Raw genomic sequence first — 55,865 nt, forward strand, 5'->3', positions numbered from 1 at the left:
TGCCCGAGCGGCTGGAGGGTGTGCAGCGAGGTGCCGGACCGTACGCAGTCCACCTGCGCGGGGTCCAGCCAGCCCAGCTTCCACTTGTGCCAGGCGAACAGGTCGGGGGCCATGCCGAACTGGCTGCCCATGACGTCCCAGTCGCCGACGTAGGTGTCCCAGTCACCCTTGCCGTCCGTCGGGCGGTGGTAGAGGTCGGGCAGGTCGAAGACGTGCCCGGTCTCGTGCGCGAGCACGTTGCGGTCCGGCGGGTGCTGCTCGAAGACGGTGACGATCCGCCGCAGGTCGGTTCCGTCGGCGCGCAGCGGGCGGTCGAAGTTCACGACCTTGGTCGCGTCCGAGTCGACCCCGGGGGCGTTCGGGTCGGCGACGAAGTAGACGACGTCGTACGCGCTGAAGTCCACCGACGGGTCGGCCGCGGCGACCGCGTCCCGCAGGTAGGCGGCCCGGTCCTCGGGGGCCCAGTCGCGCTGTATCCCGTACGCGGTGGACGGCTTGGGCATCCGGATCCACTGCTCCTGCGGGTGGGGGGTCAGCCGGAAGCGGCCGTAGGAGGCCCGCTCGAAGAACTCGCTGGTGGCCGGGAAGTAGTCGGAGGCCAGCTCGTGCGTGCCGAGGGTGGTGCGGTGGTCGGGGAAGGAGAGGAAGACCATGACGGCCTTCAGGGTGCGCTCCGGCTTGGGGTAGGCCCGGTTCCAGGTGTCCACCCCGAGGGAGTGGTGGGCGGCGGTCCGGGTCAGCGCGCACGGGCCGGCCCCGGAATCGGCCACCGCGGGACCCGCGACGAGGGACATGGCGGCGAGCGCGGTCATCGAGGTGATGACGGCCGCCGCACTTCGGGCGCGGGAGCGGTCCACTCCCCCGGGTGTCTGCTGTCGCGCCACATCGACCTCCGGTGGTGGATTCGTACCCTCCAGTCCACCTTGAGGCGCTTGTCTTACTAATGTCCTGTTCCGGTGCCCCACACGAGTGAGCGGTACGGCAACCCGGTGACCCCGGCACTTCACGCGTGTGTCTACAGAACGTCACGATCGATCACCCGGGATCGGATGCGGCCTCCACCTGCTCACAGCCGCGCAGAAACGATCGCCCGGCCGTGGGTCGACACCCCGTCAGTAGAGCGTCAGCACGGCGTCATCACGCCGACGGACCGTGCACCACACGGCGACGTGGCTGGATAGGGCCTCCCGGCAGCCTCTATGATCGGCACACTTTCCTGCACGGACACTCACGAACACTGCGGGAGCCAACGGTGAGCGGAACCTCAGAGGGAACCGGTTCGGCGGCCGACAGCATCCGACCGGCCCTTACGGAGCGTCACACAGCGGTGCCGGTCGTGCCGGACGGACCACGCGACTACCGGGCCGCCTTCGACGCGGCGCACCTCGCGATGGCCGTGGTCGGCCGCGACGGCGACGTCATCGCCGCCAACCACGCCCTCGCCGCCCTCCTCGGCGCCGAGCCGCGCTCCCTCGCCGGGCAGTGCGCCGCCGACCTGGTGGACCTGGCCGCCGAGGCCCGCACCTGGCAGGCGTACCAGGAGGTGCTGCGCGGGCGGCAGGCCCGGCTGCGCTGCACGCGCCGCCTCAAGCACCCCGACGGGCACTCGCTGTGGACCGAGGTCACCCTCGGCCCCGTCCCCGGCACCGGGGAGGTCCTGCTGTCGGTCGCCGACATCAGCGACCGGCGCGACCTCCAGGCCCGGCTGCGCCACCTCCAGATGCACGACCCGGTGACCCGGCTGCCCAACCGGGCGCTGTTCTTCGAGCGGCTCTCCGCCGCCCTGGAGGCCTCCGCGTACGGGCCCGGCGGCGGCACGGGCCGGATCGGCCTGTGCTACCTCGACCTCGACGGGTTCAAGGCCGTCAACGACACCATGGGCCACCGGGTCGGGGACCGGCTGCTGACCGCCGTCGCCGCCCGGCTGACGCAGTGCGCCGACCAGTCCGGGTACGGGCGCACGGGCGGGCACCTGGTGGCCCGGCTCGGCGGCGACGAGTTCGCCCTGCTGGTCGAGGAGTCCACCGGCACCGAGCAGCTCACCGACCTGGCGCGGAGCGTCCTGGCCGCCGTACAGGAGCCCTTCGACCTGGCCGGGCAGCGGCTGTCGGTGTCCGCGTCCATCGGCGTCGTCGAGCGGGACGCGGCCGGGACCTCGGCGACCGGGCTGATGCAGGCGGCCGACACGACGCTGTACTGGGCGAAGGCGGACGGCAAGGCCCGCTGGACCCTCTTCGACCCCGAGCGCAACGCGCACCGGATGACCCGCCAGGCGCTCTCCTCGACCCTGCGCCCGGCGGTGGAGCGGGGCGAGTTCGAGCTGGAGTACCAGCCGCTGGTGGACCTGGAGAGCGGGGCGCTGCGCGGGGTGGAGGCCCTGGTGCGCTGGAGCCATCCGCAGTTCGGCACGCTGACGCCGAATCGGTTCATCGGGATCGCCGAAGAGGACGGTTCCATCGTGCAGTTGGGGCAGTGGGTGCTGCGCACCGCCTGCCGGCAGGCGCGCCGCTGGCAGATCGAACAGCCCAGCGACTCCCCGGTCTTCGTCTCCGTGAACGTGGCCGTGCGCCAGGTGTGGGACTCCGACCTGGTGGGCGACGTCGCGGAGATCCTCGCGGAGACGGGGCTGGCCCCGCAGCTGCTCCAGCTGGAGCTGACGGAGTCGGCGGTGATGGGCTCGGCGGGACGGCCCCTGCAGGCCCTTCAGGCGCTGAGCGACATGGGCGTGCGGATCGCCATCGACGACTTCGGCACCGGGTACTCGAACCTGGCCTACCTGAGCCGGCTCCCGGTGTCCGTGCTGAAGCTGGACGGCTCCTTCGTCCGCGGCTTCCGCTACGAGGAGGGCACCCACCCCAACCCGGCCGACGAGACCATCGTCGAGGCCATGGTCCAGCTCGCGCACCGGCTCGGGCTCACCGTCACCGCCGAGTGCGTGGAGACCGCCGGCCAGGCGGCCCGGCTGCGGCGGGTGGGCTGCGACACCGGCCAGGGGTGGCTGTACTCCCGCGCGGTGGCCCCCGGGGAGATCGCCGCGATGATCAGCCGGCAGGTGGCCGCACGCGCCGACGGGCCCGCCCCGCACCCCCTCGTGTGAGGGGGGCGGGGCGGGCCTGCGCTCGGCGCGGGGTGGGGGGAGATCAGCAGGCGCCGAGGTCCTTCCAGACACCCCATTCACCGGTGGTGCCGGGCGCCTCGTTCTGCGTCCACCACTGGGCCTTCCACTTGTGGCCGTTGTGGGAGACCTCCGTGCCGCCCGTGTAGACCGTGCCCGCGACGTACGCCGGGAGGCTGCCGCAGCCCGTGGTGGGCGGCGTCGTCGGAGGCGTGGTCGGCGGGGTGGTCGGGGGCGTGGTGGGAGGCGTCGTCGGCGGGGTGGTCGGCGGCTGCGTGCCGCCGCCCAGGGCGTCCGAGATCTGGTTCAGCAGCGTGGTGCTGTTGTCCAGGCCGAGGAGGGAGTACATCATCGCTCCGGCCAGGCCGCGCTGCTTGCCGTAGTCGACCCGGGCCTGGACGGACTTCTGGTTCAGGCCGGTGAAGAACTCGCCGTCCTTGTAGAAGTACGAGGCCTTGGCCTGGTCGTCCCAGTAGGTGGTCGCCGGGTTGTCGACGATGCCGCCGAGCTCCTTGTAGTTGGCGATGCCGGCCTGCTGGCTGGTGGGACGGGCGCCGGAGGCACCGGTCGCGCTCTGGGCGAGGCCGTTGTTCGCCCCGGCGGGGACGCCCTTCCAGCCGCGGTAGTAGAACTCGTAGCCCAGGGTCAGCTTGTTGGCGGGGAAGCCGCCGGTGATGCCGTAGGCCGGGTTGCCGTCGATCCAGGAGTCGATGGCGTTGTCGATGCTGTACTTCTGGGTGCCCGGGGCGATCGGGTCGGTCGGGTCGCCGGCCGGGGAGTACAGCGGGGACTGGTGGTACGTCGGGCCGTCGGAGTCCCAGGCGCCGTGCATGTCGTACGTCATGATGTTCGCGTAGTCGAGGTACGCGCCGATCTTGTCCGTCTCGATGTACTTGATCTTGTCCTGGCCGGCCGGGAGGGCCGAGGTCAGCATGTACTTCTTGCCGCCGTTGGCCTGGCCGTAGGCGTCGAGCTGCTCGCGGAACTCCTTGAGCAGGAGCGTGAAGTTCTGCTTGTCCTCGGGGGCGTAGTGGTTGCCGAGGTGGCCGCCGGACGAGCCCGGGTACTCCCAGTCGATGTCGATGCCGTCGAAGATCCCGGCCGCGACGCCCTGGCCGCCGTAGCCGCCCTCGACCGGCAGGTTGCCCTTGATGTACTGGTCGATGCAGGAGGACACGAGCTTCTTGCGGGAGGCGTCGGTCTTCGCCGCGTCGCTGAAGTACTTCGAGTACGTCCAGCCGCCGAGCGAGATGTTGATCTTCAGGTGGGGGTACTTGGCCTTCAGCTGCTTGAACTGGTTGAAGACGCCCACGATCGGCTGGTCCCACTTGTCGGCGACCCCGCTGACGCTGTCGGCCGCGCTGAAGGACTTCTGGTAGTCGGCGTACGAGTCGCCCGCGCCGTCACCGGCGTTGGGGTTGTTGTCGTCACCCGCCGCCTTGTTCGCCTCGAAACAGGTGAGGTTGGTGGGGTGGATATTGCCGAACGAATAGTTGATCACGTCCAGCTTGCCCGCCATGCCCCGGGTGTCGAGGTGCTTGGGGTAGAACGCGTTGCCGTACACGCTCCACTGGTCGTAATAGGCGATCTTCACGCCGCCGCTGCTCCCGGTGGGCGAGACGGGCGCGGCCTGCGCGGTCCCGAGTCCCGCGAAGGTCGCCAGCGCTCCGGCTGCCAGCGCGGCCGTGGCGGCGGCAGCGATGAGGGGTTTACGGATGTGCATGAACTGCCTCCGGGGGGTGGGAGGTAAGAGCATCAGCTTCAGGTGAGAGAAGTGATAGCGATCACGGGAGGCCCCAGTCAATGGTTTGGACCAAAGAAGGACTAGACCACTCGACGGCCAAATCCGCTCGTCAGAGACCTGAACGCACATCAGAAACCGCCCGCCACCCCGGGTGACGAGCGGTTTAAGGCTCTCTTAGGCCATGCTTCGGCAAGCTTTCGGCAACAAACCAGCCAAACCCCGTTCGTCTTCGCTCAAGCCGGAATCGATCCCTCCGTCGGCATCCCGTACGCATCTGCGACGAGCGCGTACGAGCGCAGCCGGGCCGCCCCGCTGTGCGCGTTGGCGGTCAGCATCAGCTCGTCGGCGCCGGTCCGCTTCACCAGGGCGTCGAGCCCGGAGCGGACCTCGTCGGAGGTGCCGTGGACGATGTTCGCGGTCCAGCTGTCCACGAACTCCCGCTCCAGCGGGGTGAAGGGGTACGCCGCCGCCTCCTCGGGCGTCGGGACCAGCCCGGGCCGGCCGCTGCGCAGCCGGAGCATCGACAGCGCGCCCGTGAGCACCTGCGCGCGGGCCTCCTGGACGGTGTCGGCGGCGAGCGCCGAGACCCCGATGAGGGCGTACGGGGCGTCCAGCACCGCCGAGGGCCGGAAGCTCTCCCGGTAGAGGTCCAGCGCGGGCAGGGTGCCGGCCGCGGAGAAGTGGTGGGCGTACGCGAAGGGCAGGCCCAGCTCCCCCGCGAGGCGGGCGCTGAAGCCGGAGGAGCCCAGCAGCCAGATCGGCGGACGCCCGGCCGGGCCCTGCACCGGGCCGGGGACGGCGTGCACGCGGGCGTACGGGTGCCCGTCGGGGAAGTCGTCGTCGAGGAAGCGGGTCAGCTCCGCGAGCTGCCGGGGGAACCCGTCCGCGGCCTCGTCGAGCCGCCCGGGCCCGCGCAGCGCGGCCGCCGTGCGCCCGTCGGTACCGGGCGCGCGGCCGAGCCCGAGGTCGACGCGGCCCGGGGCGAGGGCCTCCAGCGTGCCGAACTGCTCGGCCACGGCCAGCGGGGCGTGGTTGGGCAGCATGACCCCGCCGGAGCCGAGCCGGATCCGGGTGGTGTGGGCGGCCAGGTGGGCCAGGATCACGGCCGGGGAGGAACTGGCGACCCCGGGCATGGAGTGGTGCTCGGCTATCCAGTGGCGGTGGTAGCCGCGGGACTCGGCGAGCCGGGAGATCTCCACGCTGGTGCGCAGCGAGGCGCCGGCGGTGCCGCCCTGGCCGACGGTGACGAGGTCGAGCACCGACAGCGGCACCGGCGCCTCGCCCCGGGCGGCGCCGCGGACCGGATCCGCCGGGCCGGCCTGGCCTCTCGGGTCCACCCCGTCCGGCCCCTGCGCGTCGCCCCGGCCCGTGTGCAGGCCCGCGTCCCCGGTGTCGCTCATCGTCGCTCCCGTCCCGTTCAGCTCGTGCGCCTTCCGGCGCCGCGTGCGCCTCGTTCGACGTACGTACGAAAAGGTCGAACCGTGGGCCCCTCCCGGGCATTCCCGGCAGAGCGGGCTCCGCGCGTGCCGGTGGCATATGCCACACGAGTAGATCCAGGCAGGGGGACTTGATTAAGCCATCAATCTCCTCAACAGACGCTCCACGTGGGCCTCTTGATGGCTATCGTGGTAGGGCAAGCGGTAACAACCTGGTAGGGGGAAACCGTGGCGCTGAAGCCCGAGCCGACCGCGCCGTTCCACTCGGTGCAGTACGCCTTGCGCGTACTCGAAACGATCTCGCGGCACACCGGTGGTGTGACCGACGTACAGATCGCGCGTGAGACCGGCCTGCCCGCGGTGCATCTCGCCCCGATGCTGCTCATGCTGCGTCGGGAGGGATACGTCCTGCAGGTCTCCGACGGCGCCTATGCCATAGGGGACTCACTCGTCCTGCTCGGTTCCGGGATCGACCGGCAGCAGGCGCTCCAGGAGAAGCTCCAGGACACCCTGGACCGGCTGCGCGACTCCGTCGGCGCGGCCGTCTACATCAGCCGGTACGTCGACGGCGAGGTCCGCATCACCCAGTTCGCGGACAGCCCGCGCACCCCGAAGGTGCACGAGTGGGTGGACTTCCGCTCGGCGGCGCACGCCAGCGCGGTGGGCAAGTGTCTGCTGACGCAGCTCGACCAGAACGCGCGGCGCGACCACCTGTCCCGGCACAAGATCGCCCGGCTCACCTCGAAGACGATCGTGAACGAGCGGATCCTCTTCTCCAAGCTGGACAGCCAGCCGGCGACGGTCCCGATGCTGGACCTCCAGGAGTACGCGGTGGGCACCGTCTGCGCCGCCGTACCGATCACGGCCGGTGCCGCGGTGGGCTGCCTGGCCCTGTCGATGCCGGTCGAGCACGCCCACCGGCTGCGCGCCGCGGCCGACACCCTGAACCGCAAGGCCGCACCGCTGCTGCTGTCGCTCACCCTCTGACCGGAGTGGCCATGGCCGGTGAGCGTGACCATGGCCGGAAAACACTTCGGGCGGTTCCCGGTGAACCGGAAACCGCCCGAAGTACAGGTGCGCCGCCAGGGACTCGAACCCCGGACCCGCTGATTAAGAGTCAGCTGCTCTAACCAACTGAGCTAGCGGCGCCTGACAAAGAAAATACTACCTGCTCCCGGGGGGTGCTCAAAACCATTACCGCCCGCTACGCGGCCGCTACCCGCGGGGCTCGAGGAGGGGGCGGCGGCCCTGCGCGTCGTAGAGCGCCAGCAGGGCGGCCAGGTCGGGAGCCTCGAGCGGGCGGTAGCCGGCGGGGGTGTGGTGCCAGACCGGTTCGCCGGGCCTGGGGAGGAAAGCGACCCGGCGCAGGGCGACCCGGTGGACCTTGTTCGTCGCGGTGACGGGCATGGCCTCCAGGACGCGGACATAGCGCGGGCTCATCTTCGTGCCCAGGTCGGGCTGAGCCGCGAGGAAGGCGGCGAAGGCCCCGGGGTCGAAGGCGGCGCCGTCGCGCAGTGCGAGGGCGGCCATCACCTGGTCCCCGGCGACCTCGTCGGGGACGGCGTAGACGGCGACGGCCGCGGCCCGGTCCCAGCGGGCCAGGATGTTCTCGATGACGGCGGCGGCGAGGTTCTCGCTGTCCACCCGCAGCCGGTCGTCGGTGCGTCCGGCGAAGTAGAGGAAGCCGTCGGCGTCGCGGAAGAAGAGGTCGCCGGTCCAGTACCAGCCGTCCCGGGTGCGGGCGGCCTCGGCCTCGGGGTTGCGCCAGTAGCCCTCGAAGAGGCTGCGGCCGCGGTTGACCAGCTCGCCGATGGCCTCGGAGCCGTTGAGGAGGCGGCCCTCGGCGTCGAGCCGGGCCGGGGGGCACACGCGGCCGGTCTCCTGGTCGACGACGGCGAGGTCGTCGCCGGCCCCGGCCCGGCCGAGGGCCCCGGGCGGGGTGTCGGGGGTGCGCTGGACGGAGGCCCCGCCCTCGGTGGCCCCGTAGCCCTCGACGAGGCGGACCCCGAACCGCTCCGCGAAGCGGGCCGCGTCCACGGCTCCGGCCTCGGTGCCGAAGCCGAGGCGCAGGGCGTGGTCGCGGTCGTCGGGGCGGGCGGGGGTGGCCAGGAGGTACTGGACGGCCCGGCCGACGTAGGTGAAGTACGTGGCCCCGTAGGCCCGTACGTCGTCCAGGAAGGCGGAGGCGGAGAAGCGGGGGCGCAGGGCGACGGGGGCCGCGGCGGCGAGGGCGGGCAGCCAGTCGGCGATGACGGCGTTGCCGTGGAAGAGCGGCATGCAGATGTAGTGGACGTCGTCCGGGGTGACCGCGAACTGGCGGGCCAGGGAGTGCCCGGCGGCGGCGATCCGGCCCTGGCTGCAGACGGCCGCCTTGGGGGCGCCGGTGGAGCCGGAGGTGAAGTAGAGGAGGAAGCGGGAGTCGGGCCCGGGCGGCCTCCCGCCGACGACGGCCTCGCCGGGCTTCGCGGCGGCGTACGGGGCGAGCAGGGCCGCGTACTCCTCGGTCCCGGTCACCAGGATCCGTACGCCGGGCAGGTCGAGGCCGCGCAGCAGGCGCAGGTGGGCCGGTTCGGTGACGAGGATCCGGCACTCGGTGTGCAGGATGTCGCGGGCCAGCTCGGGGCCGCGCCGGGTGGGGTTGATCCCGGCGACGGCGGCCCCGGCGAGGGCCGCCGCGCCGAGCCAGAAGGGGAACTCGGGGGTGTTGTCGAGCAGCACCCCCACGTGCGGGTGCGCGCCCGGCGGGAGCAGGTCGACGAGCAGGGCGGCCCGGGCGGCGGACTCCTGGGCGGTGCGGTGGCGGCTGAGCACGGTGGCCGGGCTGAGCACGGTGGCCGCGCTGAGCACGGCGGCCGGGCCGGTGTCGGCCCCGGGTCCGGCCCCGTGCTTCAGTCCCGGCCGGTGGTCGCCCCACTGGCACGCGATGAGTTCCGCGACGGTCTCGGGTGCAGTCGTCGTCCGCATGCCGCCGGAGGTTAGCTGACGTGGCGTCAGAACTGAACGTCGGAGCAGGAGTAGAAGGCCATCGGGGTGTCGTTGACCGTCCAGACCGCGAGGATCATGTGCCGTCCGGCCTTGCCGGCGGGCATGGCGCCGCGGTGGATGGTGGTCATCTCGGGACGGCCGCCGTTGTAGGGGACGACCAGGAAGGGCTGGGGGTCGAGCGAGGCCCGAGTGAGGGGCTTGGTGGGGTCCCAGCCGGTCTTGGTGACGTAGTACTTGAAGTCGGTGGTGGAGTGGTTCGCGGTGAACTGCCAGCGGAAGTCGAAGCTCTGGCCGGAGGTCACCCGGGTCGCGGGCCAGGTGCCGCCGCGCGGGTCGTCGAGCTGGGCGAACTCGCTGTGGCCGCCGGAACATATCTGACCGTCGGCGGGCCCGGCCGCCGGGAAGCCCTTGAAGCCCTCGACGCTCTGCGGCTCCCACTGGATGGGGCCGCAGTCGGCGACGGTCTTGTTGGCGCAGAGCTTCTGGCGGCTGATCGGGGTGTCCGTGTAGCCGTGGCCGCTGGCGCTGGGGGCGCCGATCAGGGTGGCGCCGGCGAGGACGCCGAGGCCGAGCGCGGCGGCGCGCAGCGGGCGGGTGCCGCGGTGGGGCCGGGCGGGGGTGGCGGGGTCGGCGGGCCCGGCGCCGTGGGACGGGCGTGCGGGCATGCGGAAGAGACGCATGATGCTCCTTGGACGTGGGGGGAGTCGGACGAGAGCGTGCGCACGCGTGGGGATGACCTTCAGGTCTAGACCAAGTCCCACAGTATTGACGCGAGTTGGCCATGTCTATACCAATGGGGAAACGGGTGGTCCGGTCAGTACCGGCCACCCGTTTCCCTGGTACGGCTGTTGCTGGTGCTACTGATCACCACGCCCGGTGTAGAAGGCGACGGTGAGGTCCTTCACCAGCGCCTTGCGCTCGTAGTCGTCGAGCTCCACGATCCCCCGCGAGGTCAGCCGGTGGACGGTGTCGTCCACGGCGTCGACGACCGAGGTCAGCACGGTGTCCCGGTGCTTGGCGTCGATCGCCGCGACCCGGCGGCGGCGCATGGCCTCCGCCACCTCCGGGGCGTACTCGATCCGGGTGGGCTGCGCGGAGAACACCTCGACCCCGACCGCCTCGGTTTCGGCCGCCAGCATCCGCGTCAGGGCGTCGCCGACGGCCTCGGCGTCGCGCAGGGTCGGGGCGTCCTCGTGGAAGGCGTCGGCCGGGAGCTGGGACAGCACCCGGGCCATCGCCGACTCCACCTGCTCGGCGAGGTACTCCGTGTGGTCCTCCACGGCCAGGGTGGCCCGGGCGGTGTCCTTCACCTGCCAGACGACCTGCACGACCACCTGGAGGGCGAGCCCGCCGGAATCCACCGCCGGCATGGGCTCGCTGCGCCAGTGGCGCAGCCTCACGTCGACGCGGCGGCGCAGCAGGAGCGGGCTGATCCAGGTCAGGCCGGTACGCCGGACCGTGCCGCGGTAGCGCCCGAAGAGGGTCAGCACCCAGGCGTGACCGGCCCTGGCACGGCCGAGACCGCCGAGCGCGAGCAGCGCGACGACACCGAGGAAGGCCAGCGGGGGCCAGTGCGCGGCGCGCAGCCCGTGGTAGGCGCGGGGGCTCGCCCCGAAGGCGGCCACCAGCGTCGCGGGGACGGCCCCGGCCCGCCACATGACGGCCGCGCAGCCGGTGAAGGCCAGGCCGCCGACCAGTACGGCGATCCAGCCGGGCAGCACCGGGCCGCGGTGCTCGCGCAGCCGGTCGTCACCCCGCGGGACCCGGCGCCCGGCCGGCGCCCTGGCCGGGCGGGGGGCGGTCGCGCGCGGGGCGGGGGCCGCGGGGGGCTGCGGGTGCGCGCGGAACGGGAGGTGCACCGGGACGTCCGTGACCGCCGCGCCGCGCCGCGGCCCGACCTGGCGGAGGTCCTGGGTGTCGTCGTCCGCCGGGGGCGCGGGGTCCATGCCGCGCGCGACGGCCTGCGCGACGATCTCGGCGACCCCGGGCCCGGGCACGCCGGAGCCCGGCGGCGGGGGGTCCAGCTCGGGCACGCCGGAGCCCGGCGGCGGGGCGGGCCAGAGCCCGTCGGGCTGGGCCCGCGCGGCCGGCACCGCCTCGGCGACGTCGACCCACCGCCCTTGCCGTGGCCCGGCGGGTACGTCACCCCCCGCGACCCCGACCTCCGCCGGGCCCGCAGCCCCCGGCCCGTCGGCCCCGGCCCACACGCCGGCCTCATCGGCCCCGTCGGCCCGGGCGCGCTCGACGGCACGACCGTCCGACCCGGGCCGGGCGGCCTCGGCCCACGCCGGTTCGGCGGCGCGACCCTCCGCCGGGCCGGGAGACCCGGCGTACGTCCCGGCCCGTGCGGACCGACCGTCCGACCCGCCGGAATACACGGCGGCCACCTCGGCCCAACCGGGCCCGGCCACCCGACCGTCCGAACCCGCCCGGGCGGGCTCGGCAGCCCGGCTCTCCGACGCGGCGGGCGATCCGGCGTACGTCGGCTCGGCACGCCGACCGTCCGATCCGCCGCGGCCGTGCTCGGCGGCATGACCGTCCGAGCCGTCCGTTCCGCCCCGGGCACGCGCGGCGGGGTGACCTCCCGGGCCGGCCCATACGGGCTCGGCAGCCCGGCTCTCCGACGCGGCGGGGGACCCGGGCCGCGCGGGCTCGGGCGCCCTGGCCGCTCGGGCCCGGGCGGGGTGGCCCGCCGGGCTCTGCTGACCGGCGGAGTGACCGGCCCCGGCTTCCGGTCCGGCGGGCCACTCGTCCCGGATCCGGGTCACGGCGGCGACCCGTGCGGGCGCGCCCGGGGCCGGAACCCCGGCCTCGGCTGCGGCGGGCCGCCCGTCCCGGATCCGGGTGGGGACAGCCGCCTCCGCCGCGCGGACCCGGGCTGCGGGCCCGGCGGCGTCCGCCTCGGGGGCCACGCCCGGGGACGGGATCTCCGGCCCGGCGAGGTGCTGTCCGGCCCCGGGCTCCGGCCCGGCGGACCACCCGTCCCGGGCCCGCGCGGCAGCCCCGGCGGGGTGCGCGGAGGCCCGGGCGGTGTCGAACCCTGCGGGGTGACCGGTCCGCATCCGGGTCTCGGCGGGGACGGACCCTGCGGGGTGGTCGGACCGCAGCGAGGTCCCGGCGGGGGGCGTCTCCGTGGCGCGGTCGCGCCGCAAGGGGGTCTCGGCGGGTGCGGGGGCGGTGAGGTGGTTCGGGTGCGTCATGGGGCGGGTTCCGGGGGCCGGGTCCGGGTGGCCGTACCGGGTCGGGGTCGCCGTACCGGCCAGGGTGGCGGTCGTCGGCCCCGCCGGGTGGCGGGTGGCGTGGGGCTGCTGATCGGCGGGGCGGGACGCGGCAGCCGGCTGCGGCGAGGGTTCCGCCTCGCGGGTGCGGGTCTCGGACCACGCCGGAACCCGGGCGGAGTCGGCCTCCGGCCCGGCGGGCCCTCCGGCCCGGGCCCGCGCGGCAGTGTGCGCGAACCCGGGCGCGTGGACTGACGCCGCTCCGTCCGCGCCACCGGTCCAGGACGCGGAATCGGTGGCCGTCGGGCGGGTCCGGACATCGGCCCCGGAGGCGTGCCCTGCCGGCACCGAGGCCGGGGTCTGCGCGGCGTGGGCGTCCACCCCGGCGGAGTAGGCGTCCGCCGCGCGGGTGTGGGGCGGCACCCCGGCCGGGTACTGCGCGGCGTGGGCGTCCACCCCGGCGGAGTAGGCGTCCGCCGCGCGGGTGTGGGGCGGCGCCCCGGCCGGGGTCTGGGCGGTGGCGTGTGCGGGCCGGGCCTGGGCCTGGGGCGTCGCCGCATCCCGGGTCCGGGACGGTTCCGCACGGTCTTCGGCGGAGGGACCGGGCCAGGCGGTGGTGGCCTGGCCGCGGGGCGGCGCCGCGTCCTGGGGCCCGGCGGGCCGGGCCGGTTCCGCCCGGTCTTCGGCGGAGGACACCGGCCGGGCCGGGGCGGCCTGGGCCCGAGTGGGGATGTGGAAGGTGCCTGTGGTGGATGTGGTGTGGGTGGGGTGCATCGTTGCCTCCGTCATGCGAACAGCCGGCGCCAGGTTTCCGGGCCCGGGTAGCCGTCGGCCGAGGCCCCGCGCCAGCCCTGGGCGCGCTGGAAGGCCTCGACGTTGCGGCGGTCGGCCTCGCTCCAGCTCGGGCCCGGGCCGGACGTGTAGTACTTGCCGAAGCCCTTCTTCATCAGCTGGCGGCCGAGGGCGGTGACGGCCGGATGGGACTTCCCCGGCCGGAAGACCCCCGCCCCGGGATACGCCGGTTTCCCGGCGGGTCCGTGCTGCCCCGTCTCGGGCGGCGGCGGGATGTCCTTGCCCTTCTGCTGGACCAGCAGCCGCCAGGTGTGCGCGCCGGGGACGCCGTCGGCATCCGCACCCGTCCAGCCCTGCGCCCGCTGGAAGGCCTCCGTGGCCTGCCGGTCGGCGTCGGTCCACTTCGTGCTCGCGCCCTTGGGGTAGAAGCGGGTGGCGCCCCGCCCGATGAGCATGTTGCCGAGCTCGGCGACGTACTGGTTGTCGGCGCCGGGCCCGAACTTCGCCGCGCCCGGGAAGGGGGCCGTTCCCCCCGGCTGGGACCCCGGCGCCGGGTCCTCGGGAACGATCCCGCCCGTCACCCCGTTGAAGCGGTACGGGACGTACTTGGCGGCGTTCTCCCAGTACCCGTACGGCGTGGCCTGCTTCCGCGTCGTCGGGCGGGTCTGCTCGTACGCGACGTAGTGCGTGCGCGTCGCGTCGACCCAGCCGCCGAAGAGGACCACGTGCGAGCCCTTGTTGGGGTCCGCCGGGTTGTGGAAGAGCAGCATGTCCCCCGGCAGCAGCTCATCCTTGGTGATCTTCGTGGCGAAGGTGTCGAGGCTGCCGGTCCATTCGTTCGTGCCGAGGTTCCAGGCCATGGAGACGTAGCCCGAACAGTCCTGCCGGTAGCCGTCCGTCCAGTACTCGGACATGCTGTAGGGGACCTTGGCGTCCAGCCACAGCTTGGCCCGGTTGATGATCGTGGTGCGGTCGATGCGCTTCGCGAGCGCGGGCGCACCCGGCGCCCCCACCGGCGCGGAGCCCGGCGGGCGCGTCCCGGCCGGGGGGCGTCCGTGCAGCGGGGCCCGGCCGCCCTGCGGGGTTCCGGGGTCGTCCAGGGCCACCGGTCCGGGGCCCGCCGCCGGCCCGGCCGCCGCCAGCGCGGCCGACCCCCCGCCGCCCAGGACCACACCGGCCGCGGTGGCCAGCACCAGCGCCCGGCGGGCTCCGCGCGCGGCGGGGTGCCCGCCGTCGCGCAGCGGTATGGCCCGCCCGCGCGCGAGGGTGCGGCGCCGCTGCGCGCACCCCAGGCACACGCAGTCGCCCGCGGGCTCGTACTCCTCGAAGACCGGCGTCGGCATGGACGTCGCCTTCGGTGTAGGCATCTGCACATGCATCGGGGGCTGCGTCGTCATGCGGTTCCGTCCACTCCCCTGCTCGTCCGCTGTCCGGCCGGGCATGCATCTGGCGGGGCATCAGATGCGGCTCGGCCCAGACATATCGTGCACGACAAACCCCTTAAACATGGGTTAATCGGACAGAACGGGCGCGGCTGGTCACGAGCACCTCTGGAGGTGGGGTAGAGTTTTCCCTGTCACCAAGCGCCGCTAGCTCAGTTGGTTAGAGCAGCTGACTCTTAATCAGCGGGTCCGGGGTTCGAGTCCCTGGCGGCGCACAGACGAGAAGAAGGCCCCGCAGCGAAAGCTGCGGGGCCTTCTTCGTCGTGCCGGGGCGTGTCGTACGGACAGCCGCTCAGGCGGCCGTGCCGGGGCGGGTGCCGACGCCGGTCAGGTAGGCGGAGACCACCACATTCGCCGAGTACCGCTTGGCCGCCTTGTCGTAGCTCCCGCCGCAGGTCACCAGCCGCAGCTCCGCCCGGCCGGGCACCCGGGGGCCGTACGCCTTGTGGGGGTCGAAGCCGGCGCGCTCGTAGACCCGTACGTCCTCGACGGTGAACTCGGCGACCGTCCCGTCCGCCCTCGCCACGCGGACCTTCTCCCCCGGCTGCACCGAGGAGAGGCCGAAGAACACCGCCGGCTTCGACTTCGTGTCCACGTGCCCCACCATCAGCGCGGTCCCGGCCGCGCCCGGCGCCGCGCCCGCGCCCCACCAGCCGACCGTGCCGGGAAGCTCGTAGGGCGGCGGGTCGATCGCTCCTTCGGTGTCCAGGCCCCGGGCGATCACCGGGGCCTGGACGCCTATGGACGGTACGTCGAGCCGTGCGGGCATCGCGGCCGACAGCGGGGCCCGCGCGGCCGGCAGCCCCGCCCCGACCGGCGTCCCGGCCTGCCCGGCGGGCGCCCCGGGCGGGACGCCGGTGATCTCCTTGCCCCACAGCCACAGGCCGAGCACCAGCACCGACCAGGCGGCGAACGTCAGCAGCCGCCCGCCGGCGGTGGCCCTGGCCTCGGCTTCGGGCCCGGTCATCCGCCGTTGCGGCGGCGGCGCAGGGTCAGGGCCCGGCCGGCGACCGCCAGGGTGGCCGCGGCGGCGAGGACGGCGCCGATCACGGTGTGCGGCAGGCCGGGGCCGTCGTCGTGGCTCTTCTTCGCGGCCGCCGCCAGCCGGGCCGTCTCGGCGAGCTCGGCGGACATCCCGCCGCCGCCCGCGTGGACCGGCCAGACGGGCGTGTGGTGCGGTTCGGGGCGGTGGTGGCCCCGCCCGCGGACCTCGATGGAGCCGCGCAGGCCCTCGTCGCGGCCCCCGCACTTGACCCGGATCTCGTGCCAGCCGCTCTGGGCGTGCGAGCTGATCATCGCCTCGCCGAACAGGACCCGGCCGTCGCCGCGGCCGGAGGACAGGCGGGCCTCGGAGACGAAGACCGGGGAATGGGCCACCGCCCAGTCGGCGTCACAGCCCTTGACGCGGAGCTTGACCTGCGTCCCTGGTTCGGCCGGGTTCGGGTCCGCCGAGACCCCTCCGCGGTCCCACTCGTTCGCGAGGGCGGCGGGGGCGGTCACGGCGACGGATGCCGTCAGGGCTACGGCCACCCCTGCGACACGGAGTGCGATCAGAGAACTGCGCATGGTGAACCTCCTCAACAAGGAGATTCACGCGCGACGCGCCGCCCCGCATCCGGAGCGGCGCTCTCTTGGCCCGTATGTGTCAGCCGTACGCGCTAATGCAGGACCCCGAGCGGCGTCCGGAAGGGCTGCGCCGTCCTAGACCAGGTCGACCAGGTCGGCGATCGAGTCGACCGTCTTCGTCGGGCGGTACGGGAACCGCTCGGTGTCCTCGCGCGAGGTCAGCCCGGTCAGGACGAGGAAGGTCTGCATGCCCGCCTCCAGGCCCGCCAGGACGTCCGTGTCCATGCGGTCGCCGATCATCGCGCTGCTCTCGGAGTGCGCGCCGATGGCGTTCAGGCCCGTACGCATCATGAGCGGGTTGGGCTTGCCGGCGAAGTACGGCTTCTTGCCGGTCGCCTTGGTGATCAGGGCGGCGACCGCGCCGGTGGCCGGGAGCGGGCCCTCGGTGGAGGGGCCGGTCTCGTCGGGGTTGGTGCAGATGAAGCGGGCGCCGTCGTTGATCAGCCGGACGGCCTTGGTCATGGCCTCGAAGCTGTACGTGCGGGTCTCGCCGAGGACCACGTAGTCGGGCTTGTGGTCGGTGAGGATGTAGCCGATGTCGTGCAGGGCGGTGGTCAGGCCCGCCTCGCCGATGACGTAGGCGGTGCCGCCCGGGCGCTGGTCGTCGAGGAACTTCGCGGTGGCCAGGGCCGAGGTCCAGATGTTCTCGACGGGCACGTCCAGACCCATCCGGCTGAGCCGGGCCTGGAGGTCGCGCGGGGTGTAGATGGAGTTGTTGGTGAGGACCAGGAAGGGCTTGCCGGACTCGCGCAGCCGCTTGATGAAGGCATCGGCCCCGGGGATCGGCGTGCCCTCGTGGATGAGGACCCCGTCCATGTCGGTGAGCCAGGATTCGATCGGCTTGCGCTCTGCCACGGGACTGTTCTCCGCTCTGCGGGGCCTCTGACCTCGGGGGCCTCTGGTCTGTACCACCCTAGCGGCCGGGGGCCGTGGACGCGGCGGGCGTCCACGGCCCGGACAGGCGTACGAGCGGGCCTCTCCGCGTACCGGTCAGCCCAGGGTGACGTTGTCGACGGTCCAGAACCAGTTGTTGGTGCCGCTGTAGCGGAAGCGGACCTGGACGTCGGTGGCGCCGGCCGGGACCTGGAGGGCGAGGGACTCGCCCTTCGCGAGGGCGTCGGCGGTGTAGGTCTTGAGGACCGTCGCGGCGCCGCCGTTGTAGGAGACCAGGACCTGGGCGGTCTGGCCGGCCTCGTGGCGGTAGTGCGTCTGGAAGGCCAGGGTGCGCGTGGTGCCGCCGGTGACGGACCACTTGGGGGTGATCAGGGTGGAGTCGAAGGTGCCGGTGTGGCTCTTGTCGTCCCACTCGTCGGAGTCGGCGACGGCGAACACGTCACGGGAGCGGACGTTCAGCTCGCGCCACTGGTCGCGCTGCGACTGGCTCCAGAACTCGTCGGTGGCGAAGGCCCATCCGGCCCACTCGGTGACACCGCCCGTGCCCATCTTGGAGTTGTCGACGGCCCAGCCCGCGGGCGGGGTGTGCGTGAAGCCCTTGGTGGAGGCGGGGATGCCCGTCTCGTCCACGCGCGCCTGGAGGTTCGCGCGCAGGGTGTCGAAGGCGTCGTTGTCGGGGGCGTTCAGCGGGACGCCGTCCAGGCCGGTGGTGGGGACGCCGACCTGCTGGAGCGCGGTCGCGGCCACGTCCACCAGCTTGACGTCGTCGCGTACCGAACCGGCCGGGATGCCGGGGCCCTTGGCGATGACGAAGGTGCCGCGCTCCTGGATGCTGGAGCCGCCGTGGCCGCCGGCGTCGGTGTGGCCGTGGTCGGTGGTGACCAGGATCTTCCAGTTCTCCTGGGCGTACGTCGGGCGGTTCTTGACGGCGGTGAGGAGCTTGCCGATCAGTACGTCGACGCGGGCGATGGTGTCGAGGTACTCCTGGCTCGCGGCGCCGGAGCTGTGGCCGGCGTGGTCGATCTCGCCGAGGTAGACGAAGGAGGCGTCCGGGTTCTGGTTCTGCAGTTCGGCGGCGGCCGCGGCCGCGATCTTCGGGTCCTCGCTGCCGTAGCCGTCGCGGTCGCCCTTGAGGGAGAGGCGCTTGTCGACCTTGGCCGAGTAGATCGGGCCGTTCTGGTCGGTGGAGGTGATGGGCTCCCAGTCGGCGGCCGCGTAGGTGTTGAGCGCCGGCTTGGCGTTCTCTATGCGGGTCAGGAAGTCCGGGTGGGCCGCGTAGTTCTTGCCGGTGAAGGAGTTGTCCCTCACGCCGTGCTTGTCGGGCCACACGCCGGTGGCGATGGTGGACCAGCCGGGGCCCGAGGAGGTGGCGGCCATCGGGTTCGCGTAAAGGGTGCTCTTGGCGGTCAGGCCCTGGGCCATCAGGCCGTTCAGGTTCGGGGCGTTGGCGGCCTTGACGCGGTCGAGGACCGCGCCGTCGATGCCGATGACGAGGACCTTGTCGGTGGTGGCCGCGGCGGTGGCGGGGTGGGCGCCGAGGGCGGTGGCGAGCAGGGCCGTGGCGGTGGCGGTCACGGCGAGGGTGCGTCCGCGCAGGACAGAAGACACGTACTCCTCCAGGAGCAAGTGAGCAGGCGAGCGGGCGGGGGTGCGGCGGTGCGGTTGCTCAGGACATGCGTGGGGTCCGGACCGAAGGTGCGGCCTTCGGTCCAGACCCGTTATACAAAAGTCACTCTGCCGGGCGTGGGTGGCCGGGAGGTGACGGGTCAGCTGCCGGTCGCGGACTTCCACGCGTCGACGTAGGCGGTGAGGTTCTTGTCGATGTCGGCCCAGTCCGGCTCGAAGACCTCGACACCGGTCATGATCTTGGTGAGTTCGACGGCGTTGGCGTCGGTCGGCTTGATGTCGGAGCGCGCCGGGAAGCCGCCGCCGACCTCGCTGACCAGCTTCTGGGCCTCCTCGCCGAGCAGGAAGTCGAGGAGCTTCTTGCCGTTCTCGGCGTGCGGGGCCTTCGTGACGAGGCCGGCCGCGTACGGGAGGGCGAAGGTGGTGGGCTTGCCGCCGTCCTTGGCGGGGAACCAGATGCCCAGGTTCGGCATGGCCTTGGACTGCGCGAAGTTCATCTGGACGTCGCCGTTGGCGACGAGCAGCTCGCCCTTGTCGGTCTTCGGCGCCAGCTTGCTGGTGGAGGAGGACGGGCCGACGTTGTTGGCCTGGAGCTTCTTCAGGTACTCCATCGCCGGCTCCTTGCCGCCGAAGTCGTGCATCGACTTGATGAGCACGGCCGTGCCGTCGCCCGCGACGCCCGGGGTGGAGTACTGGAGCTTGCCCTTGTACTTGGCGTCGAGCAGCTCCTCCCAGGTCTTGGGGGCCTGGGCGAGCTCCTTCTTGTTGTAGACGAAGCCGAAGTAGTTGTTGACGACGGAGGTCCACTTGCCGTCGGCGGCCTTGTCGGCGCCCTTGACCTTGTCGGCGCCCTGCGGGGTGTAGGCCTGGAGCAGGCCCTTGCCGTCGGCCTGCTGGATGAAGGGGGGCAGGGTGACGATGACGTCGGCCTGGGTGTTGGTCTTCTCGCGGACGGCGCGCTGCACCATCTCGCCGGAGCCGCCCTCGACGTACTTGACCTCGATGCCGGTCTTCTTGGTGAAGGCTTCGAAGACCTTGTTGTACCAGCCGTCGCCCTTCTCGCTCTTGAGGCCGTCGGCGCTGTAGACGGTGACGACCTTCTCCCCGCCGCCCTTGCCGGTGTCGCCGGAGGCGTCGGAGGAGGCCGAGGAGGAGGTGGATCCGCCGCAGGCGGTGAGGGAGGCGGCGAGGGCGAGGCTGCCGCAGACGGCGGCGGTGACGTGCAGGAGACGCTTGCTGGGCATGGAACTTCCTTACGGGGAAAGGGAGTCAGCGGTACGAGGCTCTGGTGCGGACGCGGGAGACGGCCAGCAGCACCAGCAGGGTGGTGGCCATCAGGACCACGGCGACGGCGGATCCGCTGAAGAGCGAGCCGCGGTCGGTGGCGGTGAAGATGCGGACCGGGAGGGGCATCCAGTCCGGGGGGTAGAGCATCATCGTGGCGCTCAACTCGCCCATGGACAGGGCGAAGCAGAGGCCGGCGGCCGCCGTGAGGGACGGCAGCAGGAGCGGGAGCTTGACCCGCCACAGCACGTAGCCGGGGCGGGCCCCGAGGGAGGCCGCCGCCTGCTCGTAGGCGGGGTCGAGACGAACGATGGCGGCCGAGACCGACTGGTAGGCGAACGCCGTGACAAGAATCGTGTGCGCCAGGATGACGATGGAGCTGGTGCCGTTGAGGAGCACCGGCGGGCGGCTGAACGCGACGAGCACGGCGAGGCCGACGACCACGGACGGCACGGCGACCGGCAGCACGAACAGGGCGTCCAGGAACCGCTTCCCGCGCTTCTTCAGCCCGGCCGCGGCCAGCGCCGCCCAGGTGCCGACGGTCAGCGCGAGCAGGCTCGCGGCCAGGGCCGTGACCAGGGAGGTCGTCAGGGCCTGGAGGGATTCGCCCCGCACGGCGGCCGTGTAGTTCTCGGTGGTCGGGCCGGAGGGGAAGGCCCCGGACCAGTGGGTGGAGGAGGAGGCGGCCACCACGACGAGCAGGGGCAGCGCGAACAGGGGCAGGAAGAGGATCCCGAAGAGGCCCCAGGCGGCCCAGCGGCCGCTCTTGCTATGCACCAGCACGCTTGCCCACCACCCGGTAGAGGCCGAACAGGCCGACGGAGATCGCGATGTTGACGACGGCGACCACACAGGCGGCCGCGTAGTCGGATTCGAGGATGGCCTTGCCGTAGACGAGCATCGGGAGGGTCGTGACGTCCTTGGCTCCGGTGAACAGGACGATCCCGAACTCGTTGAGGCACATGACGAGGACGAGGCTGCCGCCGGCGGCGAGGGCCGGGAGGGCCTCGGGGAGGATCACCTGCCGGACGATCCGGGCGGGGCGGGCGCCGAGTCCGGCCGCGACCTCCAGCTGGGCGGTGTCCAGCTGGGAGAAGGCGGCGAGCAGCGGGCGCATCACGAACGGCGTGAAGTAGGTGATCTCCGCGAGCAGGACGCCCCAGGGAGTGGCCAGGAAGTGGAAGGGGCCCTCCGAGACTCCGAAGAAGTCCGTCCAGACGCCGTTGGCCATGCCCACGGTCCCGTAGATGAAGAGGAGGGCGAGGGTGATGAGGAAGGAGGGGAAGGAGAGGAAGACATCGATGAACTTGGCGACGGCCTTCGCTCCGGGGAACGGCACGAAGGCGATGACCAGCGCGAGCGCGAAACCGAGGACGAGACAGCCGACGGTGGCGCCGACGGCCAGCCAGACGGTGGTGCCGAGCGCTTCGCGGAACGCGGTGGAGGCGAAGACGGAGGAGTACGCGTCGAAGGCGCCGCCGCCGTTCTCGGGGCTGAAGGACTGCTGGACGACGAGGGCCAGCGGGTAGAGGAACACCAGCGCGAGGACGGCGACGGGGGGCACGGCCCAGACGCCGCGCGGCAACGCCGGCCCCCGGCGGGGGCGGCGCGGGGCGGGCCGGGCTCGGGCCGGGCGGGCCGCCGGGGCGGGGGCGGCGGGGGCCGGGACCTTGGCCTGGGGCGGGACGGCGTCCGGGGCCGGGGGTTGCACAGGGGCCGGGGGCTGCGCAGGGGCCGGGGTTCGGGTGGCGGCTCGCCGCGAGGCGTCAGGCATCCGACACCCCGGCGGCCAGCAGCACCGCGTCGCGCGGCTCGAAGTGCAGGGTCACCTCGTCGCCCAGCGCCGGCGTCTCGCGCAGCTCGGGGAGGTCCGCCTTGACGCGGTGCCCGGCGACGTCGACGTAGAGCCGGTGCGTCGAGCCGCGCCACTGCACCTCGGCGATCGTGCCGCGCAGCGCGTTCGGCCCCTCGCCGAGCCCGAGCAGGTGCGGGCGTACGCACAGGGTGGCGGCGGAGCCCGGCGCGGCGGGCCCGTGGTCCAGGGTGAGCGGGCGGCCCTCGAACAGGGCGCCGCCCTCGGCGACCGTCACCGGGAGCAGGTTGGCGTTGCCGACGAAGGACGCGGTGAACTCGGTGCGCGGCGCCCGGTAGAGCTGCTGCGGGGTGCCGCAGTCCTGGAGGCGGGCCCGGTCCATGACGGCGATCCGGTCGGCCAGGGAGAGGGCCTCCACCTGGTCGTGGGTGACGTACAGGATGGAGACCTCGGGCAGTTCGCGGTGCAGCCGGGCCAGTTCGGCGAGCATCCCGGAACGCAGCTGGGCGTCGAGGGCGGAGAGCGGCTCGTCCAGGAGGAGGACGCCGGGGCGGATGGCGAGGGCGCGGGCGATGGCGACGCGCTGCTGCTGTCCGCCGGACAGTTCGCGGGGGTAGCGCCGGGCGTAGGCGGCCATCCCCGTCATCTCCAGGGCCTCGGTGACCCGGGCGGGTATCTCCGCCTTGGGTGCCTTCTGGGCGCGCAGGCCGAAGGCCACGTTGTCCTCGACCCGCATGTGCGGGAACAGCGCGTACTGCTGGACGACCATGCCGATGCCGCGCTTGTGCGGCGGGAGCCCGGTGACGTCCTCGCCGCCGATCAGCACCCGGCCGGAGACGGGCCGGACGAAACCGGCGACCGCGCGCAGCGCCGTGGTCTTGCCCGAGCCGGAGGGGCCGAGGAGGGCCATGACCTCGCCGGGTTCGACGGTGAGGTCGAGGGAGTCCAGGACGGTGGTGCCGTGGTAGGCGACCGAGACGGAGTCGAAGCGGATGCCGCTCACACCGGCTCCGCGGTGAGCAGGGCGGGGAGTTCGGCGATCGAGCCGAGGACGTGGGTGGCGCCGGCCCCGGTCAGCGCGGTGGCGTCGTGGGCCCCGGTGAGGACGCCGGCGACGATGCCCGCTCCGGCGCGGTTGCCGCTGAGCATGTCGTACGCGGTGTCTCCGGCGACGACGGTGTGGCGTACGTCGTCCACGGCGCCGGTGCGCAGGAAGGCGGCCAGCACCATGTCCGGGTAGGGGCGGCCGCGGCCGCCCGCGTCGGCGGGGCACAGGGTGAGGTCGGCGAGGTCCTGCCAGCCGAGGGCGTCGAGGATGGCGTCCTGGGTGACGCGGGCGAAGCCGGTGGTGAGGACGACGGTACGGCCGTCGGCGCGGAGCTTCTCGATGGTCTCGCGGGCGCCGGGGAGCGGGGCGACGAGGCCGCCGTCGACGAGTTCCCCGTAGGCCTGCTCGAAGGCGGAGTTGGCGCGCCGGGCGAGTTCCTCCGTACCGAAGAGGTGGCGGAAGACGGAGATCTTCGACTCGCCCATGGTGTCGCGGACGTACTGGAGCTTGGCGGTGTGGTCGGCGCTGCCGGGCTCGACGCCGAGGTGGGCGGCGGCGCGGGCGAAGGCGCGCTCGACGAGGCCGCCGTCGGCGACGGTGGTGCCGGCCATGTCGAGGACGATCAGCTTCTTGTCGCTGTTGCGGTCGGTCGTATCGGTGGTGTCGGTGGTGTCGGTCATGGTGTTCACCAGCCCAGTTCGTTCGCGGTGGTCTCGGCTATGGCGGGCGAGCAGGTCATGCCGCGGCCGCCGGGTCCGGTCACCAGCCAGACGCCGTCGGCCACCTGCTGGCGGTGGACGACGCGGGTGGTGTCGGTGCACTGCGCGTACACGCCCGCCCAGCGGTGCCTGATCTTCGGCAGGGGGCGGCCCAGGAAGGACTCGACGACCTCGGTGAGGTGCTCGTAGGGGTCTTCGAGGGTGTCGAACGCGAAGGGGTGCTCGTACTCGTGGGTGTCGCCGATGGTCAGTCCGCCGTCCTGGCGCTGGACCATCAGCAGCTGCATCTTGTGCGCGGCGGCGACGGGCGCCTGCGCCTGCTCGGCGTTGAGCGCGTCGAGGGCCGGTGACTTGTACGCCGGGTAGTAGCGGAAGCTGTCGGCGTCCGCGACGGAGGTGGTCAGCGGTTCGCCCAGCGGGGCGGTCTGCATCATCTGGAGCCGGACGCGGCGCACGGGCAGGTCGGGGACCAGCTCGCGGACCAGGCCGGACAGCCAGGCGCCGGTGGCGAGGACGACGGCGTCGCCGCGGTGGACGTCGCCGTGGTCGTCGCGGACGGCGCCGGGGCCGGTCACCTCGCGGACCTCGCGTCCGGGCAGGAAGGTGTAGCGGCCGGAGGCCCGGAGGGCTTCGCGCAGGTGGAGCTGGGCGGTGCGCGGTTCGACGGCCGCGTCCCGCTCGCACCACAGGGCGGCCTCGAAGGCTCCGCGCAGGGCGGGGTTGATCTTCCGGGCCTCGGCCGCGGTGACCAGTTCGTAGCCCCGGGCGGCGGCGTCGGGGCGGGCCGTGGCCGCCTCGGCGACCGCGTACTCGCGGGCGTTCCGTACGGGGGTGAGGGAGCCGATGGCGCGGAAGCCCAGGCCGGGCACCTCCGCGCCGATCCGCTCCCAGAGCTCCCGGGCCCGCAGGGCGGTGTCGAGCTCCTCGCCCCCGGCCCGGCCGCTGACCCAGATCTGGCCGAAATTGCGCAGTGACGCGCCGCGGGCCTCGGCCTCGCGCTCGATCTGGACGACCTCGTGGCCGCGTTGGACTGCTTGCCAGGCGTGCATGGTACCGACCACGCCGCCTCCGACGACTATGACTCTCACGCCGTCCAAGGTGGCGGTGGTCCGTGACCCTCGAGGATCCGTCCGGCGACGGGGCGGTGAACAGCCCCCGACGCTTGGACTAGACCCGTTATCGTTCCGTGATGTGGAGAGGTCCGTTTTCATGCGGTGTGGGGGGAGTTCCGGAGGGCTACTCGGGCCGCAGACGGGTCGTGAAGCTGAACCGGTCACCACGGTAGAGCGAACGCACCCGCTCCAGCGGCCGGCCGTCCTGGTCCCGGGAGAAGCGGTGGATGAGCAGCATCGGGAGCGCGGGCGGGGTACCGATCAGCAGGGCCTCGCGGGGGGTGGCGAGGACCGTCTCCAGCTTCTCGTCGGCGTCCCCGAAGGCGATGCCGAGGCTGTCGTGGAGGTAGCCGTAGAAGGAGGAGTCCGGCTGGAAATCGACGTCGAGGCGGGGCGCGCGGGCGACACGGACGTACGTGCTCTCCAGGCCGACGCGCTCGTCGTCGGCGAGCAGCACGCGCTCCAGGTGCCAGACCGGCTCCCCGGCCTCGGCGCCGATGCCGGGGGCGAGCTCGGGCGGGCAGGGGAAGCGCTCCAGGCCGATGAGGTGACGGCCGGGGCAGCGGCCCTGGCGGCGCACGCCCTCGGTGTAGCTGGCGAGCGACAGGGGCTGCTCCAGCTTGGGCCCGGCGACGACGGTACCGCGCCCGGAGCGGCGGAGCCGGCCTTCCAGCAGCAGCTCGCGCAGGGCCTGGCGCACGGTCTCGCGGGACACCTCGTACCGCTCGGCGAGATCGCGCTCGGTGGGCAGCACGCCGCCTTCGCCGAGCTCGTCGAGGAGGTCGGCGATGTGCGCCTTGACGGCGTAGTACTTGGGGATGCGGCCGTGCTCGGGGATCCCGGAGCGGACGGGCGCGCCGGGGCGGTGGGCCGGGGTCTGGGTCTGTTCTTCCACGTGGGGACTGTACGCGGGGCAGATGTACGGAGATCAGCGCGCGGGGATCAGCGCGCGGGCGGCCGGCGCAGGCGGCGGGACCCGAGGAGCAGCCCGCCGCCGGCGGTGAGGGCGGCGACAGCCCCGGCCCCGTAGGCCCATGCGCGGGCGCGGGGTCCGGTGTGCGCGAGGGAACCCGCCTCGCCCGTGCCGTCCTCATCCCCCTCCACGGTGAAGCGGTAGCCTCCGGCCTCGCCGACCCAGTCGCCGTCGTCGCCCTTCTCGCCCTTGCGCTGGACGAGGGCGGCGTCGGCGAGGACCTCGCCGTGGGGGGCGTCGGGGGCGAAGGCGAGGCGCACCTTGACGGTGACCGATCCGCCGGCGCCGACGGAGAAGCCGGAGAAGGCGTCACCGCCGTCGAACACGGCGATGATCTCGTCACGGTCGGTGCGCTCCAGGCTGACGGGGTAGGGGCCGCCGGGGGCCTCGAACTCCATCCGCAGGTGGGCGGGGCGCAGGGCCCGGGCCTGGTCGGTGAGGACGATGACGGGGTGGATCGCCGTGCACTCGGCGTGGGTGGTGTTGGTCAGGTCCAGCAGCCAGCTCTGCGCGTCGCCGCCGGCCCGGTAGACGGCGGGGCCGCCACGGATGCGCGCGCCGATGGGGAACGCCGGGCTCTTGCCGTCGCCGCAGGTGGCGTGTGCGCGGGAGGGCAGCGCGGGGGCGGGTCGGGCACCGCCGCCGGTCCCGATGTCCGCGACGGCGGAGGGCGCGGCGGTGGCGAGGAGGACGACGGTGAGGGCCAGGGCTTTGCGCACCCGCGTTTCGCGCACTCGCATGAAAGACCCTCGCTGCTAGCCGGACCGAACAGAACTGAACTGGGACTGGAACTGGGACTGGAACTGGAACTGGAACTGACTGATGATCGGACGAGGTGACAATCACCCCACCCCTGCCCGCACCCTGCCACGCCCCCCAACCCCACCCACCCCCGGCACGCCTCCCCACCCCCTTTTCCCCCCGAACGGCCGTACAACGCCAACCGGCGACGGGGACACCCGCCACGGGGTGCATGCCGCCTCGCGGGCCGGGCAGCCCCGGCCACATCCAGCCCCGCCGGCGCTTGAGGCGCGGGGCCCGGGGCGGAGCCCCGAGGTACGCCGCGCCACCCCCAGCCCCGCCGGCGTTTGAGGCGCGGGGTCCGGGGCGGAGCCCCGGGGAACGGGCGAAGGGCGGGGCGGGGAGCAGCACCGCGCAGCGGACCCGCGCACGCCGGGGCACGGCGACGGCGACGGTCCACGCCGGCCGGGCAGCGACACACGCACCCCGCCGGGCCACGGCAACGTCACCCCCGCCCGAACACCGGCCCCAGCGCCAGTTCCGCCGCCCCCTCCGCGACCCCCCGCTCGGCCAGAGCCACCACCCCCGGCAGCCCCCGCCGGTCCAGCACCGACCGGACCCCCTCCACGAACACCTCCGGCGTCGCGGCCACGACCCGGCCGCCCAGCAGCACCCGGTCCACGTCGAGCAGCGCGACCAGGTTCGCCGCCCCCTCCCCGAGGATCCGCGCCGCCCCGCCCAGGTCGCCCCGCGCCACCGCGTCCAGGCAGAGCACCTCCAGGCAGCCCCGCCCCCCGCACCGGCACGCCGGCCCGTCCAGCCGCAGCACCTGGTGGCCGAACTCCCCGGCCGCCGAGCGGGCCCCGCGGTGGATCCCGCCGCCGAGCCGCAGCCCGGCCCCGAGCCCGGTGCCCACGTGGAGGTACACCGAGGTTCCGGGTTCGGGCCCGGCGGGAGCCCCTGCCGCGACCCCGGCGTTGGTGTCCTTGTCCAGCACCACCGGCAGTCCCAGCCGCCCCTGGAGCACCTCCCGCAAGGGGTATCCGGCCCAGTCGGGGAATCCCGTCACCCGCCCCAGCACCCCGCTGCGCCAGTCCAGCGGCCCCGGCGCGGCGACGCCCACCCCGAGCAGGGGCGGGCCCGCGCGCTCGCGGACCCGTACGACCGCCCGTAGGGCCGCGTCCACGACCGGGTCCGGGCCCGCCCCGAAGTCCAGCGGCCCGTTCCACCGCGCGAGCACGCTGCCCGCGAGGTCGACCCGTACCGCTGTCAGCTCGTCCCGGTCCAGGTGCACGCCCACCGCGTGGCGGGCCCCCGGGACCAGCCGCAGCAGCGTGCGCGGTTTGCCGCCGGTGGACGCGCCGCGCCCGGCCTCCGCCACCAGACCCTCGGCCGCGAGCCGGGCCATGATCTTGCTGACGGCCTGCGGGGTGAGGCCCGTACGGGCGGCGAGCTCGGCGCGGCCCAGTCCCGGCGCGCCGGCGGCGCGCAGCAGGTCCAGCAGCAGTGCCTCGTTGTGCTCGCGCAGGGCCGGCAGGTTCGCCCCGCCCCGACTGCCGTCACTGCCCGTGCTGCCCCTGTTCACCCGCCCATTCTCCACCCTCCTTGCACTTACGCAACAGTGTTGCCAAAGTGGATCCATGAACGCCTCCCCCACCGCACCCCCCACGGCGCCCCCCACCACACGCCCGCTGCGCGTCGCGCTCGTCGGCTACGGACTCGCCGGTTCCGTCTTCCACGCCCCCCTCGTGTCCGCCACCGAGGGACTCGTCCTCGACACCGTCGTCACCTCCGACCCCGGCCGCCAGGCCCAGGCCCGCGAGGCCTACGAGGGCGTCCGGATCGTCGCCTCCGCCGCCGAGCTGTGGGACCGCGCGGGCGGCGGGGACGCCCCCGACCTCGTCGTCGTCGCCTCCCCCAACAAGACGCACGTCCCGCTCGCCACGGCCGCCCTCACCGCCGACATCCCCGTGGTCGTGGACAAGCCGCTCGCCGCCACCGCCGCCGAGGCCCGCGCACTCGCCGCCACCGCCGAGCGCACCGGCACCTTCCTCTCCGTCTTCCAGAACCGCCGCTGGGACAACGACTTCCTCACGGTGCGCAAACTCCTCGCGGACGGCGAACTCGGCGAGATCCAGCGCTTCGAGTCCCGCTTCGAGCGCTGGCGGCCGCAGCTCAAGGGCGGCTGGCGCGAGTCCGGCGCCCCGGAGGAGATCGGCGGCCTGCTCTACGACCTCGGCAGCCACGTCGTGGACCAGGCGCTGGTGCTGTTCGGCCCGGCCGTACGGGTCTACGCGGAGGCCGACGTACGCCGCCCGGGCGCCGAGACCGACGACGACACCTTCATCGCGGTCACCCACGCGAACGGGGTCCGCTCGCACCTCTACGTCAGCGCCACCACCGCCCAGCTCGGCCCGCGCTTCCGCGTCCTCGGCTCCCGCGCGGGCTACGTGAAGTACGGCCTGGACCCCCAGGAGGCCGCCCTGCGCGAGGGCCTGCGGCCGGGCGGCGACGAGGACACCCTGTGGGGCGAGGAGCCGCCGCACCTGTGGGGCCGCCTCGGCTCCGGCGAGTCCCCGCTGACCGGCGGCGGGATCCCGGTGCCGACCGAGCACGGCGACTACCCCGCCTACTACGCGGCGGTCGCGGCGGCCCTGCGTACGGGCGGCCCGGCGCCGGTCACCGCGCACGAGGCGGCGCACTGCCTGGCCGTACTGGAGGCGGCGCTCCGCTCCTCCCGCGACGGCGTGGCCGTGGACATCGACCCGGCGTAACCGTTCCCCGCCGGCCCGCGCACCGGGAACGCGGAAGGGGCGGCCCGCCACCGGCGGACCGCCCCTCCCCCTCTACGGCGAGGGCTAGGCGCTCTTGAACTCCTGGCGCTGCCGCCCGAGGCCCTCGATCTCCACCTCGACCACGTCGCCGGCCCGCAGGAACGGCTTCGGCTCCGGCTGGCCCGCGGCCACACCGGCCGGCGTACCGGTGACGATGACGTCGCCCGGGTACAGGGTCATGAAGTGGCTCAGGTACCGGACGACCTCGCCGACCGGGAAGATCTGGTCCGAGGTGTGACCGTCCTGCTTGAGCTCCCCGTTGACCCACAGCCGTACGTCGAGCACCTGCGGGTCCGGGACCTCGTCGGCCGTGACCAGCCAGGGGCCGAGCGGGGTGAAGGTCTCGCAGTTCTTGCCCTTGTCCCAGGTGCCGCCGCGCTCGGTCTGGAACGCGCGCTCCGTGACGTCGTTCGCCAGCAGGTAGCCGCCGACGTGCGCGAGGCCCTGCTCGGCGGAGTCCAGGTAGCGGGCGGTGGCGCCGATGACGACGCCGAGCTCGGCCTCCCAGTCGGTCTTCACGCTGCCGCGCGGGATCAGCACGGTGTCGTCGGGGCCGACCACGGTGTCCGGGGCCTTCATGAAGACGATCGGCTCCGGCGGAGCCTCCGCGCCGACCTCGGCCGCGTGCCCGTGGTAGTTCAGCCCGATGCCCACGATCTTGCCGATCCGGCCGACCGGGGAGCCGACGCGCAGCCCTTCCGCGTCGAGCGCGGGAAGGTCACCGGCAGCCGCGGCCTCGCGTACCCGGGACAGCACGGAGTCGTCCGCGAGCAGGTCGCCGTCCACATCCGTGATCAGGCCGGACAGGTCCCGCAGGGTCCCGTCCTGGTCGAGCAGCGCGGGGCGCTCCGACCCGACGGGTCCGACACGCAGCAGCTTCATGGGCATTCTCCCGTGGTCGAGGGTGGTCGGCCCATGGGCATGCCCCGGGCCGGACGATGGGTTGCGGCCATCGGAGGATTGGTCGATCCTCCAAGATGTCCGACCAATCCGCAAGACCCTGTTCACAGGCTGGAACGCTTCCCTCCGCCGACCCCGCGGACGGGAGCCTTTTCCGCTCCCACCCCGGCCGCCGCCGCGCGCTCCTTGCGGTGCTGGAGCCAGGCGCGCTCGGCCACCGACCAGGCCGTGGTGGTCAGCAGGTACAGCCCGGCGGCCAGCGGGACCACGGCCGCGGTGATCAGCGTGCCGAACGACAGCAGGGGCAGTACGCCGCCCAGCTTGCGCATCGCCGCCTGCTGCTCGGGCGTCAGCGCGGGCGGTGCCCCCGCCCCGGCCCTGCCCCCGCGCCGCGCGTCCGCACCTGTCGCCTTCGCCGTCGCCTTCGCTGAAGCGCCCGCGAGCCCCGTCCCCGTCCCCGTCCCCGGCATCGGCGCGGCCGCGGCGGCCCGGCGGGCCCGTACCGCGCTCCACGCGGCGACCACCCCGATCGCCGCGAACAGCCCGAGGAACACCAGCCCCTGGGCCCCGAGCAGGCCGCCCTCCCCCAGCGCCCCGGTCCACCGGGCCCCGAGCGGGGCGGCGAACAGCCGGTGCCCGAGCAGCTCGTTGGCCGAGCCGCCGACCTCGGAGGAGGAGAACGCCTGGTACATCACGAAGAACACCGGCAGCTGGAGCAGCAGCGGCAGGCAGCCGGACACCGGGCTCGCCGCGCGGAACGCGGCACGGCTCAGGGGATGCAGGGCGAGCCGTACGAGCACGGTGAACAGCACGATCGCGGCAGCGGTCGCGGACTCGGCCAGTACCGGTTCGAGAAGCCGGCCCAGCTCGGCAACAAGATGAGTGAAAACGGACACGCGGGCCCTCCGGAGGGTCTCGTCGAACGTCGAAAAAGGTGCATTTCGGCGTGACGACCCGCGAGGGGCGACAACAGTGAGCGGTGGGGATCGGCGAGATCGGGAACTACTGCGCGCCCCTACGCGGCCGTCAGGACGGGACGGCCGGGTGCCCTGGGCCGCGAACGGCCGGCGGCGTCGGGATCGCGCTGCGGCAGGAACGCCGTGCGCTTCTCGCGATCACGGATCGCGGTACGTATTCGGTGCGGCGGCACGGGCCGTACGAGGCAGGCGGCCAGGACGGCGGCACCCACGGCGACGGTCGCGGCGAGGGCGACCACGGCGGCGGCCAGGCCGTTCTCCCCGAGCATCAAACCGAAGAGCCCGCCCAGCACCAGCAGGGTGACGAGCAGCCGCGACGCCCGCGCGGAGGCGAAGAAGGACAGCACACGGCGCACACCGGAAGAACCGACCACACCCACCACCCCCTACCCCTGCCCGGACGGCGACCCGAACTCCCCTACGAGAGCGGGTACTCACGATCGATACTAACCGGACCCACCGACAACGGGCTTGAGCGTCCCCCACACCACCAGGCGGTACTTGGAGGTGTACTCCGGCGTACAGGTGGTGAGGGTGATGTACGAGCCGGCCTCGCTGTACCCGTACTCCGGCTTCACCACGCTCCGCGGTACGGGCGCGATCACCCCGCTGTCCCGCTCGGTGGTCTCGGACAGCACCTTCCCGACGACGTACACGTAGCGGCGTCCGCGTACGTCCACGTACAGCTCGTCGCCCTCGCGCAGCCGGTTGATGTACCGGAAGGGCTCCCCGTGGGTGTTGCGGTGCCCGGCGAGCGCGAAGTTCCCCCGCGCCCCGGGCTGCGCGGTCCCGGGGTACTGCCCGGCGTACCCCTTGTCGAGGACGCTGCGCCTGTCGACCCCTTGCGCGACGGGCACGGCGAGCCCGAGCCGGGGCACGCGCAGCACGGCGTACGCCTCCTCGCGCGCGGGCGCCGTGGACCGCGGGACGGGCTGCGGCCCGGGCTTGGCGGACGTACGACCGGGCGCGGGCACACTCGAACCCCCCTCGACCGCCCCTGGAACCTCTTCGGGCCCGGGCCCGGGGTCGGCCGTGCCACCCCCCACCACAGGGCCGTCACCAGCACCGGAACCCGGATCGGAAACCGGATCGGAAACCGGCTCAGGCACCGGCGGCGGCGCCCCCCACTCCCTCTCCAAGGCCTGGACCCTCTCCTGCGCGCCGGCGACGGCCTGCCGGTTGGTCCACCACACCTGGTGCACCACCAGCAACGCGACCACCACACCCAGCGTCGTGATCAGCTCCGCGCCCGCCCACAGCACCCGCGCGAGCCCGTCCCGGCGCCCGCGCCGGGCGCCTCCCTGCACCACCACACGCACGTGATCCCGCACGGCCCGCACCCTAAGTCCTCCCCCCTCAACTGACCAGCGGCAGTACGGTGTGAACCATGCGCCCCGACACGCCTGCCGAGCACATCGCCGAAGCCGAGCGCCTCATCCGCACGGCGACCCGCTACCCCGAGGACCAGGAGCCATTGCTCCTCCAGGCCGCGGCCCACCTCGAACTGGCCGACGCACGCGAGCGGGCGAGCACCCTGTACGACCAGCTCCTCGCCGCCTCCCCCGCCGACCCGCACCTGATCAAGGCCCTCCAGGCCGCGAACCTGTGGGAGTACGGCCACGAGGCCGAGGCCCGCGCGCTGATCTCCGGCATCCGCGCCGCCGCCCCCACGGACCCGGCGCCCTGGGAGGTGATCGCGGAATCGCTGGAGTCCCACGACGAGTTGGAAGCCTCCCTCGAATGCTTCACCGAGGCCGCGACCCTCCTCACCTCGGAGGACACCCCGCTCACCCAGGCCACCGCCGCGCTCCTGACGGGCCGGCACCGCGTACGCCGCCTCCTCGGACTCCCGCACGACGACTGGGACATGGTCGCGGACACCCGCCACACGGGCCCGATCCCCCTCGACGAGCTCCACGACCCGAAGCGCATCTGGGCCCTGGGCTCCGACGACCCGGCGGAACTGCGCGCCGAGATCGCCCGGCTGCGCGCCGAACTGGGCGACCGCCGCGCCGCCCTCTCCCGGCCCTTCCCGGTGGCCATCCTGCACTGGCCCCAGCGCGAACTGGCCGAGCTGGTGACCAGCTACCCCACCCTGGCCTCGGAATACCCCTCCCACGAGACCCACCTGGCCCGCATCGAGGCCTCCCTCCGCACCCTCGCCGCCTCGGGCACCACGAACCTCGGCATCGTCACGGCGAGCGTCCCCTCCTACGAGGCCTTCGCGGCGTCGGAGAAAACCTCCCCGGCCTCCCCGTCCCTCCTGGCGGAATACGCCACCACCCTCGCCGCCCGAGGCAAAGCCACCCCCTGGCCCCCCACCCCCACAACCCCCTGCTGGTGCACCTCAGGCAAGCCCTACGCGGAGTGCCACGGCGACCCCTCCGGGGCGGTCCGCGGGTGAGCAGGGGACGCCTCGTTCTGCATGAACCGGGGGAAATATGCTCGAACGCCGATGCGGACCAGCACATCCTGCGGACGCCTGCTGAGGACTCCGGGCTCCAGGCCGTCCTCGACGGCCTGCGCCCCTACGACGTCGCGGGGCTCTACACGGGAGCCATCGCCAATGCGATCGACTACGTCCTCGACGGAGCCCGGACCGGACGGTACGACCTGCTGTCCCCCGACGTGCACCCTGGCGAGAAGGCCTCGGTGGGAGCCAAGCTGGAGTACGAGGTGCTCCGCTCCTTCAACCTCCCGAAAGAACCGCCGCTCGACACAGTGATCTCCGGCGTACCCGTCGACTTCAAGGCCACCGTCGGCGCGAACTGGGCGATCCCCGCAGAGGCGCAGTGCCAGCTCTGCATCTGCACGCAGATACAACTCGGCCGGAGCCGGCACCGGTCGTGGCTCGTGCGTGCTCACCGTTCCTGGCTCTACCGCGGGTCAGGCAACCGGGACGGGAAGCGGGGACTCGCCGTACACGCCCGCGAACACTGGAGCGTGCCCCTGTACGACTGGACCCCGCTGCCGGTCAACCCGCTGACGCTCCTCACTGCGGAGCAGGCCAGCCGGGTTCTTGCCAAGCGCCCGGGACAGGAACGCCGGTTCTCGATGATGTTCAATTATCTTGAGGGGCTCGTGGTCCCGCGCAGCGTGATCGCTACGGTCGGTGCGGGGCGTCACGATCCTCTGCGGCGAGCGCGCAACATCAGGAAGAGCCTTGCCCGCGACGGTCTGACACTGCTCTGCGGCAAGTTCCCCGAGCAGCGGGACCTCGCGGCAGCCCACAAGATCACGCTTGGGCCGGAGGACTGGATCGCCTTGCGGATGGAGGGAGACCAGGACCATGCCGGATGAGAGTTCCTGGCAGCCGCCCGAGGGTTCCTGGGCGTCCTCAGCGGCCCGTCGGCGCAACATGCAGGCGATCCGGAGCCGCGACACGAAGCCTGAGCTCGTCATCCGGCGCCTCGTGCACGCCAGGGGACTGCGCTACCGGATCGCGACGCGTCCCCTGCCCGGCTTGCGGCGAACGGCCGACCTGGTCTTCCGGCCAGCGAAGGTAGCGGTCTTCATCGACGGGTGCTACTGGCACGGATGCCCGGAGCATTACGTCTCCCCGAAAACCAACCCGGGCTACTGGTCCGAGAAGGTGGCCCGGAACATGGCCAGGGACCGGGATACTGACCGGCAGCTCGAAGAGGCCGGCTGGCTCGTGCTCCGGTTCTGGGAGCACGAGCCGTCAGACGTCTGCGCTGCCGCTGTCGCCGCCGCCGTCCAGGACCGCCGCGGCCACCCGCAGGCCCTGCGGGGCTAGCGACCGCCCTCGGGACCGTTCTGCTGGGGCCGGGCGGCACGGAGCACCTTGGCGATGGCTTCTCCGACGGCATGCGCGACCGGCGGCGGGAAGGCGTTGCCCACCTGGCGGTACTGCGCGGTCTTGCCCGGGAGCCTTCCCTCGGACTTGTCTCCTTCGAAGTCCCATTCCGGGGGGAAGCCCTGGATGATCGCCGCCTGCGCGACGGTCAGCATGGGGCCCCTGTCCCGGAGCAGGTCCCGCTCCCAGCTGTCCTTCGCCACACAGTCGTCCAGGGAGTTGGCCACACCGAGCGCGTTGACTCCCAGCTCATTCCACGCGGCCTTCGCACGGCTGGGACCAAGGTCCGCCCCACCATGCTTCTTGGAGCCGCCGACCAGGGTGGGGGCGATGCCGGTCTTGTGACCAAGCCAGGCGTCAAGCTTGACCTGGGCCAGCCGGCCCAGGTCACCGCCCTTCTTGATCAACTGCTCGTACCGCTCTGTCATCGTCGGCTCAAGGGCCTTGCGCACCGTGACGGGCTCGGCGCAGGGCGTGGGCCACTGGAAATCCTGCCCGGCGAGCAGGTCTGCCTGGATGGCGACGAGGATGGCGCGGGGGCGCAGCTGCGGGACGCCGAAATCACTGGCTTCCAGGACCTTCCACCCGCACACCTTGTAGCCGGCACCCTTATGCGTTTCCAGCTCGCCGGTCACGGGATCCTTGGCTTCGCCGCCCTCCAGGCGCGCCCAAACCCAGTCCCGGTAGTCCTGGAATTTTTCGTCCTTGATACCGCGAACGTTCTCGATCATGACGGCTTTGGGGCGAACGTCATCCACGAGTCGCAGCATCTGCGGGAAAAGGTCGCGCTCGTCGTCCTTCCCCAGCTGCTTGCCTGCATGGGAAAACGGAGGGCAGGGAACGCCTCCTGCGAGGAGGTCGATATCCCCATGCCTCAGCTCTCGCTTAAAATATGCAAAGGCCTTTTCCAGCTGGACCATCGGCTTGAAATCGTTGACATCGCCTTCAATGATGTCGCAGTGTTCCCGCTCGAAGTCCCAGCCTTCGCGGTGGGCGACGTTGCGTCGGAGCGTGGCCGCGGCGTGCGGGTCGATCTCGACGAGCGCGAGGTGACGGAAGCCAGCCTGGTGGAGGCCGATGGCCTGCCCTCCGGCGCCGGCGCAAATCTCAATCGAGGTCAGCGTGTGATCGCTGGCACCCATCGAGTCCTCCTGATGTGGCAGATGCAGACAGGCAAGTGTCGCATCTGCCACTGACACCCCGCGTCCACCGTGAGGCGGGCAGACGCACCGGCCCTCAGCCGGCCCGCCTGCCACCAGCCGCCTCAGCCGACCCGAGCCGCCCCCACGTGCTCCAGCAGTGCACGCATATCGCCCTCGTCCATCCCGGCGGCCACCGGCCCTTCCTCCTGCAGATCGCCCAGCTGCCGCACCGAAGGATCATCAAGAATGGCGCCCATGAACTCCAGCTTTTCCGCGAGGCGCAGGGCCACCACCTCGTCGATCGTCCCGGAGGAAGCGAGCACGGTGACACGCGTCTCGGTATCCGGCGCCAGCCCGAGGCGGTGGATCCGGTCCAGGCTCTGCAGGAACCGCCCGGCCATGAAGTCCCGGTCTACATAAACCGCGTCATGGCACTCGTGGTGAAGGCTGATTCCCTCCCCCAGCGTGGCCGGGTTGGAGATCAGCACGGAGCAGTCAGGATCTTCCCGGAAGCGCCGGATCTGCTCGTCACGGTCTGCCGTACCCCCGTGGACCACAGCGGGCCGGAACACCCCGAGCAGCCGCTCCAGGCTGGTGATGTTCCTTACGAACGTCGACCACACCAGCGTCTTCCGGCCGGCATCGGCATTCCTGCGCACGATTTCACGGACTTCCCGGTACTTCGGCGGCATCTCAAGCTGCGGAAGTTTCTGGAGGAGCTGGAAGAGTGAATCCCCTTCGGGGATGTCCAGTGGCGGCACCTGAAAGTTAAGGGGCTCGTGCCGACTGCTTCCCTCTACCAGCAGGGCCGGACTCGTCGCGGCCATGAGGAGCCGGAGCATCGCCTTGCCCAAGGCATCGAAGTCGTCCCGCGACAGTTCGGCCCGCGCGGTGAACCGGCCGACCATGGCGTCGTAGATCTCCCGGTGGAGCCCTTCCAGAGGAACCGACCGGATAACCGGCTGGAATGGGGGCAGGCCCAGTTCCTTCTTGGTCGTGCGGGTGAAGAGTGGGCGGAGGACGGCGCTGGCGTGAGCGAGGTCGCCGCCGGCCACCGCCTGGGTCACCACACGGCGGCCATGGCCGGGCCAGACGAAGGAGAGCAGGTTCTCCAGGTCACGCGCCCCGTTCGGGGCCGGGGTACCGGTGAGGATGAGCCTGCGGCGGCTGAGCGGGCCCAGAGCCATGCAGGCGCTTCCGTACGTACCGTCGGAGCCCAGCTTCATCCGGTGGGCCTCGTCCAGGATCACCATGGAGGGGGCCGCCCTCAGCCAGCCCGCGAGACCCGTGAGGGAACGGTCCAGCCGTTCGTAGTTGACGACCAGGATCTCGGCATGCGGGTCCGGAGCCTTGCCCATGACCTTGGTCACCGGCGCCTCGTCGAAGCACTGCAGGCTCTCGGAGAGCCAGGACTCGTAGGCGGACTTCGGACTCACGACGAGAAGCCTCCGGGCTTCGCCCCGCTCCTTCATGGCGGCGTAGACCGCGAGCCCGACCCGGGTCTTCCCCGCGCCCGGCACACTGAAGTTCGCCCCGTGGCGCATGGTGAGCAGCTGGGAGATGTCCCTGCGCTGGAACCCGGTCAGGTCCGCGCGCCAGCCCGTACCAAGGCTCTCCGGTACGGCGCTCGCGTCCGCCGTACCAGCGGCGTCCGGGCTGTGATCGAGGTGTTCCTCGGCCTGGTCCGCGTCCTCGAAAACGTCCCTGACGAGGGTGAGGAGGTCTTCCTCCCACTCGACGGAATCGGGCTGCGGCCAGTCCGACAGCACGTCCACGCCCGACAGGAAGGCGTCAAGCGGCACTTCCAGTGTCAGGAGACCGCGCTGGCCGCCCACGGGGAAACCGGCGGCCAGGTGGTTCAGGTCCGCGCCGAACGAGTCGGCGGCCCGGAGCACGGCCCGGGTCCGCGACACGTCGAAGCCGATCCGGAGGGACGGCTCAGCCATCCCGGTCACGCCCCTTCCTTCCGCACCGCAGCGAGCAGCCAGGCGACGCCGTCGCCCTGCTCCTCGATCCGCGCCGCCTCCCGCGCCAGCTTCAGCAGGCTGCCCCTGAGGACCAGCAGCGCCTCGTCCAGCGTCTCTTCGTCGAGGTTGCGGGAGGCGCGGGCGAGCGTCATGTCCGTCACGCACTGCTCGATGCTCTGGACCGCGTCGTGGAGGCGGTCAGGAGCGGCCTGCTTGCGCTTGCGCAGCCGGGCGTCCTTGCCCGCCGGCACGAGGGCTTCCTCCACCGCTTCCCTGGCCTGCTTCCAGAGCGCCGCGGCCTGGCCGGACTCTTCCTGGGACACGGCCTCGGGGGCGCGCTCCACGGCCTTCGCCTGGAGCAGCACATTGGTGAAGGACTTGGCCGCCGCCACCTGCGGACTGTCGCCCCGGACAGGACGGTTCAAGCCCGGGATCACCCGGCTGTTCTCAGGCTGCGACGCAGCCTGCTTCAGCTCCTCCGGGAGATGGCGCTGAAGGTACCGCGGCCTGAAATCAGCGTCCGCGAGGCGGACGTCCGTCTTGGAGAAATCAAGCACGATCAGCGCGAGCTTGTTCTCCTTGACTAGGTCGGCCTGCCCCAGGTTCTGCCGTGAGGCCTTGGCAAAGGCGCGGTGGAGTTCGCGCAGCTTTTCCTGCTGGTCCTCGAAGTCCATCAGCTTGAGCTGCACCGCTCCCTTCTTCGACCGTGCCACAAGGTCGTTGAGGGTGGCCAGAACCCATCGGTCCTGCTCCGCCGTGTCCGCACGGATCCGGAAGTCCTTCGCGATCTCAGCGATGGGCCGGCCCGCGGCGGCCTGCTCCTCGATGGTGAGCAGCCGGTTGATGTACGAGTACGGCCGACGGGTGTCGTGCCGGAGCTGCAGCGAGAGCTCCACCGCGTTGATGTCGGTCCACGTGGCGGATTCTGGAAGCACTCCGACCCGGACGCTGCGCACTCCCAGTTCGCGGAGAGCCGCGACCCGGGTGTTCCCGTTGACGAGGACTCCCTCACGGGTGATGAGCCCCGGCTCATTCTGGCGGTATTCCTTGAGGCTGCTCTTCAGCTCGTCGAAGTCACCGTCGCGCTTGGCCGGGTTGGAGGGCAGGGCCTGAAGGAGGTAGGCGAGGTAGTCCTGGCTCCCGGCGTCCCAGGCATCGGCCATGAGGAGGCGGTCACGTTCCGGGTCGAAGCTGCGCTGCGCGCGGATGCGGTGCGTCGAAGGATTGAAGTAGACCTGGTCAATGGGCATGTCGATCACCTGCACCACCAGGGGCTTCGTGCGCCACTCGACGGTCAGCGTCTCCTGCAGACCCCCGCCGGCGCTGACCTCCTTGAGCCGCTTCTCCACCAGTTCCTGGTTCTCAAGGGCTCGGGGCGGCCGGCCGAAGTCCATGCTCACGGTGTGTTCTCCTCTGACTGCATGTCCATGGGTGTGCGGTGGGACGACGCGGGGGCCGGCGTCTCAGCGACCCCCGCAGTAATTCCTATTGTCAGACGGGCGGCAGGGACAGGGCCTCGCGCACCTTGTTCCGGGCGTCGGCCGGAAGGGTCCGGATGTCCGCCCAGAGGCGCTCCACCTCCGCGAACTCCCGAGCGTCCGCGAGCACCCAGTCCGAGAGCGTCTTGCGTTCCATGCCGCCGAGCCGGCTCAGGCGGGCCAGAACCGCGGTCAGATCGGCCGTCAGGCCCCTCCCGCCGACCCGGCACCGATTGCATTCAGCCACGTGTTCCACCGTGGTGCTTCCGTCCGGCTGGACTACGGGACGGCGGGCGATGTCGAGCTGGGCGGACACGTACGTGCCGGGGAACAGCTCACCCGAGGTGATCCCGCACGACCGGCAGTGGTGCCCGTCCCGTGCCAGCACCTCGCGGCGCCGGGTGTCCGTGATCGACGTGGCCGGCCGGGTCCCCTTCCCGGGCTCCCAGACCGGCTCACCCTGCGCCACGAAGCGCTGCTCGTGCTGTCCGAGGGTCAGGTCCTCCCGGTTGGTGTCGATCCTCCAGCCGAAGTCCCGCAGATCGCGGACCCGGCGGTCGGCCTGACTCACCCCGGGGAAAGCCTTCTTCACGTCTTCCTTGATGAAGACATTCCCCTCGCCCACCACGTCGACAAGCCACAGCGCGGCACGCTTCATGGTGCCGAGCTTCTGGTCCGTCCAAGACGGAATCCCCATTGCGTCTCTCCTCATTCCAGCCAGCCTCAAGTGCCCGTACTGAGCCCGAGAATCCCCCACCGGCAGCTTCAGCGGACGTCACAACTCTTGCGCACGGCCAGGCCGGGAAGCCATCCCTCACCGCACTTCGAGGGCAGATGAAAACTTCATCCGGTTCACCCCACAGGTGTTTGCCGGAAGACTTCGGAGAGACTTCGAAGCCTGGGGAGAAAGGGAGTTGCGGTGCCACGACAAACAGGGAAGTGGAAAGAGCTGCCTGTGGACATGTCCGCAGGGCATGCGGAGTTCGTGCGGATGCTCCGCAGGGTCCGCGACTGCAGCCTTCGCACCCAGGCCCAGATCGCCGCAGCCGGGCACATCGTGGCGACGAGCCTCTCCAACCACCTCAACGGCGGCCGCGTTCCGGAAGAGCCACAGGTCAGGGCCTTCTTCACGGCCGTCCAGGCGGAAGTGACGGCAGCGGGAGGGGAAGGAGGCGAGCTGCCCTGCTCGCTGGATGAGCTGCTGGAACTCCGCAGGATCGCCCGGCTCCAGCACTGCGACTGCGTACCGCACCCCCGGAACAGCGTGTCCGCTGAGGAATCTGACGGCTCGCCGGCCCTTCCGCTTTCCGCCCCGGCAGCAGTCCGGCCCCGCTCACACAGGCGCCGCCTCCGCTCCAGCAGCCGTCGCGCCCTGTCACGCACCGCTGTCTCGGCCGCCGCGGCCCGGCGGCAGGTGCCGGTCCCCCCGGGCGAGGGGGACCGGCCGCGTGCGGCAGTCGCGGGTACGGGCTGGACGGAGCTGGAGAGACTGGCGGGCTTCATCGCCGAAGGGAAGGACCGCGACGCGGGACTGCTCCTGTGGCGTGCTGGCCTCACCCTCTCCGCCCCGGAACTCATCAACGCCGTCGCGTCTTGCCGCACCGCGGGGTTCGACGAGGCGGCCGAGTCCGTACTGGCCGGCGTGAGCGAACGTACCGACAGGCAAGCCGTACTGGACATCACGGCCGCCTTCCAGCACGCCGGTCGGCACGAGGACGTCGGGTTCCTGCTCGCGGCCTCCAGTCAGTAGGCGAACGGCAGCGGGAGCTGTTGGTGGCCGCGGGCTTGGGCTGTGGGTGGGGTGGGGCGGGGGGTGGTGAGGGTGCGGAGGGCTGCGAGGACTTCCTTGGGGGTGTCGCGGATCATCGAGGGGGTCGCGCTGACCACCAGGATGCCGTGGGCCTCCAGGCGCAGCCGGCGGCGGAGGGTGGCGTGCCAGGCGTCGCGGGTGTAGTGGTACTCGGCCGAGTCGACCTCCAGGGCCACGCCCTCGTCGGGCCAGTAGGCGTCCGGGCTGGCCAGGAAGGCGCCGTCCGGGGTGTAGAGGCGGGCGTTCCACAGCGGGGCCGGGAGGTCCGAGGCGGTGAGGGCGTCGCGGGCCCGGCCCTCGGCGACCGAGCGGACGCCGGCCAGGAGTTCCGCCGCGGCTTCGCGGACGGCGGGGCGGGACAGGAGGCGGGAGGCGCGGAGTTCGGCGTGGAGGTCGTGCGGGTGGCACCAGCCGGCCTGGACGACCTGGGCCAGGACGGAACGGATCCGGTCCGGCGGCGCGCCGGGTTCCGCGCGGGCGGCGAAGTCGGCGGCGGCGCGGACGGGGCGGGCGCTGGGGACACCCGCGACGGTGATGGTGCGGGGCCAGCGGGAGGTCGGCGCCGGGCGGACGTCCGGGGTGCCGGTGAGCCGGCGCGGGGCGCGGATCAGTACGTCGGCGGGGGCGGGCGGGGTGGGCGCGGCGTCGCGGATCCCGAGGAGGGAGAGCGCGGCGGCGCCGGTGAGGGCGGCGGTGTCCCCGGACAGCGGGTCGGCGGTGGGCTCGGCGGCGTACAGGACGGCGGCGAGGGCCCGTTGACGGTGGTCAGGGAGTCCGGTCTGGAGCAGGTAGACCCTGGGCTGCAGGCGTTGCCAGGGGCCGCCCGGGCGGGTGCGGGAGGTGATGGTCGTGTCGGGGATCCCGGCGACGGTGGTGAGCTGGTGGCGGGTGGCGAGGCCGAGCTGCCTGCGGGCCACCGGTACGCGTTCCTTGGGTGTGATCATGGCCCGGGTATGCCCGGGCCTCCGGCGGTCTACGTCGGGTGGGCGGGTGTTCCTCCGGTTCGGGGGCCGCTGCCGTGGGCCGGTGAGGGGGCCCGACCGGATCGGGCTCCGCTGCCGGACGGTCCCGGGCGGGCACCGGCCCGGGCAGGGGTGCCGGTGCGCCTGCGGGGCGGCGGAGTCAGCTCGGGCGGCCCGGGTGTTCCGGTGCGAGGAAGACGATCACGCCCGTCTGGGTGCCGGGGAGGGCGGGGACCTCGTGCCAGCCGAGGCGGCGGTACGTGGCCACCGTGTCCGTGGCCAGCCGGGAGGTGAGCAGCCAGGCCCGGCCGTCGGGGGCGTCCGCGGTGATCTCGGTGAGCAGGGTCCGGCCGGTGCCGTGGCCGCGCGCGGGGCCGCGTACGGCGAGCTCGTCGATCTCCAGCGCCCCGACCAGGAGCTCCCGTACGCGGTCCCGTCCGAGCTGGGCCGCGACCTGCGGGTAGGCGCGGTGGGACGGGAAGGGGGAGGCGGTCAGCCAGCCGGTGGCGAAGCCTTCGATGCCGGTCGCGGACTGGGCGAAGGCGGTACGGAACCCCGGACGCCGGACGTCCGCCTGGAGGCGGGTCGAGAACTGGCGAATGGTTTCTTCGCCTTCGTTCCAGGGTGGGGCGGAGAAGACCTCCGCGTAGGTGTCGACCAGCTCGTCCGCGAGGTCGAGGACGGCTCGTCCGTAAGAGATCACGGTGTCGACTCCCGGTGGGGTGTGGGTTGAGCGGGTTTCCCCCTGGAAGACCGAATCTACGCGTAGAAAGTTCCCCGGCCCGGCGCTCCGCAGAACCGGCGAGTGTGCGACAAATCGCCTCCGCGTCGTCCGTGTCGCGGGCCGGGCGGCGGCGTTGAGCAGCCCGTGGACAGAATGCTGCGGATCGCCGGACGGTGCGCGCTCGCCTTTCTCCTCGTACTCGGGGTGGTGGCACTGCTGCCGCGGGCCGTGCGGGGTGCGCTGCCGGACGCCGTGATCGGCGGGGCGGTGCTGGCGCTCGGGGCGGTGGGGGCCCGACGGGTGTCCAGGCGTCCGCGTTAGCCTGCCGGTGGGGTGCCGTCGGGTCGACGGACCGCGCGGTTCTTGGGAACGACCGAATCAATTGACTGACTACAACGAGGAGTTCGACATGGCACGGGTACCGAGTTCCGTGGTGGCGGCGGCCGGTCTGGTCGGCGGGTACGCCGTCGCGCGCTGGACCAAGAAGCGGCCGCTCGGCGGTGTCGTGCTCGGCGCCGCCGGGCTCGTGGCCGGGCGGGAGTGGCACCGGCAGGGCGGCACCCCGGCGGCGGCCGGGCTGGGGGCGCTGTACCTCGCCGGCTTCGCGGGGGCGCATCCGCTGGCGAAGAAGGTGGGGGCGTGGCCGGCCGTCATCGGGGCCGCCGGGGTTGTCGCCGCGACCGCCTGGGCTGTCGCCGACCGGGGCTGACGCCGGCCCCCGCGCCGCCGCGGGGTGGGCCGCTGCGCGGGGGCGTCCCCGACCCGCCCTTCGCCCGTTCCCCGGGCTCCGCCCGGACCCTGTACGGGTGCGGGTCCGCTGCCGGGGGCCAGCCCCCGGGCCCCCGCGCCTCAAACGCCGGCGGGGCTGGATTTCCCCCGCGCCCGGCAGAGCAGCGCACGCCTCGCCGAGGGTGCCACCCCTGCCCCAGGACAAGGGCCGGGGTCCCTGCCCGCCCCCCTACGCCCCGAACGCCCTCGACACCGTATAGATCAGCAGCCCCGCCAACGCGCCGACCACCGTGCCGTTGATGCGGATGAACTGGAGGTCGCGGCCGATGTGGGCCTCGATCTTGCGGGACGTGTGTTCGGCGTCCCAGCCCGCCACCGTGTCCGTGATCAGCGAGGTGATCTCGGTGCGGTAGGTGGTGACGACGTAGACCACCGCGCCCTCGATCCAGCCCTCCACCTTCCCCTGCAGACGGCCGTCCGTGGCCAGCCGCGCCCCCAGCGACATCAGTGAGGAGCGGACCCGCAGCCGCAGTTCGCTCTGCTCGTCCTCCGCTGCCGACAGGATCATCGAGCGGATCGCCGTCCACGCGGAGGCGATCACGTCCTGCACCTCGCCCCGCGCCAGGATCTCCGACTTCAGCCGCTCGACCCGGGCCCGCGTCTGCGTGTCCGACTGGAGGTCGGCCGCGAAGTCCGTCAGGAAGCGGTCGACCGCCCCGCGCGCCGGGTGTCCCGGCATGTCGCGCATCTCCGTGACGAAGCGCAGCAGCTCCTTGTACACGCGGTCGCCGATCTTGCGGTCGACGAAGCGCGGGGTCCAGCCGGGGGCGCCGCCCTGGACGGCGTCCATCACCGAGTCGCCGTGCGTGACGAGCCAGTCGTGGGCCTTGGTCAGGACGAGGTCGACGGCGCGGTGGTGGCCGCCGTCGGCGACGACCCGTTCCAGGGTCTTGCCGATGCCCGGCGCGATCTCGGCGGTCTCGGCGCGCCGCGTGATGGCCTCGCCGACGACGGCCTGCACGTCGGAGTCGCGCAGGACGGTCAGGGCCCCGCGCAGCGCGGTGGCCAGTTCGGCCGTGACCCGGTCGGCGTGCGCGGGTTCGGCCAGCCAGGCACCGAGCCGGCCGCCGATGCCGAGGGCGTGCAGGCGGGCGCGGACCACCTCGGAGGAGAGGAAGTTCTCGCCGACGAACTCCCCGAGGGAGACGCCGAGCTGGTCCTTCTTGGTCGGGATGATCGCGGTGTGCGGGATGGGCAGGCCCAGCGGCCGCCGGAACAGGGCCGTGACGGCGAACCAGTCGGCGAGCGCGCCCACCATCCCGGCCTCGGCGGCAGCCGCGACGTACCCGGCCCAGCCGCCCGCGCCCCAGCCGTGCTGGGCGTACTTCGCCAGGACGTAGACCAGCGCGACCAGCATCAGCAGGCCCGTCGCGGTGGTCTTCATCCGCCGCACCCCGCGCCGCCGCTCCTCGTCGGCCGCGCTGAAGACGAACCCGCCCCGGGCGGTGACCGCGGCCGGTCTCGTACGACTCTCCCCGTCCACGTCGTTCACGTGCTCCCGCCTTCCCCCGGTGGCCGTTTTGTCTGCATAGCATCCGACTCCCGGGAGCCCCGGGGAGTTCCCGGCGCGCCGTACGGACCCACGTGCGCGGGCTGCGGACTACGGCCTACAGCTCCTTGCGGGGCGTGCCGCCGCCCAGGGACTTGCCCTTCAGCGGCTTGACCTTGATCTCCACCCCGCCCCAGAAGGCGAGGCCGGTCACCACGACCCTCGGCGCGCCCGGTTCCGCCGCGTGGTCGCCGCTGCGGCGCTGGTCGAAGCCGCCCATGATGCCGATGCCCCGGACCTCGACGTCCACGCCCGGCGGGACCGTGATCTGGATGCCGCCCATGACGGCGACGCAGCTGATGACGACCTCGCGCTCCGCGAAGTTCGCCTCGCGCAGGTCGATCTCCCCACCGCCCATCAGCGCGAAGGCGTTGAAGCGGCGGGGCACCGTCCAGCGGCCCCGGCGCTGGAAGGCGCCCATGACGGCGACACCGGTGGCGGAGGTGCCCGAGCCGCCGATCCGGCCCGCCCACGACCCCGAACCGGGCTGCCCGGCCGCCGCCGGGAACTCCCCGGCCACCGGGGACACCGCCGGCAGGTCGCGGGTGAGCGGTTCGAGTTCCGCGTACGTACGGGACGTGTACGCCGCCTCCAGCCGCTCCTCGAACTCCTCCATGTCGAGCCGGCCCTCGGCGACGGCGTCCCGCAGCCGGTCCACCACCCGCTCCCGGTCGGCGTCCGACGCCCTCAACGCCGCGGGCTCGGGCGCGGGCGCCGACGCCGACGCGGACGCGGGCGCCCCTGGCGCAGGCGCCTTCTCCAGCGACGTCTTCTCCGCCAACGGCTCCTCCGGCAACGGCTTCTCCGGCCGCTCGTCACTCATGTGGACCACCCTATGCACTGGGACCGCCCAGGAGTACGGGCCGTCCCCCACCCCCACCCCGGGTCCGACCCTGATCTTTCCCCGGCGGTCCACCCCCGCGCCTCACCCCGCGCCTCACCCCCGCCCTGCGTACATCCGCGCGATCACGTCCTCGATGTCCGGCTCCCGCACCGACAGGTCCAGCAGCGGGTACCGCTCCGCCACCGCCGCCACCAGCGGGGCCGCCGAAGCCCCCGCCGGGAAGGCCAGCCACTGCCGCGCCCCGTCGACCTTCACCACCCGCGCCCCGTCCACCTCGATCGGCGCGAGCTCCCGCTCCAGGTCCACCACGAGGGTCCGCTCGCTCTCCCCGACGGAATGCAGCCCGCCCAGCGTGCCGTCGTACATCAGGCGCCCGTGGTCGATCACCATCACCCGCTCGCACAGTTGCTCGATGTCCTGGAGGTCGTGCGTGGTCAGCAGCACCGTGGTCCCGAGCTCCTCGTTCAACTGCCGCAGGAAGCCCCGTACCTTCGCCTTGCTGACCACGTCCAGCCCGATCGTCGGCTCGTCCAGGTACAGCACCTCCGGATCGTGCAGCAGCGCCGCCGCGATGTCCCCGCGCATCCGCTGCCCCAGCGACAGCTGCCGCACCGGTACGTCGAGCAGCGCACCCAGGTCGAGGCGCTCCACGCACCGCTCCAGGTTCTCGGCGTACCGCGCCGCCGGGATCCGGTACATCCGCCGCATCAGCCCGTACGAGTCCTTCAGCGGCAGGTCCCACCACAGCGTGGTGCGCTGCCCGAACACCACGCCGATCCGGTGCGCGAGCCGCATCCGCTCCCGCGACGGGTCGATCCCGGCGACGCGCAGCCGGCCGCCGCTCGGCGTGAGGATGCCGGTCAGCATCTTCACCGTGGTCGACTTCCCGGCGCCATTGGGCCCGATGTAGCCGACGACCTCCCCCCGCCGCACCTCGAAACTGATCCCGTCCACGGCCCTGACCTGCCGTTTCTCCCGCCGCATCAAGCTCACCCGGCGGCGTACGTCGAAGACCTTCTCGACCCCGTCCAGCGAGATCAGCGCATCCCGGTCCACCATGCTCAACTCCCCGTGCTTCGGTACGAACGGACTCCCGCGCGCCACGCCAGCGACGCGGGCAGGAACACCACGAGGGCCACCAGCGGACTCAGGAACGCCGCCCACCCCGGCAGACCCAGCGGGTCCGGCCGCCCCAGCACGTACAGCGCGGGCAGCCAGTTGACGAAGGCCAGCGGGACGATGAAAGTGACCCCGCGCAGCAGGTCCTTCGCGAACACCGCCGGCGGGTACTGGAGCATCGTGGCGCCCCCGTACGTGAAGGAGTTCTGCACCTCCGCCGCGTCCCCGGCCACGAACTGGAACGCCGCACCGGCCACCATCACCGCCGCGAAGATCCCCGCCCCGGCCAGCAGCATCACCGGGACCAACAACACCTTCCCCACCGTCCACTGCACGTCCAGCAGCGACAGCGCCCAGGCCAGCACCCCCAGCCCCTGCGTGACCCGGCCCAGCCTGCGCAGCGCGAACCGGTCCGCCGCGACCTGGGCGAGCACCGGGACCGGGCGCACCAGCATGGTGTCGAGCGAGCCGTCGCGGATCCGGGCGCCGATCCGGTCGGTGTTGCCGAGAAAGAGGTCCGCCAGGCCGAGGGAGGCCGAGCAGGAGCCGTAGAGGAAGCCGATCTCGGGCAGCGTGAAACCGCCGAGGGCGTCCACGTGCGAGAACATGACGGTGATCGCGACGAAGTCCAGCAGGGTGATGGCGGCGTTCCCCACGGTGGACAGCACGAAGGACGCCCGGTAGGTCATCGTCGACCGGATCCACATCCCCACGATCAGCCGGTAGCCGCGCAGCCCCTCCCGGACCCGGCCGCGGCCGCTGACCGCGCCGCGCGGCGGATCCTGCGGCGTCCGCGCACCGCACGCGACGGTTTCCGTCTCAGCCACCCTGGACCACCACCTTCCGCGTCGCCGCCGACTGCACGAGCCGCCCGGCGCCCAGCAGGGCCAGCGCCCAGCCGGCCTGGAAGGCCAGCGCCGGGGCGGCTCCCCCGGCGCCCTCGTGCGTGCCCATCAGGACGTCCATCGGGACCTGGAGCATCGCCGCCCAGGGCAGCACCCGCACCAGCTCGCCGAAACCGCCCGGGAACACCGTCAGCGGCAGCAGCATCCCCGAGAAGGAGATCGTCACGACGGTGGCCATCAGGTTCATCCCGGCGCCGTCCATCAGCCAGAAGGCGGCCAGCCCCAGCAGGTAGCGCACCGCGAAGCTGACCACCAGCGCGAGGCCGACCGACACCGCGAACAGCAGCCAGCGCAGCGGATCGGCGGGCAGCGCCAGCGGGAAGACGAGCGCCCCCACGGCCAGCGGCACCACTCCGCGGCCCAGCAGCTGGAAGGCGGCCCGGCCCAGATCGGCGGCGAGCCACCACATCTGGAGGTCCGCCGGCCGGTACAGGTCGACGGCGATGTCACCCGTCCGGACGCGTTCCTGCACCTCTTCCTGGAAGCCGCCGCCGATGAGCGCCGCGGCCGCGAGCAGGGACTGGCTCACCCAGACGAAGGTGAGGGCCTGCGCCTGGTCGTAGCCGCCGAGACCGGGGCGTTCGTCCCAGAGCGCGATGTACGTGTACGCGACGATGAAACCGAACACGGTGTTGGTGAACACACCCGCGGCGGTCGCCGTCCCGTACGTGGCGTAGCGCCTGAACCCCCCGGCCGCGACGGCCAGGTAGAGCTCCGCTCTCTGACGCACCGTATCCCTCCGTTTCCCACATCGTTCCTACGTCGGCCAAAGCGCGCGAGCTTAGTGCGGAGGGGCGAGCCACGCGACCGTTTTATGCCCGTCCGGAGCGGAATCACCGGCCATCGGGTAGACACCATGAGGTACAGATGTGGATGTTTCGTACGGCCCTGAGGAGTCCTGGAGATGAGCGACCAGTCACCACCACAGGGCTGGACCCCTCGTGACCCGGACACCCCCGAGGAACCGGCCGCGGCCCGTGAACCCGGGCGGCCGGAGCCCGGTCAGCCGCCCCCCGGCGGCCCGGGCGGCCCCGGCGCCCGTCCGGCCAAGGGCAGGCCCCGGCGCACCGGGTGGCGCCGCGCCGTCCCCACCTGGCGGATGGTCGTGGGCGGCGTCCTGCTGCTGGCCCTGCTGATCGGCGGGGCGCTGGTCGCCGGCTACCTGCTGGTGGACATCCCGCCGGCGAACGCCGCGGCCACCGCTCAGTCCAACGTCTACCTCTACGCGGACGGTTCCCAACTCGCCCGTGACGGCGAGGTCAACCGGGTCAACGTCCCCCTGTCGCTGGTCCCGAGGACCGTCCAGGAAGCCGTACTGGCCGCCGAGGACCGGGACTTCTTCTCCGAACGGGCGGTGGACCCGAAGGCGATGGTCCGCGCCGCCTGGAACACGGTCACCGGCAAGGGCAAGCAGTCCGGTTCGACCATCACCCAGCAGTACGTCAAGAACTACTACCTGGGCCAGGAACAGACCGTGAACCGCAAGGTCAAGGAGTTCTTCATCGCGATCAAACTCGGTCGCGAGAAGTCGAAGGACTACATCCTCGAGGGCTACCTGAACACCAGTTACTTCGGCCGCAACGCGTACGGGATCCAGGCCGCCTCCCAGGCCTACTACGGCAAGGACGTCACCAAGCTCACCACCGCCGAGGGCGCCTACCTGGCCACCCTCCTCAACTCCCCCAGCGCCTTCGACGTCGTCGCCCACCCCCAGAGCCGCGACCGCGCCGTCGCCCGCTGGAACTACGTCCTCGACGGCATGGTCAAGAAGAAGTGGATGACCCCGGCGGAACGCGCCGCCGCGACCTTCCCCGAGCCCGGCAAGATCCGCCCGGCCGCCGGACTGTCCGGGCAGCGCGGCTACCTGGTGGAGGCCGTCAAGGACTACATCGGCGAGAACAAGATCCTCGACGACAAGACCCTGGCCGAGGGCGGCTACCGGATCACCACCACCATCGACAAGCGCCGCGAGAACGCCTTCGTCGACGCCGTCCAGAAGCAGATGGTCGACAAGCTCGACCCGGCCGCCCGCCCCGAGGACCGCTTCGTGCGGGCCGGCGGCGTCTCCATCGACCCGGCCACCGGCAAGGTCGTCGCCCTCTACGGCGGCATCGACTACACCAAGCAGTACGTCAACAACGCGACCCGGCACGACTACCAGGTGGCCTCCACCTTCAAGCCGTTCGTCTTCGCGTCCGCCGTCGAGAACGACTCCCGCACCCAGGACGGCCGCCGCATCACCCCGAACACGATCTACAACGGGGACAACAGGCGCCCCGTCGTCGGGGGCCGGATCCGCTACAACCCCGAGAACGAGGGCCAGATCTCGTACGGGAACATCACCGTCAACACGGCGACCGACCTGTCCGTGAACGCGGTGTACGCGCAGATGGCCGTCGACGTCGGCACGGTGCAGGTCAAGGAGACCACCGTCGCCCTCGGGATCCCGGAGAGCACCCCGAACTTCCCGCCCGTCCCCGCCATGGCGCTGGGCACGATGCAGGCCAGCGTCCTGGACATGACCCACGCGTACGCGACCCTCGCCGACCACGGCCGCCGCACCCCGTACACGCTGGTGGAGAAGATCTCCAAGGGCGGCGAGAACATCCACCTCCCCGACCGCACCCCGCGCCAGGCCGTCAGCCGGGAGTCCGCCGACACGACCACCTCGATGCTGGTCAGCGTCGTCGACAACGGCACCGGTACGGCGGCCCTCGCGGCGGGGCGGCCCGCCGCGGGCAAGACGGGCACCGCCGAGCTGGACCGTTCGGCCTGGTTCGCGGCGTACACCCCGGACCTGGTCACGGTGGTGTCGATGATGGGCCAGGACCCGGACACGGGCACCCTCCAGTCCCTCTACGGGGCACTGGGCGAGGCGCGGATCGGGGGCGGCGGCTACCCGGCGCGGATCTGGGCGGCCTACACCAAGACGGCCCTGGAGGGCTCGGACCCGGTGGACTTCGACCTCGAACTCCAGCCGGGCGCGGCACAGCTCCCGCCGCCGGTGGCACCCACCACCCCGGAGGAGCCCGAGGACGGCAGCCGGCCGCCGTTCCCACCGACCCGGCCGACCCCGCCGACGGGCGGGCAGACGCAGGGCGGACAGACGAACGGCGGCCAGACGAACGGCGGCCAGAACACCGGCGGCCAGACGACCGGGGGCCAGAACACCGGCGGCCAGACGACGGGCGGCCAGAACACCGGGGGCCAGACCACGGGCGGTGACACCACCGGAGGCCAGACGACGGGCGGGCAGACCACGGGGGGCGACACCACGGGCGGCCAGACCACCGGAGGCGACACCACCGGCGGCCAGACCACCGGAGGCGACACGACGGGCGGCGACCCCACCGGCGGCATCACCCCGGGCCGACGCCGCCCCCCGGCACAGTTCCTCGAATGACGCGGACGCCCGGCCGCCCGGCCGGGCGTCAGTGACCGGAGGTGGCCTTCAGCCCGACCACGGCCACCAGCAGCAGACAGATGAAGAAGATCCGGGCGGCGGTGACCGGCTCGCCGAGCACCGCCATCCCGAGCACGGCCGCACCGGCCGCCCCGATACCCACCCAGACCCCGTACGCCGTACCGATGGGCAGGGTCTTGGCCGCATAGGACAGCAGCACCATGCTGGCGACGATGCCGGCGCCGGTGAAGACGGACGGCCAGAGCCGGGTGAACCCCTCGGTGAACTTCATACCGATCGACCAGCCGACCTCGAGCAGACCGGCGACGAGAAGCAGAACCCAGGCCATGACAGGCACCTCCGGGACGAGACGGAAAACGGGAGTGCGTCGTCTTTGCGTCCTGCAACCCGGTACGGCGCGTCTCGTCGGGGGTTCCCCACCACCGTAGCAAAGCCCACGCGAAAGGGCCGGTGACCCCGGTCACCGGCCCTTCGCCACTCGCTACGTCTACAGGTAGAGCCCGGTGGAGTCCTTGGACCCCTCCAGCCGCTCCGCCGCCACGGCGTGCAGGTCCCGCTCGCGCATCAGCACGTACGTCGCCCCGCGCACCTCGACCTCGGCCCGGTCCTCGGGGTCGTACAGCACGCGGTCGCCCGGCTCCACGCTCCGTACGTTCTGCCCGACCGCGACCACCTCGGCCCAGGCCAGCCGCTTGCCGACCGCGGCCGTCGCCGGAATGAGGATGCCGCCGCCGGAGCGCCGCTCGCCCTCGGGGTTGTCGGACTTCACGAGCACGCGGTCGTGCAGCATGCGGATGGGCAGCTTGTCGTGGGTGGTGGTGTTCTCGCTCACGCCCCGAACCTACCCGCCCCCGCGCGCCGCGTACGCCGGAGGGTCGTCACGGCCGTCACCGCTTGCGGCGGACCGACAGCACGAGCAGCCCGAGCACGCCGGCCGCGAACAGCGCCACCGGCACGATCCGCTCCACGCGCGGGGCGCCGTCCTCGTGGCACAAGCCGTCCTTCACGTCGGTCACGAGGCGGTTGACGGCCACGACGGCCCGTCCGGCCGTGTGATCGACGGCCGAGGTGACCCGGGCCTTCGCGTCCCCGATGATCGTCTTCGGGTGCATCCGCACACCGATCTCGTCGAGCGTCTCGGCGAGCTGCTCGCGGCGGCGGACGATGTCCGCCTCGATCTGTGCGGGGGTCCTGGCTTCCGGCACCGCGCTGCCTCCGTCGTCGATGGTCGTCTGCGGACAAGGTCCGTCATGAACAGTCTGTCAGCTTAGTCTCGTGACATACCGTTCCCCTCCCGAGGAGACCCACCGATGAGCGAGCGACTGCAGCCGGGCGACACCGCCCCCGCCTTCACCCTGCCCGACGCGGACGGCAACGAGGTCTCGCTGGCCGACCACAAGGGCCGCAAGGTCATCGTGTACTTCTACCCGGCCGCGCTCACGCCGGGCTGCACCAAGCAGGCCTGCGACTTCACCGACAACCTCTCCCTCCTCACCGAAGCCGGCTACGACGTCATCGGCGTCTCCCCGGACAAGCCGGAGAAGCTGGCGAAGTTCCGCGAGAAGGAACACCTGAAGGTCACCCTCGTCGGCGACCCGGAGAAGGAGACCCTGGTGGCGTACGGCGCGTTCGGCGAGAAGAAGCTCTACGGCAAGACGGTCACCGGGGTCATCCGCTCCACGGTGGTCGTCGACGAACAGGGCAAGGTCGAGCACGCCTTCTACAACGTCAAGGCCACGGGCCACGTAGCCAAGATCATCAAGGACCTGGGCATCTAACGCTCCCCTCTTTTCACGAATCGCCCGTACCGAACAAATCGGTGCGGGCGATTCCGTTTATCAGCTGAAATTTCCCGTAACCACCCGACTACCGACCCGTTACTCCGTACGAGGGCCGCACACGCGACCGGAAGATGGGGGGCGGCGGTCAGCGACGGGTGCTCCAGCAGAAGGTCGCCGCACACGGACTCGACACCAGTCACTTCAAGCAGCAGAGCCCCTGGCGCAAGTACTCCTTCACACGGCGCCCCTGGAGCAGGGCGACCCCCCACCAGCCGAAGCCCACCACGCCGAGCACGCTCGTCGTCCTCCCTGAGGGATCGCCCCGCACGAACCGGGCTCGACTGCATCGGGCTCTACAGGAGATCGACCGCCCGTACGACTGCGTCATGTGCGGGAACCCCGGCGAATGGCTCGGCCGACCGATCACCCTCCAGATCGACCACATCAGCGGAGACTGGCTGGACAACCGCCCCGAAAACCTCCGCTACGCCTGCCCCAACTGCCACTCCCTGACGGACACGTGGTGCCGTAGGCGCAGCCCCAATCCTGTCGCCTCCTCGACCACTGCCCCCGTAGACTGATGCGCAGCCCAGGCGGACCGAATGTCCGAATTGAGCAATATATCGCGGTCGTGGCGAAATAGGCGATACGCGCTGGGTTTAGGTCCCAGTGGGGTAACACCCGTGGGGGTTCGAGTCCCCCCGACCGCACTCAGGCCGAAGGCCCCGTACGCAGTCGCGTACGGGGCCTTCGCTGTACCAGGGGTCAGCCCAACAGCTCCCGGACCGCCGGGATCAGGGCGCGGAAGGCCTGGCCTCGGTGGGAGATGGCGTTCTTTTCCGCCGCCGTGAGTTCCGCGCAGGTGCGGGCTTCGCCGAGGGGTTCGAGGATCGGGTCGTAGCCGAAGCCGCCGGTGCCTGCCGGGGTGTGGCGCAGGGTGCCCAGGAGGCGGCCCTCGACGACGCGTTCGGTGCCGTCCGGGAGGGCGAGGGCGGCCGCGCAGAAGAAGTGGGCGCCGCGGTGCTCGTCGGAGATGTCGCCGAGCTGGGCCAGGAGGAGGTCCAGGTTGGCCTTGTCGTCGCCGTGGGTGCCGGCCCAGCGGGCGGAGAAGATGCCGGGAGCGCCGCCCAGGACGTCCACGCAGAGCCCGGAGTCGTCGGCGACGGCCGGCAGGCCGGTGGCCCGGGCCAGGGCGTGGGCCTTGAGCAGGGCGTTCTCGGCGAAGGTGACCCCGGTTTCCTTCACGTCGGGGACCTCGGGGTACGCGTCCGCGCCGACCAGCTCGAAGGGGAGGCCGGCGGCGGACAGGATCGCGTGGAGTTCGGTGACCTTGCCCTGGTTGCGGGTGGCGAGGATCAGGCGGCGGGGGTGCGTGGAGGTCATGGGGCCATTATTTACGCCGCGCGGGCCGGGTCAGCCCGGGGTGCAGACCTTGGAGATCTCCTTGGCGGCGTCGGCGACGGGCTGGACGTCGGGGGTGGCGTCGCCCTTCTCGACCGCGGTGCGGACGTTCTTGATGGCCGTGGTCATCGAGTCGACGGCCTTGGAGAGGTCGGCGTTGCCGGTCGAGTCCTTGATCTGCTTGAGGTTGGTCTCGACCTGGGTGAGGGCGTTCTGGGTGTCCTGGATGCTGTTCCCGGCCTGGGAGACGGCCTGCTGGAGCTGGTCGACGCTGTTGGCGACGGCGACGGCCGTGTTGGCGCAGTCCATCGCGGTGGAGATCGCGTCGCAGGAGGCGAGGGCGGGGACGGCGAGGACGGCCGTCAGTGCGACGGCGGCTATGCGGAGCTTCGGCTTCTGCGGCTTCATTCGGGTCCCCCAGGGCTTCGGATGCGTGGACGGGCGCACGGCTTTGACACCGTGCGCCCGTACCGGCGTAGACGCTGACGCGCGCGCCGCGGTTGCTACCGGACTACGGGGCTACGGGACCTGGAGGTCCAGCGCGCCGAGCTGGAGGGCTTCCAGGTCGGCGCAGCCGCCGGCGGCGAGGTCGAGGAGGGCGTTGAGTTCCTTGCGGTCGAAGGGCTCGCCTTCGGCGGTGCCCTGGACCTCGACGAAGCGGCCGTCGCCGGTGCAGACGACGTTCATGTCGGTCTCGGCGCGCACGTCCTCCTCGTAGCAGAGGTCGAGGAGGGGTTCGCCGTCGACGATGCCGACGCTGACGGCGGCGACGGTGCCGGTGAGCGGCTTGCGGCCGGCCTTGATCAGCTTCTTCTTCTGGCCCCAGGCGACGGCGTCGGCGAGCGCGACGTAGGCGCCGGTGATGGCGGCGGTG

The 55,865-nt window shown here is 72.4% G+C and carries 52 protein-coding genes, 3 tRNA genes, 1 pseudogene and 1 riboswitch (2 of these 57 cut by a window edge); of the genes and pseudogenes, 14 read left to right on the top strand and 42 right to left on the bottom strand.

What is annotated here, in order from left to right:
* A protein-coding gene (locus tag OOK31_RS31515) for a M6 family metalloprotease domain-containing protein (protein WP_267090779.1) crosses the window boundary here: on the bottom strand, positions 1–884 show its 5' portion. It extends 352 nt beyond the left edge of the window; the window shows 884 of its 1,236 coding nt (coding positions 1–884); the start codon lies at positions 882–884; the stop codon falls past the left edge of the window.
* Positions 885–1,216: 332 nt separating this feature from the next.
* On the opposite strand from OOK31_RS31515, the gene OOK31_RS31520 reads away from it, so the two are divergent.
* Positions 1,217–3,097: a bifunctional diguanylate cyclase/phosphodiesterase gene (locus OOK31_RS31520; RefSeq protein WP_267090875.1), complete on the top strand. Its 1,881-nt coding sequence runs from the start codon at positions 1,217–1,219 to the stop codon at positions 3,095–3,097.
* Positions 3,098–3,140: 43 nt separating this feature from the next.
* Here OOK31_RS31520 and OOK31_RS31525 read toward each other — a convergent pair whose 3' ends face one another.
* Both OOK31_RS31525 and OOK31_RS31530 read right to left on the bottom strand, forming a co-directional pair.
* A complete protein-coding gene (locus tag OOK31_RS31525) occupies positions 3,141–4,838 on the bottom strand; it encodes a glycosyl hydrolase family 18 protein (protein ID WP_267090780.1) in 1,698 nt (565 codons plus the stop codon).
* A 254-nt stretch (positions 4,839–5,092) separates the two neighbouring features.
* A complete protein-coding gene (locus tag OOK31_RS31530; protein WP_267090781.1) occupies positions 5,093–6,259 on the bottom strand; it encodes an LLM class flavin-dependent oxidoreductase in 1,167 nt (388 codons plus the stop codon).
* Positions 6,260–6,523: 264 nt separating this feature from the next.
* On the opposite strand from OOK31_RS31530, the gene OOK31_RS31535 reads away from it, so the two are divergent.
* Positions 6,524–7,282 (top strand): IclR family transcriptional regulator, encoded by a 759-nt coding sequence (locus OOK31_RS31535; protein WP_267090782.1) that lies wholly within the window; start codon positions 6,524–6,526, stop codon positions 7,280–7,282.
* 88 nt (positions 7,283–7,370) lie between these two features.
* Here the strand turns inward: OOK31_RS31535 and OOK31_RS31540 are convergent.
* The 5 genes and pseudogenes from OOK31_RS31540 to OOK31_RS31560 form a co-directional block, all read right to left on the bottom strand.
* Positions 7,371–7,444, bottom strand: a tRNA-Lys gene (locus tag OOK31_RS31540).
* Between the two features lie 66 nt (positions 7,445–7,510).
* The gene (locus OOK31_RS31545) at positions 7,511–9,259 is read right to left on the bottom strand and encodes an AMP-binding protein (RefSeq protein WP_267090783.1); all 1,749 of its coding nucleotides are present in this window, start codon (positions 9,257–9,259) and stop codon (positions 7,511–7,513) included.
* Positions 9,260–9,285: 26 nt separating this feature from the next.
* Positions 9,286–9,960 (bottom strand): lytic polysaccharide monooxygenase, encoded by a 675-nt coding sequence (locus OOK31_RS31550; protein WP_267090784.1) that lies wholly within the window; start codon positions 9,958–9,960, stop codon positions 9,286–9,288.
* A 177-nt stretch (positions 9,961–10,137) separates the two neighbouring features.
* Positions 10,138–11,031: pseudogene (locus OOK31_RS31555) on the bottom strand (SPFH domain-containing protein); the annotation flags it as partial.
* A 2,252-nt stretch (positions 11,032–13,283) separates the two neighbouring features.
* Entirely contained in the window at positions 13,284–14,633 is a 1,350-nt protein-coding gene (locus OOK31_RS31560; protein ID WP_267090785.1) for a peptidoglycan-binding protein, read from the bottom strand.
* 240 nt (positions 14,634–14,873) lie between these two features.
* On the opposite strand from OOK31_RS31560, the gene OOK31_RS31565 reads away from it, so the two are divergent.
* Positions 14,874–14,947, top strand: a tRNA-Lys gene (locus OOK31_RS31565).
* 77 nt (positions 14,948–15,024) lie between these two features.
* Here the strand turns inward: OOK31_RS31565 and OOK31_RS31570 are convergent.
* The 13 genes from OOK31_RS31570 to OOK31_RS31630 all read right to left on the bottom strand — a co-directional run bounded on the left by OOK31_RS31570 (position 15,025) and on the right by OOK31_RS31630 (position 28,153).
* Positions 15,025–15,699, bottom strand: a complete 675-nt coding sequence (locus tag OOK31_RS31570) for a class F sortase (protein WP_267090786.1) — start codon at positions 15,697–15,699, stop codon at positions 15,025–15,027.
* A complete protein-coding gene (locus OOK31_RS31575; RefSeq protein ID WP_267090787.1) occupies positions 15,696–16,298 on the bottom strand; it encodes a hypothetical protein in 603 nt (200 codons plus the stop codon). The genes OOK31_RS31570 and OOK31_RS31575 overlap by 4 nt, the downstream gene beginning before the upstream one ends.
* 135 nt (positions 16,299–16,433) lie before the next feature.
* Positions 16,434–17,213 (bottom strand): HAD-IIA family hydrolase, encoded by a 780-nt coding sequence (locus tag OOK31_RS31580; protein ID WP_267090788.1) that lies wholly within the window; start codon positions 17,211–17,213, stop codon positions 16,434–16,436.
* Positions 17,214–17,348: 135 nt separating this feature from the next.
* Positions 17,349–18,860, bottom strand: coding sequence for an alkaline phosphatase family protein (locus OOK31_RS31585; protein WP_267090789.1), 1,512 nt, complete (start codon positions 18,858–18,860; stop codon positions 17,349–17,351).
* Between the two features lie 158 nt (positions 18,861–19,018).
* On the bottom strand, positions 19,019–20,122 hold the full coding sequence (locus tag OOK31_RS31590; protein WP_267090790.1) for a 2-aminoethylphosphonate ABC transporter substrate-binding protein: 1,104 nt from the start codon (positions 20,120–20,122) through the stop codon (positions 19,019–19,021).
* Positions 20,123–20,147: 25 nt separating this feature from the next.
* Entirely contained in the window at positions 20,148–20,945 is a 798-nt protein-coding gene (locus tag OOK31_RS31595; RefSeq protein WP_267090791.1) for an ABC transporter permease, read from the bottom strand.
* Positions 20,932–21,873, bottom strand: coding sequence for a 2-aminoethylphosphonate ABC transporter permease subunit (locus OOK31_RS31600; RefSeq protein WP_267090792.1), 942 nt, complete (start codon positions 21,871–21,873; stop codon positions 20,932–20,934). The genes OOK31_RS31595 and OOK31_RS31600 overlap by 14 nt, the downstream gene beginning before the upstream one ends.
* Positions 21,874–21,928: 55 nt before the next feature.
* Positions 21,929–22,978, bottom strand: coding sequence for an ABC transporter ATP-binding protein (locus OOK31_RS31605; protein ID WP_267090793.1), 1,050 nt, complete (start codon positions 22,976–22,978; stop codon positions 21,929–21,931).
* Complete coding sequence (locus tag OOK31_RS31610; RefSeq protein ID WP_267090794.1) at positions 22,975–23,703, bottom strand: phosphonatase-like hydrolase; 729 nt, start codon at positions 23,701–23,703, stop codon at positions 22,975–22,977. The genes OOK31_RS31605 and OOK31_RS31610 overlap by 4 nt, the downstream gene beginning before the upstream one ends.
* 5 nt (positions 23,704–23,708) lie before the next feature.
* Positions 23,709–24,830 carry a TIGR03364 family FAD-dependent oxidoreductase gene (locus tag OOK31_RS31615; protein WP_267090795.1) on the bottom strand — a complete coding sequence of 374 codons (1,122 nt, stop codon included), beginning with the start codon at positions 24,828–24,830 and terminating at the stop codon, positions 23,709–23,711.
* Between the two features lie 148 nt (positions 24,831–24,978).
* Positions 24,979–25,749, bottom strand: a complete 771-nt coding sequence (locus OOK31_RS31620; RefSeq protein ID WP_267090796.1) for a GntR family transcriptional regulator — start codon at positions 25,747–25,749, stop codon at positions 24,979–24,981.
* A 47-nt stretch (positions 25,750–25,796) separates the two neighbouring features.
* Positions 25,797–26,567 (bottom strand): hypothetical protein, encoded by a 771-nt coding sequence (locus OOK31_RS31625; protein ID WP_267090797.1) that lies wholly within the window; start codon positions 26,565–26,567, stop codon positions 25,797–25,799.
* A gap of 506 nt (positions 26,568–27,073) precedes the next feature.
* Positions 27,074–28,153: an ROK family transcriptional regulator gene (locus OOK31_RS31630; protein WP_267090798.1), complete on the bottom strand. Its 1,080-nt coding sequence runs from the start codon at positions 28,151–28,153 to the stop codon at positions 27,074–27,076.
* A gap of 55 nt (positions 28,154–28,208) precedes the next feature.
* Between OOK31_RS31630 and OOK31_RS31635 the strand changes: the two genes are divergently transcribed.
* A complete protein-coding gene (locus tag OOK31_RS31635) occupies positions 28,209–29,342 on the top strand; it encodes a Gfo/Idh/MocA family oxidoreductase (protein WP_267090799.1) in 1,134 nt (377 codons plus the stop codon).
* An 84-nt stretch (positions 29,343–29,426) separates the two neighbouring features.
* Here the strand turns inward: OOK31_RS31635 and OOK31_RS31640 are convergent, their stop codons facing one another.
* The 4 genes from OOK31_RS31640 to OOK31_RS31655 form a co-directional block, all read right to left on the bottom strand.
* Positions 29,427–30,284 carry a fumarylacetoacetate hydrolase family protein gene (locus OOK31_RS31640; protein WP_267090800.1) on the bottom strand — a complete coding sequence of 286 codons (858 nt, stop codon included), beginning with the start codon at positions 30,282–30,284 and terminating at the stop codon, positions 29,427–29,429.
* A 122-nt stretch (positions 30,285–30,406) separates the two neighbouring features.
* Positions 30,407–31,198: a YidC/Oxa1 family membrane protein insertase gene (locus tag OOK31_RS31645; RefSeq protein ID WP_267090801.1), complete on the bottom strand. Its 792-nt coding sequence runs from the start codon at positions 31,196–31,198 to the stop codon at positions 30,407–30,409.
* 119 nt (positions 31,199–31,317) lie between these two features.
* Positions 31,318–31,578, bottom strand: coding sequence for a DUF6412 domain-containing protein (locus tag OOK31_RS31650; RefSeq protein ID WP_267090876.1), 261 nt, complete (start codon positions 31,576–31,578; stop codon positions 31,318–31,320).
* 147 nt (positions 31,579–31,725) lie between these two features.
* Positions 31,726–32,610, bottom strand: coding sequence for a class E sortase (locus OOK31_RS31655; protein ID WP_267090802.1), 885 nt, complete (start codon positions 32,608–32,610; stop codon positions 31,726–31,728).
* Between the two features lie 56 nt (positions 32,611–32,666).
* Between OOK31_RS31655 and OOK31_RS31660 the strand changes: the two genes are divergently transcribed.
* From OOK31_RS31660 to OOK31_RS31670, 3 genes are read left to right on the top strand one after another with little or no spacing between them, the layout of a single operon-like run.
* A complete protein-coding gene (locus tag OOK31_RS31660; protein ID WP_267090803.1) occupies positions 32,667–33,683 on the top strand; it encodes an SEC-C metal-binding domain-containing protein in 1,017 nt (338 codons plus the stop codon).
* Positions 33,680–34,579, top strand: a complete 900-nt coding sequence (locus OOK31_RS31665) for a NaeI family type II restriction endonuclease (protein WP_267090804.1) — start codon at positions 33,680–33,682, stop codon at positions 34,577–34,579. The genes OOK31_RS31660 and OOK31_RS31665 overlap by 4 nt, the downstream gene beginning before the upstream one ends.
* On the top strand, positions 34,569–35,036 hold the full coding sequence (locus tag OOK31_RS31670; RefSeq protein ID WP_267090805.1) for a very short patch repair endonuclease: 468 nt from the start codon (positions 34,569–34,571) through the stop codon (positions 35,034–35,036). Before OOK31_RS31665 ends, OOK31_RS31670 begins: the two co-directional genes overlap by 11 nt.
* On the opposite strand, the gene OOK31_RS31675 is transcribed toward OOK31_RS31670, so the two are convergent.
* The 4 genes from OOK31_RS31675 to OOK31_RS31690 form a co-directional block, all read right to left on the bottom strand.
* Positions 35,033–36,238, bottom strand: a complete 1,206-nt coding sequence (locus tag OOK31_RS31675; RefSeq protein ID WP_267090806.1) for a DNA cytosine methyltransferase — start codon at positions 36,236–36,238, stop codon at positions 35,033–35,035. The genes OOK31_RS31670 and OOK31_RS31675 overlap by 4 nt on opposite strands.
* A 122-nt stretch (positions 36,239–36,360) precedes the next feature.
* On the bottom strand, positions 36,361–38,193 hold the full coding sequence (locus tag OOK31_RS31680; protein WP_267090807.1) for a DEAD/DEAH box helicase: 1,833 nt from the start codon (positions 38,191–38,193) through the stop codon (positions 36,361–36,363).
* Positions 38,190–39,605 carry a transcriptional regulator gene (locus tag OOK31_RS31685; RefSeq protein WP_267090808.1) on the bottom strand — a complete coding sequence of 472 codons (1,416 nt, stop codon included), beginning with the start codon at positions 39,603–39,605 and terminating at the stop codon, positions 38,190–38,192. Before OOK31_RS31685 ends, OOK31_RS31680 begins: the two co-directional genes overlap by 4 nt.
* Before the next feature lie 91 nt (positions 39,606–39,696).
* The gene (locus OOK31_RS31690) at positions 39,697–40,380 is read right to left on the bottom strand and encodes a hypothetical protein (protein WP_267090809.1); all 684 of its coding nucleotides are present in this window, start codon (positions 40,378–40,380) and stop codon (positions 39,697–39,699) included.
* A 264-nt stretch (positions 40,381–40,644) separates the two neighbouring features.
* On the opposite strand from OOK31_RS31690, the gene OOK31_RS31695 reads away from it, so the two are divergent.
* Positions 40,645–41,433, top strand: coding sequence for a hypothetical protein (locus OOK31_RS31695; RefSeq protein ID WP_267090810.1), 789 nt, complete (start codon positions 40,645–40,647; stop codon positions 41,431–41,433).
* Here the strand turns inward: OOK31_RS31695 and OOK31_RS31700 are convergent.
* Complete coding sequence (locus tag OOK31_RS31700; RefSeq protein WP_267090811.1) at positions 41,427–42,437, bottom strand: hypothetical protein; 1,011 nt, start codon at positions 42,435–42,437, stop codon at positions 41,427–41,429. The genes OOK31_RS31695 and OOK31_RS31700 overlap by 7 nt on opposite strands.
* Positions 42,438–42,615: 178 nt before the next feature.
* Positions 42,616–43,158, bottom strand: a complete 543-nt coding sequence (locus tag OOK31_RS31705; RefSeq protein WP_267090812.1) for an N-acetyltransferase — start codon at positions 43,156–43,158, stop codon at positions 42,616–42,618.
* Between the two features lie 165 nt (positions 43,159–43,323).
* Here OOK31_RS31705 and OOK31_RS31710 point away from each other — a divergent pair, with 165 nt between their 5' ends.
* Together OOK31_RS31710 and OOK31_RS31715 are read left to right on the top strand one after the other, a co-directional pair.
* Positions 43,324–43,500, top strand: a complete 177-nt coding sequence (locus OOK31_RS31710; protein WP_267090813.1) for a hypothetical protein — start codon at positions 43,324–43,326, stop codon at positions 43,498–43,500.
* A gap of 88 nt (positions 43,501–43,588) precedes the next feature.
* Complete coding sequence (locus tag OOK31_RS31715) at positions 43,589–43,888, top strand: hypothetical protein (protein ID WP_267090814.1); 300 nt, start codon at positions 43,589–43,591, stop codon at positions 43,886–43,888.
* A gap of 249 nt (positions 43,889–44,137) precedes the next feature.
* Here the strand turns inward: OOK31_RS31715 and OOK31_RS31720 are convergent, their stop codons facing one another.
* The 5 genes from OOK31_RS31720 to OOK31_RS31740 all read right to left on the bottom strand — a co-directional run bounded on the left by OOK31_RS31720 (position 44,138) and on the right by OOK31_RS31740 (position 49,115).
* Positions 44,138–45,352, bottom strand: coding sequence for a DUF445 domain-containing protein (locus tag OOK31_RS31720; RefSeq protein WP_267090877.1), 1,215 nt, complete (start codon positions 45,350–45,352; stop codon positions 44,138–44,140).
* Positions 45,353–45,575: 223 nt separating this feature from the next.
* Positions 45,576–46,340: a DUF1707 domain-containing protein gene (locus OOK31_RS31725; protein ID WP_267090815.1), complete on the bottom strand. Its 765-nt coding sequence runs from the start codon at positions 46,338–46,340 to the stop codon at positions 45,576–45,578.
* A 114-nt stretch (positions 46,341–46,454) separates the two neighbouring features.
* Complete coding sequence (locus OOK31_RS31730; RefSeq protein ID WP_267090816.1) at positions 46,455–47,420, bottom strand: ATP-binding cassette domain-containing protein; 966 nt, start codon at positions 47,418–47,420, stop codon at positions 46,455–46,457.
* A 2-nt stretch (positions 47,421–47,422) separates the two neighbouring features.
* The gene (locus tag OOK31_RS31735) at positions 47,423–48,214 is read right to left on the bottom strand and encodes an ABC transporter permease (protein WP_267090878.1); all 792 of its coding nucleotides are present in this window, start codon (positions 48,212–48,214) and stop codon (positions 47,423–47,425) included.
* 85 nt (positions 48,215–48,299) lie between these two features.
* On the bottom strand, positions 48,300–49,115 hold the full coding sequence (locus tag OOK31_RS31740; RefSeq protein ID WP_267090817.1) for an ABC-2 family transporter protein: 816 nt from the start codon (positions 49,113–49,115) through the stop codon (positions 48,300–48,302).
* Between the two features lie 174 nt (positions 49,116–49,289).
* Between OOK31_RS31740 and OOK31_RS31745 the strand changes: the two genes are divergently transcribed.
* Positions 49,290–51,788 carry a transglycosylase domain-containing protein gene (locus tag OOK31_RS31745; protein ID WP_267090818.1) on the top strand — a complete coding sequence of 833 codons (2,499 nt, stop codon included), beginning with the start codon at positions 49,290–49,292 and terminating at the stop codon, positions 51,786–51,788.
* Between the two features lie 28 nt (positions 51,789–51,816).
* Here the strand turns inward: OOK31_RS31745 and OOK31_RS31750 are convergent, their stop codons facing one another.
* From OOK31_RS31750 to OOK31_RS31760, 3 genes are all read right to left on the bottom strand, one after another.
* The gene (locus tag OOK31_RS31750) at positions 51,817–52,137 is read right to left on the bottom strand and encodes a multidrug efflux SMR transporter (protein WP_030158619.1); all 321 of its coding nucleotides are present in this window, start codon (positions 52,135–52,137) and stop codon (positions 51,817–51,819) included.
* Between the two features lie 33 nt (positions 52,138–52,170).
* A riboswitch (guanidine-III (ykkC-III) riboswitch) is annotated at positions 52,171–52,243 on the bottom strand.
* A gap of 53 nt (positions 52,244–52,296) precedes the next feature.
* Entirely contained in the window at positions 52,297–52,641 is a 345-nt protein-coding gene (locus OOK31_RS31755; protein WP_267090819.1) for a co-chaperone GroES, read from the bottom strand.
* A gap of 55 nt (positions 52,642–52,696) precedes the next feature.
* A complete protein-coding gene (locus tag OOK31_RS31760; protein ID WP_267090820.1) occupies positions 52,697–53,014 on the bottom strand; it encodes a DUF3618 domain-containing protein in 318 nt (105 codons plus the stop codon).
* 105 nt (positions 53,015–53,119) lie between these two features.
* Here OOK31_RS31760 and bcp point away from each other — a divergent pair, with 105 nt between their 5' ends.
* The 3 genes from bcp to OOK31_RS31775 all read left to right on the top strand — a co-directional run bounded on the left by bcp (position 53,120) and on the right by OOK31_RS31775 (position 54,300).
* Positions 53,120–53,587, top strand: coding sequence for a thioredoxin-dependent thiol peroxidase (bcp, locus tag OOK31_RS31765; RefSeq protein ID WP_267090821.1), 468 nt, complete (start codon positions 53,120–53,122; stop codon positions 53,585–53,587).
* A 158-nt stretch (positions 53,588–53,745) separates the two neighbouring features.
* Positions 53,746–54,171, top strand: coding sequence for an HNH endonuclease signature motif containing protein (locus tag OOK31_RS31770; protein ID WP_267090822.1), 426 nt, complete (start codon positions 53,746–53,748; stop codon positions 54,169–54,171).
* 44 nt (positions 54,172–54,215) lie between these two features.
* Positions 54,216–54,300 (top strand) — tRNA-Leu (locus tag OOK31_RS31775).
* 55 nt (positions 54,301–54,355) lie between these two features.
* On the opposite strand, the gene rdgB is transcribed toward OOK31_RS31775, so the two are convergent.
* From rdgB to rph, 3 genes are all read right to left on the bottom strand, one after another.
* Positions 54,356–54,973 carry an RdgB/HAM1 family non-canonical purine NTP pyrophosphatase gene (rdgB, locus tag OOK31_RS31780; RefSeq protein WP_267090823.1) on the bottom strand — a complete coding sequence of 206 codons (618 nt, stop codon included), beginning with the start codon at positions 54,971–54,973 and terminating at the stop codon, positions 54,356–54,358.
* A 30-nt stretch (positions 54,974–55,003) separates the two neighbouring features.
* The gene (locus OOK31_RS31785) at positions 55,004–55,399 is read right to left on the bottom strand and encodes a hypothetical protein (protein WP_267090824.1); all 396 of its coding nucleotides are present in this window, start codon (positions 55,397–55,399) and stop codon (positions 55,004–55,006) included.
* A 111-nt stretch (positions 55,400–55,510) separates the two neighbouring features.
* Positions 55,511–55,865 carry the 3' end of a ribonuclease PH gene (gene rph / locus OOK31_RS31790; RefSeq protein WP_267090825.1) on the bottom strand. It continues 380 nt past the right edge of the window, so the window shows 355 of its 735 coding nt (coding positions 381–735); its start codon lies beyond the right edge, outside the window; its stop codon occupies positions 55,511–55,513.

Source organism: Streptomyces sp. NBC_00249, assembly GCF_026342355.1.
GTDB lineage: Bacteria > Actinomycetota > Actinomycetes > Streptomycetales > Streptomycetaceae > Streptomyces.

Excerpts from the sequence above, each read along its gene's own strand:
- OOK31_RS31525 (WP_267090780.1), bottom strand. The coding sequence starts at position 4,838 with ATGCACATCCGTAAACCCCTCATCGCTGCCGCCGCCACGGCCGCGCTG.
- OOK31_RS31530 (WP_267090781.1), bottom strand. The coding sequence starts at position 6,259 with ATGAGCGACACCGGGGACGCGGGCCTGCACACGGGCCGGGGCGACGCG.
- OOK31_RS31545 (WP_267090783.1), bottom strand. The coding sequence starts at position 9,259 with ATGCGGACGACGACTGCACCCGAGACCGTCGCGGAACTCATCGCGTGC.
- OOK31_RS31550 (WP_267090784.1), bottom strand. The coding sequence starts at position 9,960 with ATGCGTCTCTTCCGCATGCCCGCACGCCCGTCCCACGGCGCCGGGCCC.
- OOK31_RS31560 (WP_267090785.1), bottom strand. The coding sequence starts at position 14,633 with ATGCCGACGCCGGTCTTCGAGGAGTACGAGCCCGCGGGCGACTGCGTG.
- OOK31_RS31570 (WP_267090786.1), bottom strand. The coding sequence starts at position 15,699 with ATGACCGGGCCCGAAGCCGAGGCCAGGGCCACCGCCGGCGGGCGGCTG.
- OOK31_RS31575 (WP_267090787.1), bottom strand. The coding sequence starts at position 16,298 with ATGCGCAGTTCTCTGATCGCACTCCGTGTCGCAGGGGTGGCCGTAGCC.
- OOK31_RS31590 (WP_267090790.1), bottom strand. The coding sequence starts at position 20,122 with ATGCCCAGCAAGCGTCTCCTGCACGTCACCGCCGCCGTCTGCGGCAGC.
- OOK31_RS31610 (WP_267090794.1), bottom strand. The coding sequence starts at position 23,703 with ATGACCGACACCACCGACACCACCGATACGACCGACCGCAACAGCGAC.
- OOK31_RS31625 (WP_267090797.1), bottom strand. The coding sequence starts at position 26,567 with ATGCGAGTGCGCGAAACGCGGGTGCGCAAAGCCCTGGCCCTCACCGTC.
- OOK31_RS31635 (WP_267090799.1), top strand. The coding sequence starts at position 28,209 with ATGAACGCCTCCCCCACCGCACCCCCCACGGCGCCCCCCACCACACGC.
- OOK31_RS31640 (WP_267090800.1), bottom strand. The coding sequence starts at position 30,284 with ATGAAGCTGCTGCGTGTCGGACCCGTCGGGTCGGAGCGCCCCGCGCTG.
- OOK31_RS31660 (WP_267090803.1), top strand. The coding sequence starts at position 32,667 with ATGCGCCCCGACACGCCTGCCGAGCACATCGCCGAAGCCGAGCGCCTC.
- OOK31_RS31670 (WP_267090805.1), top strand. The coding sequence starts at position 34,569 with ATGCCGGATGAGAGTTCCTGGCAGCCGCCCGAGGGTTCCTGGGCGTCC.
- OOK31_RS31675 (WP_267090806.1), bottom strand. The coding sequence starts at position 36,238 with ATGGGTGCCAGCGATCACACGCTGACCTCGATTGAGATTTGCGCCGGC.
- OOK31_RS31690 (WP_267090809.1), bottom strand. The coding sequence starts at position 40,380 with ATGGGGATTCCGTCTTGGACGGACCAGAAGCTCGGCACCATGAAGCGT.
- OOK31_RS31695 (WP_267090810.1), top strand. The coding sequence starts at position 40,645 with ATGTCCGCAGGGCATGCGGAGTTCGTGCGGATGCTCCGCAGGGTCCGC.
- OOK31_RS31700 (WP_267090811.1), bottom strand. The coding sequence starts at position 42,437 with ATGATCACACCCAAGGAACGCGTACCGGTGGCCCGCAGGCAGCTCGGC.
- OOK31_RS31715 (WP_267090814.1), top strand. The coding sequence starts at position 43,589 with ATGGCACGGGTACCGAGTTCCGTGGTGGCGGCGGCCGGTCTGGTCGGC.
- OOK31_RS31720 (WP_267090877.1), bottom strand. The coding sequence starts at position 45,352 with ATGAAGACCACCGCGACGGGCCTGCTGATGCTGGTCGCGCTGGTCTAC.
- OOK31_RS31725 (WP_267090815.1), bottom strand. The coding sequence starts at position 46,340 with ATGAGTGACGAGCGGCCGGAGAAGCCGTTGCCGGAGGAGCCGTTGGCG.
- OOK31_RS31730 (WP_267090816.1), bottom strand. The coding sequence starts at position 47,420 with ATGGTGGACCGGGATGCGCTGATCTCGCTGGACGGGGTCGAGAAGGTC.
- OOK31_RS31745 (WP_267090818.1), top strand. The coding sequence starts at position 49,290 with ATGAGCGACCAGTCACCACCACAGGGCTGGACCCCTCGTGACCCGGAC.
- OOK31_RS31750 (WP_030158619.1), bottom strand. The coding sequence starts at position 52,137 with ATGGCCTGGGTTCTGCTTCTCGTCGCCGGTCTGCTCGAGGTCGGCTGG.
- bcp (WP_267090821.1), top strand. The coding sequence starts at position 53,120 with ATGAGCGAGCGACTGCAGCCGGGCGACACCGCCCCCGCCTTCACCCTG.
- rdgB (WP_267090823.1), bottom strand. The coding sequence starts at position 54,973 with ATGACCTCCACGCACCCCCGCCGCCTGATCCTCGCCACCCGCAACCAG.
- OOK31_RS31785 (WP_267090824.1), bottom strand. The coding sequence starts at position 55,399 with ATGAAGCCGCAGAAGCCGAAGCTCCGCATAGCCGCCGTCGCACTGACG.